The sequence below is a fragment of the Bradyrhizobium algeriense genome (assembly GCF_036924595.1).
Classification (GTDB): Bacteria; Pseudomonadota; Alphaproteobacteria; order Rhizobiales; family Xanthobacteraceae; genus Bradyrhizobium; species Bradyrhizobium algeriense.
Genome location: NZ_JAZHRV010000001.1, coordinates 567,435 through 623,293, shown reverse-complemented (window position 1 = coordinate 623,293; position 55,859 = coordinate 567,435). Strand labels below are relative to the sequence as shown.

Here is a 55,859-nt window from a genome sequence, read left to right as displayed (position 1 = left end):
AGGTCTGGATGCCCCAGTTCACCAGCGGCGGCCAGATCGCACCGCCGATGTAATTGCCGCTGGCGGCGATGGCGACCGCGAGCCCGCGGTAGCGGTCGAACCAGTGCGAGGCCTCCGCCATCAGCGGGCCGAAAGTAGCCGAGGAGGAAAGCCCGATCGCGAAATGCACCAGGATGAATTGCCAGATCGAGGATGACATTCCCGCGACGACATAGCCTAAGCCCAAAATGCCGATGCCGAGCCCGATGGCGGTGACGATGCCGTAGCGGTCGGTGATCTTGCCGGTCAGCACCCCGCCGGAACCGAATCCGAGCATGATCATCGTGAACGCCAGCGAGGCGGTGCCGCGGCTCGCGGCGAACTCGGTCTGCACCACGGGAAGTGCGACCACCACCGACCACATGCCGACGCTGCCGAGCGAGCCGATCAGGACGGCTACGGCAAGCCGGATCCATGCCCGGCGCGAGTCGGGAACGAACAGATCGGAATCTCCGGTGAGTTCAGAAGAAATTGCCACGGCCGACGCAATTTCCTAGGCTATTTGCCTAACGTCAAGCCACATTGCCGCGATATTGGGCATGCAGATGTGATGGGGCAGCGCCTGTCGGCACCTTGGCTGAATCGGCCGCGGGTATTAGTTTCCCCGCCATGTTCGTTCGCTTGACGAGGCCGATGCGCGCCAAGGCGGGGTGGTTTGTCGCCCTGCTTTATCTGTTTTGCGTGCTTGCGCCCGGCGTGGCGCTGGCGCTTGGCGATGCCGCATCGTGTTTCATGCATCAGCCCGGAACGGCTACCGCTGCACATGTCCATGAAGACGCGCAGCCGGAGCATGCCGCCTCGCACCGGCATCATGAGATGCAGGCGGATCAGCATGCTGTGCGTCAGGCCGATGCCGGTCACGCTATGCCCGAGCCGGCCAAGCATCAGCACGACGGCAAGGGCGCTATGGAACCGTGCTGCGCCATGCTCTGCGTTTCGGCGATCGCGGCCGATCTGCCCGCCATCGCAAAGCCCTCGCCGCCGATCTCGCTCTGCGTCTCCGAGAACTTTCAGCGTCTGCCGGGCAAGGCGCCCCCGCTGCTCTATCGTCCCCCCATCGCCTGATCTCTGACGTAACGACGTGGGCAGCCGCGCCACGAGCGCGCGCATGCCCATGGTCGTCGGAGAATTCAATCATGTCTGCGCAGTTTGCGGCGTCTCGCGCCATGCACAGCGCATTTCGAAAACACGAGAAGGAACATCGAATGAAAACCATTGTGACAATCCTGCTGGCGCTAACAGCGCTTTCAGCCCTGCCGCCTCCAGCACACAGCCATGAGCAGCACGCCCACCAAAGCTATGCGGCGGGCGAGCCCGGCGACCCCAAAAAGCCTTCCCGCATCATCGAGGTCGGGATGAGCGAGATGGCCTACGCGCCCGCCCGCATCGAGGTGAACCGCGGCGAACAGATCCGCTTTGTGATCCGCAACACCGGCACCGACGATCACGAATTCCTGCTCGCCACCACGGCAGAAAATCTGAAACACGCCAAGGCGATGATGGAGAACCCGCATATGGAGCATGACGAACCGAACGACGTTCGGCTTGCACCGAAGAAATCGGCCGAGATCCTCTGGAGGTTCACTCACGCCGGCACGTTCGAATATTCGTGCCTGATCCCCGGCCATCGCGAGGCCGGCATGGTCGGCCAAGTCCTGGTAAAATAAGTCTTGGTAAAATAAGTCTTGGTGAAATAAGCCCTGGTGAAATGAGCCATAGGTAAAGCGAAGGCGGCAAGCCGGCAAAAGTTTCCTGTTTTCGTCGGCCCCGATCCACTACAACCGGGCCCAATCCGAAAGCTGGGAAAGCGAGACCGCCGTGCAAAGGATCGAACACCAAGGCTTCCTGCTGCTGCTTGTCGCCGTCACGCTGGCCTTTGCCTGGGTGCTGTATCCGTTCTATGGCGCAGTTCTCTGGGCCGTCGTCGTGGCGGTGCTTTTCGCACCCGTCTATCGAAGGCTGCTGCAATCGATGCAGGGCAGGCCAAGCCTCGCGGCCGCCATCACCGTCCTGATCATCATCGCCATCGTCCTGCTGCCGCTGGCGATGATCGCGGCTTCGCTGGCGCAGGAAGCGTCAAGCCTGTTCGCGAAAATCCAGTCCGGAGAGTACAATTTCGGCAGCTACCTGCAGCGGATATTCGACGCCCTGCCGGCGTGGGCAACCGGATTGCTCGAGCGGCTCAACCTCACCGATTTTTCAGCCCTGCGCGAAAAGCTCGCTTCCGGCCTCATGACGGGCGGGCAGGTTCTCGCCCCGCAGGCGCTCAGCATCGGCATGAACACGTTCGATTTCGTGATCCGCCTCGGCATCATGCTTTATTTGTTGTTCTTCCTGTTGCGTGACGGCCGGGCGCTGGCCGAACGGATCAGGGAAGCCATTCCGCTGCGCGGCGAGCAGAAGGCGGCGCTGTTCGCCCGGTTCGCCGACGTCGTCCGCGCCACCGTGAAGGGCGGCATCCTCGTCGCGATGACGCAAGGCATGCTCGGCGGCATCGCGTTCTGGTTCTTGGGAATCCACGCAGCCCTGCTATGGGCGGTGCTGATGGCGTTCCTGTCGCTGATCCCGGCGGTCGGCGCCGCGCTGGTCTGGCTTCCGGTCGCGATCTACTTCCTGGCCACCGGCGCCATCTGGCAGGGCATCGGGCTGATCGTCTATGGCGTGCTCGTCATCGGATTGGTGGACAATCTGCTGCGTCCCTTCCTGGTCGGCAAGGGCTCCAAGCTGCCGGACTACATCGTGCTGATCTCGACGCTCGGCGGCATCGAAGCGTTCGGCCTCAACGGCTTTGTCATCGGCCCGTTGATTGCCGCGATGTTCATGGTGAGCTGGGAGATATTCGCCGTATCACGGCGGGACGACCCGGCTGGAGACGCAAATCCGTAGGACGGGTAGAGCGAAGCCGTCAACAAAGATGATGGGTTTCGCGGAGTTTATCATCGGGCCGGCCGAAGGCCGGACCCGTTGGCTCTACCCATCCTACTCACCTACCCCAGCTCAAAGCTGGTGACGCCGAACACCCGCTCCAGCCGCAGCGGCGGAATCGCGCCGGTATACATGCGGGCCGTCTCGAACACCGGCGCGAGTCCAAAATCCTGTGCGAGAGCGACGGCCTCGCGGTTGATGCCGGGCACATCCAGAAAAATCTCGCCGCCGCCCACCCTGGCGAGCAAGGCGGACAGCACCGCTTCGGCGGTGGCGCGGTCGTCGGCCACCAGCGGACCGATCTTGAAACCCTTCCGGCAGGGACGGATCACGCCCCAGCCGGCGGGCCTGCCATCCCGCACGACCGCGCAACCGACATGGCCGGGCGCGCCGATCCAGGCCCGCAGGAACGCGGGCCGCCGCGCCGGAAACACGGTGGCGTCGTCCGCTTCCACTGCCGCTATCGGGACATCGGACAACGCTATGATTTCAGCCCGCGGCGCGGCGGGCGTGGCAACTGTGCCGCCGTAACGGACATTGGCGTAAGCAAGCTGAAAGCCGGACTTCCTGTAGTTCTCCTGCTGCGCCGTCACGCCATCGAGCCCGATCACGCGCGGGCCGGCGTGCGCGATGGCCGCATTCCATATGCGCAGGCCGTAGCCATGGCCGCGCAGATCCGCCCGCACGATGTAAAAGCCGAGAAAGGAAAAGCTCGCGCCGTAATTGACGCAGGAGACCGTCGCGGCAGGCAGCCCATCGATCTCTGCGATGAAGAAGCCGTCCGGATCGACGGAAGCAAAGCACGCGTCGTCGGCAAGCCCCGGATTCCAGCCTTCAGCCGCGGCCCAATCCACGGCCAACCGGATTTCGTCCGCCCGCATGCTGCGGATGCTGAAGTCACTCATCGTGGGCGATCCTGCAGATGTTTGACCGTCATTCGACAGCAATGACGGAAATTACAATCACGACGATTGCTGGACTGCGCACTCGATCGCGCTGCGCAGTTCCTCAACTCACGAACTGCGCTGTGAGCAGTCCAGAAATGGCACACTTCTTCGCGCAGAATATCATTGCACCTCGCGATTTGTTTAGCGAAAATTAATCATATGCTGGGTGCGGGGCTGCATTGTTGGAGGCGACACACATGTACCGATCATCACTCACGCTGGCCTTTGTTGTGCTGTACTCGGCAGCCGGCGCGGCCAGCGATCTGTCATCCGTTTACGTGGCGCCGGGCGGAATCTACGCGCCTTCCGCAGACGTCTATGTGCGTCCGGGACCGACCTATCGGCAACCGCCTTACGCGGAACCCGGTTACGGATATCGGCAGCCCTCCTATTACGGAACGCCGGCCCCTGCATACCGTGCACCGGCAGCGGTCTATGGCGAGTACGGGCCGGCCTACGCCGCGCAACCGGCCTATGTCGAACGCGCGCCCGCCTATCCCGAACATTACTACGCTCGGGAGCGCTATTACGCGCAGGAATACGACTACGCGCCGGAATATGCGCCGAGGCCGCCTCTGCCGGTGCCCTATCGCGCGCGGGCGCGATGCGACGACGGCTATGGCAGGTCGGTCTACTGCGATTAAAGCCGCCGGCATGGCGCGGTTCTCGTTGCCGCTGATTGCGGTATTGAGGCGACCGCGCATTTGACGAAGCGCTGCGCGCTGTGCTCGATCAGCGCGCAGTACGGACAGGGCGCGGCGATTGCTGCCGTTGCGAGGATCCCGACGCGTCCAATCCCTGTCTCACGGCGTCATCACGATCTTGCCCAGCGCCGATCCCTGTTCGAGCAGGGAATGGGCCTTGCGGACTTCGGCAAGCTTCAACCGTGCCGAGATGGCCGGGCGGATCGCGCAGCGCTCGAGCGCGCCGATCACTTCGCGCATCAACGCCCGGCGGCCTTCGCGGTCGTGGTCGTAAATGTGGAACGAGAAGCAGCGCACCGCCGGGCAGGTGTCGAGATGGTCGCGCATCGCCGCCACCAGGTTCTCCTGCGGCAGGCCGGCGAAGGCGTTGTAGGACACCAGCGTGCCCCACTTGCCGAGCGCCCGGATATAGCCGACGAAATCGGGCCCGCCGACATGGTCGAGGACGAGACCGACGCCGCGCCCCTGCGTCAGCTCGCGGGTGCGGGCGATGACGTCCTCGTTGCGATAATGGATGACGTGGTCGGCGCCATTGCGGCGCGCGAACTCCGCTTTCTCTTCAGAGCTGACCGTGCCGATGACGGTCATCCCGGCCAGTTTTCCAAGTTGCACCAGCGCCGTGCCGACGCCGCCGGCCGCGCCGATCACCAGCGCGCTGTCGGGCCGTTGCGTCGACGCGCATTGATGCAGCAACGCCCAGGCGACCTGGTAGTTGGCGAGGCACACCGCTTCCTGCAGATCGACGCTGTCGGCGAGCAGATGCACCGCGTCGGCCGGCGCCGCGACGAACTCGGAGTAACAGCCGCCACGCTGGGCGAGGTCGCGGGCGCTCAGCAACACCTTCCGGCCGGTTGCGATCCCGCTCACCTCGGATCCGACCGCGTGCACGATGCCGGCGACATCATTGCCGGGGTTCACGGGCAGCGGCGGCATCCATTTGTAGACGCCGCGGCGGATCAGGACATCCGGCTGGCCGACGCCGAACGCCTCGGCGCGGATCACGACGTCGTGCGGGCCCGGATCCGGACGCGGCACGTCGACATATTCAAGGGCTTCGGGGCCGCCGACCTGGCGAACGAGAACGGTTTTCATCAACGCGGTCATGCGATTCCTCCATATTTTCGAAAATATTATTGTTTGCGAAATTTATTGCAATAGCGGAGTTGGTTCGCCCTGTCGCGCGACAAGGCCTGTGAACATCGCGCGATCATGCCGGCGGCGTCGCGCGCAACAGCGATCTCGCTGCGAAATCGATCGCGCGGCACATCCGCACCAACACCGAACGTGAATACACGGCCCACACGCGCGTCAACGATTGACGGCAGCAACGCCTCCCTCCGGCCGGCCTTTTCCGAATCCTGACCGTTTCCCTGAACAGGCGGCTTGCATTTTCATCAATTTTCGAAAATAGTAGTTTTATCGAAAAAGATCCAGCGTTCCGGAGGAGCCCGCGCATGAAGCTGTTGTCGTTCGCCATGGATGGTCGGGAAAGCTGGGGGGCGGTGGTCGGCGACCGCGTCGCCGATCTCGGCCGCGCCTTGCCGCAATATCCGTCGCTGGCGGACTTCGTCGGGAGTGCCGATTTCGCCTGCCGGGATGCGCTCGCAGCTAGCGAAAAGCCGGGCCCGAAGCTGGCCGACATAACATTTCTCCCCGTCATTCCGCGGCCGGAAAAGATCGTCTGCGCGGTGCGCAACTATCTCGACCACCACAACGAGGCGGTGGCATTCGGCATGAAGCGCGAGATCACCGAATTTCCGCCGATCTTCCTGCGCGTGTGGCGGTCCCAGGTCGCCCACAACGCGCCGGTGGTGCGGCCGAAGGTTTCCGATAATCTCGATTGGGAAGGCGAACTCGCGGTCGTGATCGGAAAAGGCGGCCGGCATATTCCGGAAGCGGCAGCGTTCGACCACGTCGCCGGCTATTCGATCTACAACGACGTCAGCGTTCGCGACTGGCAGCGCCACGCCCAGCAGATCGCTTCCGGCAAGAATTTCGTCGGCACTGGTCCGTTCGGTCCGTGGCTGGTGACGCCGGACGAGATCGGCGATCCGACGAAACTCAGGCTCGAGACCCGCGTCAACGGCAAGGTCGAGCAGAAGTCCGACACCTCGATGCTGATTTTCTCGATCCCGCGGCTGATCAATTACTGCTCGACCATTTTCGACCTGGTGCCGGGCGACGTGATCGCGACGGGAACGCCGGCCGGTGTTGGCTTCACGCGCAAGCCGCCGGAGTTTCTCAAGCCCGGCGACGTCGTCGAGGTCGAGATCGAGAACATCGGCGTGCTGCGCAATCCCGTCGTCGACGAGTGAGGCGCCGATGTCCGCTTACGACATTCGCAAGACCGCGCTGACCGTCGAGACGGTCTGGCATGAGCGCGGGCCGCGGCTGGCTACTCCCCTGCTCGTCGGCACGTCCATCGCCGTGATCCGCAACCCCTTTGCGGGACGCTACGAGGCAGACTTGATGCCGTTCCAGGCTTCGTTGCGCGAGCTTGGGCGCGAACTCGCGGCCGCGCTCATTGCGCGGCTGGGTGGCGCCGAGAGGATCGAAGCCTACGGCAAGGGCATCGTGGTCGGCGAGGATGGCGAGCTCGAGCATGGCGCGGTGTGGCACGAAGCCGGCGGCTGGGCGGCGCGCGAGGCGCTCGGCAATCCCAAGGCCATCGTGCCGGCGTCGAAAACCATCGGCGGACCCGGCACGCGGCTGATGGTTCCGCTCGGCCACGTCCACGCGGCCTATGTGCGCAGCCATTTTGGCACCGCCGAGATGACGGTGTGGGACGCGCCGCGGCGCGACGAGATCGCGTTCGGGCTTGTGATGGCGACCGGCGGGCGTCCGCATGCGCGCATCGGCGGATTGGCCGCCTCAGATATCTCCGTGCACGACGGCCAGCGCTGATAGCATTGCTGCTCCAGCCGACAAGCAGTCGTTTCAATTCGATAGGGGGACGCGATGATCAGGGTGAAGCGGGTCAGGCACACGGCGCTGGCAACCTCCGATCTGGAGCACCTGCTGGAATACTATCAATCCGTGATCGGGCTCGGCGTCATCAACCGCGACGGCAAGCGTGTCTATCTCGGCAGCGACTCCGACCAGCTCACCACGGTCATCGAACAGGCCACCGACAATCATCTCGGCGCGATCGCATTCGAAATTGCTCCCGATTCCGACCTCGCCGAATTGCAGCGCTCGCTGGCCGATCGCGGTATCGCATCGGAAATCAGAAGCGACAGCCTGCCCGGTGTTTCAGAGACGCTGACCTTCAACGATCCGGACGGACATCGCATCGACCTGTTTGCACGGTGGCAGTTCTGCAAATCGATCGATCCGCTCCGTGGCCTGGTCGTCAACAAGCTCGGCCACGTCGCGCTGCGCGCGCCCGACCCGCAAGCGACCGCGCGGTTCTATCAGGACGTCCTCGGCTTTCGGGTCTCCGACCGCATCGAGGAGAATTTCGTCTTCATGCGCTGCGGCTTCGAGCACCATTCGATGAATTTCGCCCGCGGCACCGACGGCCGGCTGCATCATCTGGCGTTCGAGCTGCGCGATGCCTCGCACATGCACCAGGCCTGCGACCTGCTCGGCCGCCGAAAGATTCCGATCCTGTGGGGACCGGTGCGGCATGGTCCGGGCCACAACGTCGCGATCTATCACCGCAGTCCGGACGGCTGCCTGATCGAATTGTTCTACGACATGGACATGATGGCCGACGAAGAGCTCGGCTATTTCGAACCAAGACCCTGGCACCGTGACCGTCCGCAGCGGCCGAAAACGTGGGTCGGCCTGCCGCGCGACGTCTGGGGCGTCGGGCCCGACAAGGCGGCGCTGGAATTTTCGCCGGAAATGCGCGGCGCGGTGAAGCCGCCCTGAGCGCGGCGCTCATAAAAAACACGCGCAAAAAACAAAACAGAGGGAGAGAAACACGATGCCTGGGATTTCCGGTCAATCGAGAGGTCGATGGGGGCGATCGGCGCTGTTTGCAATCGCAGCCCTGTTCGCTCTCGCGCCGTCGCTGGCGGATGCGCAAACCTATCCGAACCGCCCGATACGTTTGCTGCACGGATTTTCGCCCGGAGGCGCCGCCGACGCGCTCGCCCGCATTGTTTCCGACGGCCTTTCGAAGCGATTGGGACAACCGGTCATCGTGGAAGCCAAGCCGGGCGCCGGCGGAAACATCGCCGCTGCAGCGATCGCCAATGCGGCGTCCGACGGCTATACGCTGGGACTCGTGACCGGCGCACACGCGATCTCGGGCACGCTCTACAAGAAACTGGCTTACGAGCCGACCGACAGTTTCGAGATGGTTTCGACGCTGGTCTATTACGCCCTCGTCATTGCCGTGCGCGCGGATTCGCCTGCGAAGACGCTGCCTGACCTGATCGCGATGGCGAAGGCGAAGCCGAACGAGCTGTCTTTCGGCTCGGTCGGTTTCGGCAGCACCCATCATCTCGCCGGCGAGTTGTTGACCACCACCGCCGGGATCAAGATGGTCCACGTCCCCTACCGCGGCGACGCGCCGAGCGTCACCTCGCTGCTCGGCGGCGACGTACCTGTGATCGTCGGCACCACGGTGCTGCTCGCAGGCCAGATCGAAAGCGGCGCCATCCGCGGCCTCGCGGTGACCTCGCCCACCCGCACGCCCTTGCTGCCGAACGTGCCTTCGGCCGAGGAAGCCGGACTCAAGGGATACGACGTCCGCACCTGGGCCGGACTTGTCGCCCCGAAAGGCACGCCGGCCGACATCGTGCAAAAGCTGAACGCGGAAACCGCCTCGATGCTCGCCGATCCCGCGGTCAAGAAGGCGCTGGAAACCGCAACCGGCGGCGAAGTGCGCGGCAGCACGCCGGAGCAAATGCGTGTCCTGATCCGCTCCGAGATCGCGAAATGGTCGAAGGTGATCGACGATGCGAAGATCGCGCGGATCGAGTGAGGCTCTGATCGCGTCGCGGAAATTCCGCGACTGCCCGGCAGCCGAAAGCGATTTGAGTGCATTTCCAAAAAATGGAACTCAACCGAAGTTGCGCTGGTTAAGCGTTGGAGCCGTTGGGCGAGAACGCTTACCCAGGGAGAAGCGACATGGCGGTCCATTTCAACCACACGATCCTGTCGGCACGCGACAGCAAGGCCTCGGCGAAATTCCTGACCGAGATATTGAACCTTCCGGCCCCGAAGCACTGGGGGCCATTCGAGATGGTCGTCACCGAGAACGGGGCCTATCTCGATTACATGGACACCGACGAAATCGCGCCGCAGCATTACGCCTTCCTGGTCAGCGAAGCTGAATTCGACGAGATTTTTGGCCGCGTTCGGCAACGCAAGCTGGCCTGGTGGGCCGATCCGGCGCGGAAGCAACCGGGCGAGATCAATCACCACGACGGCGGACGCGGCGTCTACTTCGAGGATCTCAACGGTCACCTCCTCGAAATCATCACCCGCCCGTACGGCAGCGGCGGATGGAATCCGTGAAGGCGGCGAGACACGCCTCTTCGTAGCCCGGATGGAGCCAACGGCTCTTTGCGTCATTGCGAGCGACGCTTCACATGACTGTCATGCCTTCAAGACCCGTTGAACGCACTCGCACAACCGTCTCTGACGACATAGCTCGCGGCCAGGGGCTACGCCAAACCAACAGCATGAAGAGACGATGATGAAAGAATTCTTGAAAGTCGGCGCGCCTGTTGCAGCAATGTTCGCCATTGTTGCGCTTGGCGCGATGACCGGAGATCAGGCAAACGCAAAGGAGTTTTGCCGGCAGGATGTCACCGGCCATATGACCAGCTGCGGATTTGACACGATGGAGCAATGCAAGGCGATGTCGACGGGTATCGGCGGCGACTGCTTCCGCGATCCGTTCCTGAAGGACAACCACAACGCCTTCGCCTATCAACCAAACCCACCTCACCCAAAGAACCGCGCGCATCCACGCGGAAGCAAAGCAACCCCCAGACCATAAAGGACCGCCGCGGCAGCAGGTGTAGGATGGGTAGAGCGTAGCGAAACCCATCATTCTGATCATCGGCGGTAATGGGTATCGTGGAGTTTCGGGCCGGCCGAAGGCCGGACCCGTTGGCTCCACCCATCCTACGGGCTACTCCCAGCGGATCGCCATCTCGCTCGTCGGCTGCCACCCAAGCTTTTCATACAGCGGGCGGCCCTGCCAGGTCGCATGAAGGATTGCATAGGACATGCCGAGGCCCGCGATCACGACGCCGGCCTCCTCGAGCATCCATCCAAAATAGCTCCCGTCTGCCAGTCGCGGCGAAAGCCATTGCTCGAAAGCCGAAGTCATCGGCCGCAAGGCTTCGCGCGTGCGGCCGTACTCGGCAAACATCCGCTCGCGGTGCTCGCAAATCAGCGTGAGATCATGCGTTGCAATGGGTCTTGCCGTGATGGCCATGGGCGCAGTCCCAGGTAGCGTGTAGAATCGGTGGAGCGAAAGCGAAACCCCTCCTTGCATTCCGATCAACAGAGATGATGGGTTTCGCGGAGTTTATCATCGGGCCGGCCGAAGGCCGGACCCGTTGGCTCTACCCATGCTACGAACTGCTTGAGCGACTGCCGTTACGCAGTCTCAGGCCGCCTCGGATGCATGAACCACCGCCCCCAACGATGCCAAGGTAGCCTGAATGTTATCTCTCCGCGACCTGAGGCTCCGCGCCAACACCGGGTACGCTGGTTCAGACAAGTCGCGAACACCCGCGCGCGTCTCTTCGTGCTCGATGTCAACGGTGAGCAACTCGACCGATCGCGATAGGCTTTCGATCAGTGTCGCGATTTGAAACCTGTTCGCCGCTGCGGTTCCCCGGAGCGTTTCAATTAGAGATGAGTTTGCCATTGGTACCCTCTGCGCCGGTCAGTTTTAGGACGCGCTCACGCCCATTCCTGCGTAGAGCAAGGCGGGTGCCAGGTAGGCGACAAGAACCCCCCGTAGTTCTCCGGCCCGGACATCGTAAAACCATTGCGCTGGGGATGCCGGAGTGCTCCGGCTGTACCTGTATGCTCGTGTGCGCCTCTACCCCCATCTCTTGCACACGGGACCGCGGGTGCAGCAAGCACCCCGCATTCCCTGCGCCCTCTTCTCTTTGGGCGAAACGGTTGGCAAAGCCCGGGCGAAACGCGCCGCGGGAATGCGGAGGCATGCTCTCTCCCCGTCATTGCGAGCGCAGCGAAGCAATCCACCTCTCCGCGTGGGATAGATGGATTGCTTCGTCGCTTCGCTCCCTTGCGCAAACGCTTCGCGTTTGTCGCAGGCAATGACGGCTCTGGCGGTGAGGGCATGCGGGTGAGACTGACAGCGGCCCGAAATACGGCCCGCACCAGCCCCCGCACCCCCCCGTTAACCCTTTGCTAACCATACACCCGGCAAGAATTGCCGAGTGAAGTCGAGTGTCGTCGGCCGCGTAGAACGGGAGGAACCCCGTGGACGCCAGTGCGGTACCTCACTTTCGGACCGGCGGCCCTTCGGCCGCCGCGCAGACGTTTGGCGCCCGCGGGCGCCAATCGCGGGGGGATGCGGCTACCATGGTCGATGTCACGGCGGGTCAGGGCGGCGCAGGCGCCAGCGGCAAGTTTCCATCCCTAAGCGAAATCGGAGATATGCTGAGGCGCGGCGATCTGGCGCTCGCGTTCGGCGTCCTCACCATCCTGGTGGTGCTGATCCTGCCGCTGCCCGCGATCGTGCTCGATCTGTTCCTGGCGATCTCGATCACGGTGTCGATCCTGATCCTGATGACGGCGCTGTTCATCCAGGCGCCGCTGGAATTCTCGGCGTTTCCGACCGTGCTACTGATCTCGACCATGCTGCGGCTGTCGCTGAACATGGCCTCCACCCGGCTGATCCTGTCGCACGGCCATGAGGGCACGGCCGCGGCCGGCCACGTCATCGAGGCGTTCGGCAATTTCGTGATGAGCGGTAATTTCGTCATCGGAATTATCGTGTTCGCGATCCTGGTGATCGTGAACTTCGTCGTCATCACCAAGGGTTCGGGCCGCATCGCCGAAGTCGCCGCGCGCTTCCAGTTGGACTCGATGCCCGGCAAGCAGATGGCGATCGACGCTGATCTTTCCGCCGGCCTGATCGACGAAGCCACCGCCAAGGCACGCCGCAAGGCCCTGGAGGACGAAAGCGGCTTCTTCGGCGCGATGGACGGTGCGTCCAAATTCGTCCGCGGCGACGCCATCGCGGGGCTTTTGATCGTCTTCATCAACGTCATCGGCGGCATCATTATCGGCGTGGCGCAGCAGGGCATGAGCTTTGGCGACGCCGCCCGCACCTACACCATCCTGACGGTCGGCGACGGCCTGGTAACGCAGGTGCCGGCGCTGATCGTCTCGACCGCGGCGGGCCTGTTGGTCTCGAAAGCCGGCATCACCGGTTCGGCCGATAAGGCGATGATGAAGCAGCTCTCGGGTTATCCGCAGGCGCTCGGCATGTCGGCCGGCGTGATGCTGGTGCTGGCGCTGTTGCCGGGCATTCCAATGCTGCCCTTCCTCGCGCTCGGCGGCGGCGCCGCCGTGCTGGCCTGGAAGGCGAAGAACCGCAACGGCGTCGCCAAGGCGGCGGAAGCGGCCGCAGCCGCGGCGCCCGAACTGGCGGCCGCAGCCGCCCAGGCCTCAGCCGAAGAGCCGATCGCCACCGCGCTCAAGATCGACGACCTCAAGATCGAACTCGGCTACGCGCTGCTGCCGCTGGTCAACGGCCCTGACGGCACCGACCGCCTCACCGAGCAGATCAAGGCGCTGCGCCGCTCGCTTGCGATCGAAATGGGCTTTGTGATGCCGGCGGTGCGCATCCTCGACAACGTCCAGCTCGAGGCCAACACCTATGTCATCAAGATCAAGGAAGTGGACGCCGGCTCCGGCAAGATCTGGCCGAACCAATTCATGGTCATGGATCCCGCCGGCAACCAGGTCGGCGTGCCCGGCATCCACACCGTCGAGCCGACCTTTGGTCTCCCGGCAACCTGGGTCGACGCCGCGCTCAAGGAAGAAGCATCGCTGAAGGGCTACACGGTGGTCGATGCCGCCACCGTGCTGTCGACGCATCTGACCGAGCTGCTCAAGAACAACATGAGCGATCTTTTGTCCTACGGCGAGGTGCAGAAGCTGTTGAAGGACCTGCCGAAGGAACAGGGCGAGCTGGTCAAGGACATCGTGCCGAGTTCGGTCACGGTCTCGGGCATCCAGCGCGTGCTGCAATTGCTGCTGGCCGAGCGGATCTCGATCCGCGATCTCTCCACCATTCTCGAAGGCATCGCCGACGCGCTCGCCTTCTCGCGCCACCCCGCCACCATGGTCGAGCACGTCCGCGCCCGGCTGGCGCGGCAGATCTGCGCGCAGAACACCACCTACAACGGCTACCTGCCGCTGATCGCGCTGTCGGCGCGCTGGGAGATGGCGTTTGCGGAATCGATCGTGGGCACCGGCGAGGACCGCAGCCTTGCCATGCAGCCCTCAAAGCTATCGGAGTTCATGACCTCGGTCCGCAACGCGTTCGAGCAGGCCGCCCGCGAAGGCGAGGCGCCGGTGCTGGTCACCTCGGCTGCGATCCGCCCGTTCGTCCGCTCGCTGGTCGAGCGCTTCCGCTCGCAGACCACCGTATTATCTCAGGCCGAAATTCACCCGCGCGCGCGGCTGAAGACGGTGGGAAGCGTGTAGGCCGGAAGCCTGCGCGCGGCGCAAATCAGCGGCGAAAAAGGCGAAGCCTTTTCGTCACATGCAAACAATTTGTTAACATCGCACCAATCGGCAGGCATTTGCCGCTAGCGTCGCGGGTGGCATTTTAAACCATTGTAACATTTAGGAAATCTTCTATTTTTGCCCTCGCGGAGCGACCCTTTGATCGCGGCCGTTCAAGTCTTTTCACCGCCTTGTGATCGCCACTTGGGAACTAATCTGCGGATTCCTACGTTTCCTGACGCGAGACGTTGAACCGCCCTGTGAACGGCATCGACGAATTTGCAGGACGGAAGGCGGCAGGAGACTTCCATGAACCACTCGATCTACAGCGCAGATCGCACGACCCATCTCAAGATCGTGGTCGTGGCTCTGGTTGCGGGTGTCGTGGTCGCCGGTTTCAGCATCTCCGCGCGCACAACCTCGGATGAAGGTCTGACCCAGACCGCGAGCACGCGCGTCATGAAGGCCGGTAAGCCGGTTGTGATTACGAGTTCAGGCAACTCTGTCGTACGCTAAAGGAGAATTCACGGAATTCACGCGGCTCTTTACAGCCCCCAAAGGCCACGTGGATAATTAAGACCCCAACTACCCCCAAGTTGACTACGAAAACGCCCGCTCCCCACGGGCGTTTTCTTTTTGTCGGGGCTGTCGGGTGGTCGCAAACTCAGCTTACCCCCTGACCACCTGCCACCCCATAGGATCTACGGGCTTTCGCGCCTCCTCACATGAGGAGCGGCTAGCGAGTAGCCGGCACCGTCTCGATCAGTTTGCCGACATAGATCGGCGCCGAGGTCGGCTGGCCGGTCGGAGATCCGCCGGCCGGCTCCACGGTCACCGCGTAGGTCGCTGCATTGATCGTACCGGCGTCGTAGTCGGCGAGCACCGGACGCGCGGTGAAATCGCTGCCGCCGATCACGCCGAGCGAGCGCGGCTGCGGCAGCTTGTCGGAGATCAGCCAGAGCTCAAAACTCTTGCCGGGCTCGGCATCGGCGCCGACTTTGCGGACGGTGAAATTTTTGGTCGCGGCGTCGACCGTCAGGATGAAGGCGGGCGAGCCGCCGTCACGCTGCAATAGCGCAACATATTGCGCCGAGGGCACAGGCGATGGCGCCGGCGTCTTGACCTCGACCGTCTGGATGCGCGGCTTCGGCCGCAGCGCTTCCGGCAGCAATTCCGGCCGATAGACCTGCACCGCCAGCATCGCGACCAGGGCTGCGGCAAGCGCGGTGGCCATCGACGCGACGCTGCGCAAGCGCCGGACCCGGCCCGCCAGCTGGATGACGTTCGAATTGTCGCTCACATGGTCGACGGCGACGGGAGGCGCCGCGGCGACCACAGGCTCCTCGGCAGGTGGTGGTGCAGGCTCCGGAGGCGGCGACGCCTCGGGCAGCACCAGCGTCGCCTGCTGTTCGGTGGACTGTCCGATCGCAGCCTTGATGTTCTCCCACACGATCGGCCGCGGCTCGACCGAGCCGACCATCTGGTTCAAGACGCCGAGCCGGTATTCCCAGGCATGGACCAGCGCGGTGTATTCGGCGTCGACGGCCATCATGGTCTCGACCTGCGCGCGCTCATCGGCATCGAGGGTGCCGAGCGCATATTCCGCGGCGAGCGCGATATGGTCTTCGCTATGGGCCATCGTTCAAGATCCGGGCATCAAAGCCCGAGACACTCCCTTATGTCCATCATGCTGCGGCGCAGCCACGTCTTCACCGTATTCACCGGCGTCTCGAACTTGGCGGCGAGCTGCTCGCGGCTCCAGCCGTTGTAATAGGCCAAGAGCACCAGCTTCTGCCGATCCGGCTCGAGACGGCCGACGCATTCCAGCAACCGCTTCAACTCTTCCGTCATCTCGCGCCGCGCCAGCGGGTCGGGCGAATCGGCCGCGACTTCCATCGCGGTCGGCTCCTCCTCGATCGAGATTTCGCTCTTCTTGCGCACCACGTCGATCGCGCGGTTGCGCGCGATCGACGCCATCCAGGTAATCGGCGAAGCAAGCGCCGGGTTGAACTGTCCGGCGCTTTTCCAGATCTTGACGTAAGCCTCCTGAATGACCTCCTCCGCGAGGTCCTGACGGCGCAAGATACGGAGCACGACGCCGAAGAGTTTCGCGCGCGTGGCGGCGTAAAGGCGCTCAAAAGCAGCCTCATCCCCCTTCGCAACCGCGGCAATCAGCCAGACCAGCTCCGCTGGCGTCAGCATTCAGCGTCCCCCAAATCGCGATTTTCTCCATCGCGTCTTACGCCGGAGCAATCGAGAAGTTTCGTAGCATACCCTGCGATAAGGGGGCCACCAAGTCGCCGGTTTCGGGGATTCTGGAACAGAAAAACCCGGGCCTTGCCGCCCGGGGTTTTTGATCGTGCAACCGATGAGGGTGAGAGGCGTCAGGCGACGCCAAGCCGGGCGCGCATCAGGCCGATGGAGTCCATGTCGGCCTGCTCCCGGGCGCTCTCCTCGGCGCGCTCGCGCGCCTGGTCGCGCTCGTCGAGCAGTTCCACCTTCTTCAGCTCCTCGAACGCTTCGCTGAGCAGGCTCTTGGCGTCCTCGAGCTGGAGGCGCAGTTCGTCGGCGGAACGGGTCAGGTTCTCCCGGCGCTGGATCGCGGCCTTGGCGTAGGTTGGGTAGGCGAAATGGGAGGGATCGTTGATCCCGGCCCGCTCCTGCTCGGTCTGGATTTCGCGCTCGAGATCGACCGACATGCGCTGGAAGTCGGCGATCATGCCTTCGATCTGGGTAACCCTTCGGCGCTTCTCGTCGACCTGAAATTTCTTCAGGCGGATCAGCGTTTCGCGTGACTTCATCGACTCATACTCCCCAGAAGTCCCAATCTGAACGCGGGACGGAGCCGGCTCCCCCGGGGGGCCCCACCGGCCTCATTAATCATGTGCCGGAGATGATGGCCTGACAAAGTTAGCGTTCCGTTTCCAAATTGGCGAGGATTTGCGCCAACTGGCGATAGCCGTCATCGAGGCTCGATTTTTCGTCCTTGGCCTGGCGCAGGAAGGCTTCCAGCGGCTCGTGCAGGCGGATCGCCTCGTCGACTTCGGGGCTTGAACCCGCCCGATAGGCGCCGAGCCGGATCAGTTCCTCCATGTCGGCGTAGGTCGCCATCACCTGGCGGCCCCGCATGATCACGGACAGATAGTCCGGGTTGGCCGATCTCGGCATGGTGCGGGAGACCGATTTGAGGATATTGATCGCGGGAAACCGCCCACGTTCCGCAATCGAGCGTTGCATCACGACGTGGCCGTCCAGAATGCCGCGGACCGCGTCCGCAATCGGCTCGTTATGATCGTCGCCGTCGACCAGCACGGTAAAAATGCCGGTGATGGTGCCAACGCCGGTGCCCGGCCCTGCCCGCTCCAGAAGTTTCGGCAATTCGGTGAACACGGTCGGCGTATAGCCCTTGGCCGTCGGCGGCTCGCCGGCCGACAACCCGATCTCGCGTTGCGCCATCGCAAAGCGCGTGACCGAGTCCATCAGGCACAGCACGTCCTTGTCCTCATCGCGGAAATACTCCGCAATCGCCAGCGTCAGATAAGCCGCCTGCCGCCGCATCAAGGCGGGCTCATCCGATGTCGCCACCACCACGACCGAGCGCGCAAGACCCTCGTCGCCGAGATCCTCCTGCAGAAATTCCTGCACCTCGCGGCCGCGTTCGCCGATCAGGCCGATAACCGTAATGTCGGCATCGACATTGCGGGCCAGCATCGACAGCAGCACCGATTTGCCGACGCCGGAACCGGCGAAGATGCCGAGCCGCTGGCCGCGGCAGCAAGTCAGGAATGTATTGAGCGCACGGACGCCCAGATCTAGGGGCGCGCCCACGCGTTTGCGCGAATGCGCCGGCGGCGGCGAATTGCGGTAGGGCATCGGCGACGGCCCCTGCACCAGCGGCCCCTTGCCGTCGATCGGTTCACCCATGGCGTTGATGACGCGGCCGAGCCAGGCCGGTGACGGCCGCACCTGGCTGGCCGCGGTGGCAATGACCGCGCGGCAACCACGCCTGACACCGTCGAGCCCGCCGAATGGCATCACGACCGCATTGCTGCCGGAAAAGCCGATCACCTCGGCCGGGATGAAGCGGCCCCCGCCGGTATCGATGACGATCCTCGCACCGACCGACATCGCATGAATGGGCCCCGCGATCTCGACCATCAGTCCGCGCACGCCCACAACACGGCCATATATATTGACGCCGTCGATATCGCCGATCTGCTCCGCGAGCGCCTTCATTGCGAAAACCTTAAGTTTCCGCGTTTTAGCGGGGGCCGCTTAACCTCGTGTTTACCCGCATCATTAATCATTGCGTCACTGTCTTTTGGTGACTGAGCGCGCTCGCCCCTCAGAAGAAGGGCTAAACGCGGGAGTCGGTTAGGTCCGTCTCTTAATCTGGAGCTTGAGTGGACACGGTAGAGAAAAGCTGCTTCCCAGCAATATCTTAGGGCGATTCGCTAAAAATTGCACTTAAAGAGCTTGCGAACCGGAATCAGGATTTGTTAACCATGTGTCTGTCAGGATCCGAATCAGTTGTTAAAGGCGTTTTGAGTGCCGCAAGTGCGGCCGACCTGACGCCCGGAGCGGCGGACTAAAGGGGACTGGCATGCGCGTTTTGCTGATTGAAGATGACAGCGCTGTCGCGCAGTCGATCGAGTTGATGCTCAAATCCGAGAGTTTCAACGTCTATACGACGGACCTCGGGGAAGAAGGCGTCGACCTCGGTAAGCTCTATGACTACGACATTATCCTTCTCGACCTCAACCTGCCCGACATGTCCGGCTACGACGTGCTCAAGCAGCTCCGGGTTTCGAAGATCAAGACCCCCATTCTGATCCTCTCCGGCCTCGCCGGCATCGAGGATAAGGTCAAGGGCCTCGGCGTCGGCGCCGATGACTACATGACCAAGCCCTTCCACAAGGACGAACTGGTTGCCCGCATCCATGCGATCGTGCGCCGTTCCAAGGGCCACGCCCAGTCGGTCATCCAGACCGGCGATCTCGTCGTCAATCTCGACACCAAGACAGTCGAAGTCGGCGGCCAGCGCGTGCACCTGACGGGCAAGGAATACCAGATGCTGGAGCTGCTCTCGCTCCGCAAGGGAACCACCCTAACCAAGGAAATGTTCCTTAACCACCTCTATGGCGGCATGGACGAGCCCGAGCTGAAGATCATCGACGTCTTCATCTGCAAGCTGCGCAAAAAGCTGGCGAACGCCTCCGAAGGCCGCAACTTCATCGAAACCGTGTGGGGCCGCGGCTACGTGCTGCGCGAGCCACACGAGGCGGACGAGCGCATCCCCGCCTGACCAGGGGTTTAGGGCGAGCCGCACGGCTCACTCCTCCCGACAGAACCCCGCCGCAAACGGCGGGGTTTTTGTTTGGGCAGTTGGCTCTGCGGCGTGTCGGGATGATCGCGGCTTCGAAGTCCCGTAGCGTTTTCCAGCGAAGTGGAAACCGGTTCGCGTCAAGAAAACGCGTCAAAACAAGAATCTAGAGCCCCGTTCCGATTCAATCGGAACGGAAGAGGCTCTAGACGCGTGGCGGAAGTCGGTTGCGTTGTTGGACCAGCGGCACAACCGGGGACTCATACGCCGACCTCGCGCTCCGGGCTGGCCTCCCGCTCCGTGAGAAGCCGATCGATCAGACCCCATTCCAAAGCTTCTTCCGCCGTCATGAAACGGTCGCGGTCCATCGCACGCTCGAACTCCTCATAGGTCCGTCCGCAATGCTCGGCGTAGAGCCGCGTCATGCGCTGCTTGGTTCGCAGGATTTCTTCGGCATGGATGAGCATGTCCGACGCCTGCCCCTGGAAACCGCCCGACGGTTGGTGGACAAGAATGCTGGCGTTGGGCAAGGCGGCACGCTCGCCAGGTTCGCCTGCCATCAACAGAAACGACCCCATTGAGCGGGCCGTCCCCATGCAGAGCGTATGAACCGGCGCGCGGACATATTGCATAGTATCGTACATCGCGAGGCCACTGGTAACGACACCACCGGGCGAGTTGATATACAGTTGGATCGGCTTCTTGGGATTTTCGGCCTCCAGGAACAACAACTGCGCGCAGACGAGAGCAGACACAGTGTCGTTCACCTCGCCGTTCAGGAAGATGATCCTCTCGCGAAGCAGGCGGGAATAGATATCGAAAGAGCGTTCGCCACGGCTGGATTGTTCGATGACCATAGGGACGAGCTGCATCGCTTCGCGCATCGGCGAATTCCTTTTCTTCCAGAAATGTCTTTGGCGGGGCGGAGGCGTCAGGCGGCGAGCATGAGGCAGGTCCAATTGTTGTTCGCCGCCCTTGGCAGATGACGCTCCAGTCGTGCGTCTGCCAGCCCGTGAATGATTTTCAGTCTGGTGCCGCCCACGGCATTAGGCGTGACCTGAAACGTCACCACGCTTTCGAGAAAGGGCGGTTCGTCGTCCCGCATTATGTAGCAAATTTCCTCACCCGGCGCCGAAGAGACTGGTTCAGTATCAGCCAGTTCTCCTTTCGGTAGCCATTTCTCACGAAACGCGGGAATGCTAATCGCCCGCCAGACTTTTTCAGGTGGCGCGTCGAGTTCGTATTCGAGCACCAGGTCTTTCGTCTGCCCCTCGGCCTCCATGTCGTTCATTGGTCCATATCCTTCAGCAAGGCTTTCAAAGCGTCGATGCGCGCGGGCCAGTAGGAGCGATACTTCGCCAGCCATCCGGCTATGAGCGCCAAGCCGTCTGGATCGACCTCGTAGTTCACGAAACGGCCCTGCCGTTGTTCCCGCACCAGCCTTGCGTTGCGCAGAACCGAGAGGTGTTGGGACATGGCTGGTTGGCTGATCGTCATACCCTCCCGCAAGGCACTGGCGTTCATGCTGCCATTCGCCAGTTTCTCGAAGATTGCGCAGCGGGTCGGATCGGCCAGAGCCTTGAAGATGTCGTTCTGGATCATGCCAACACATAAGCACACACTTATCTAATTCGCAAGCACCAAGAAATGGTCGGTTAGATTGACTGATGAGCACGCTTTGACCGCCCGCGCCTTGACCGCCATTTGCGCGGCGCCCACGCCCGTTAATACGGATGCGATCGCCTCCCCGATCGGAGGCGATGCCTTTCATTTCAGCCGGTTTGCTGTTCGCGAATTTTGTTTTCAGGCCATCACGCGCGGCCCCACAGGCCGGACGGCACGACGTTCTGACATTCAGGAGCGTGCGAGCGCGTCGAGCTTGCCGCGAAGCTCTTCAATCGCCGGCTTCGCAACATCGCCGGCGCCGGGCGTCGCCAGCACCTTGTCACACATCTGGTTGATCGTGGGTGTCGCGACCACAATCAGCTTTACGAGGGTGCTCCTTCCTTCCGGAGAGAGCTGCGTTGCGCGGGAGCGCACCTCATTCAATTGAGCCGTTGCTTCCTTTAGTTTGGGCAGGGCAGCCTCGGCTGAAGCGGCATCGGTGATACCAGGAAGCACGGTCCTGATGGAACCAACCGACGAGTTGATCTGGTTCGCCAAATTCATCCCTCCGACCGTCAAATCCGTCGGCGCCAGGCCCACGGTTCCGGTCGCGTTCCGCGTCGTGGTGGAAGGCGACACCTGAGCGACCGTGTCCTCCCCTGAACGACCAAAGGCGAACCAGACGAGACCACCCAATACCGCCGCAGCGACCAGCCAGTACGGCCATTGTGAAACCGCGGTTGAACGGGCCGCCGTAGAGGCCGCCTGACCAGCCTGGTAAACGGTCCGCTCAGAAGCCTCTGCAATTCGGCCGCCAGCCGCGCTGGCCGCCTCCGCGCCGCTGCGCAAGCCTCCAGTCGCTCTGTCGATGAGACCCTCGGCACTCAACTGACCGGCGAGACCCGACGGTATTGCCGCGGCGATCTGATCCTTCTGTGAAGTGAGAAGAGACACCAGCCCGCTTGCGTCGAGACCCGTGCTGCGTTGCTGCTGAGCCAACGCACCAAGGACCACAGGGCCAAGCATGCTGAGCATCGACTTGCTGGTACCCTCGCCGATCCCCGCGAACTTGCCTATCGTCTGCGCCATTGTGTCCAGCGTTCCGCCACCGAACAGGCCCGAAAGCATGTTCGACCCCGTTTCCGCCAGCGAGTTCTGGCCGGAACCGCCGATGAGATTCTTGAGGCTCTCAAGCGACCCGGATTGCTGTGTCAGCGTGTTGGTGAGCTGGCGTGCCCCATTGGGCGTGGAGGCAACGTCAGCGAAGCTTGCAAGAAGCGCAGGAATCGCACCCGCGATGGCTTTTTGCGCAACATTGCGATCAAGGTCCAGAGCAGAAGCGAGCTTCGCTATCATGTCCGGCGTGAGGCATTGCATCACTAGAGAGATCAAATTCGTCGCCATGGCGATCCTCCCGAGCAAGGGTGCAGTTGCTTACTCAGGTAGGTCCGCAATCCGGATTACATCTCCAAAGTTTAATCACCTTATATTACTACCTCCCCGGACTAATCCGAGTTCCACAAAAGCTGCTACGATTTGGGAGCCGGCGAACGACTTGAAACGGCGTTCATGGCAGGCGATGTCGTATCGAGGAAGCATCGCCGCCGGTCGAGACTGCCGTTGACCCTTCACGCTGCCCTTCGAGCTTCCTCGGGGCTGATGGAGTTTACGGCACATGTCGAACCTGGATATTGCACTGTCGGTTGCGCTTGGCATTGGGCTCGCCGCAGCAACCGGCTTTCGGCTGTTCCTGCCGCTGCTAATTCTGAGCGGCGCAACCTACGCCGGACATGCAAGCCTGAACGAGGGCTTCGCATGGCTCGGCACACCAGCCGCCGTCATCATGCTCGGCACGGCAGCCGTAGTGGAGATCGCCGCTTTCTACATTCCCGGCGCGGACAACCTGCTCGATACGGTGGCGACGCCCGGTGCCGTCGTCGCAGGAACGATCGTGTCCGCCGCTGTTATGACCGACCTGCCGCCGATGGTGAAATGGACGGCGGCCATCATCGCAGGAGGTGGCGTTGCCGGCATCACGCAAGGCTTGACTGCGATGCTCAGGGCAAAATCCACCGTCTTCACCGGCGGCCTTGGGAATTCGGCGGTTGCGACCGCCGAACTCGGGAGCGCCCCCAAGGCGCAGCGCTCGTCGATCGCGCTGAAAGGCCAGACCACCCAGCTGACCCTCGCCGATGCAGGAATCTACGATTACATCTGCGGCCTGCACCCGGCGATGAAGGGTAAGATTGAGGTCAGGGAATAACCGACTGCGTCAAGGCCGCGATGGAAGATCTGCGACCCCCGCCGCAAATGGCGGGGTTTTGTTTACAGCGTTTTCCAGCGAAGTGGACACCGGTTCGCGTCAAGAAAACGCGTCAAAACAAGAATCTGAAGCCCGGTTCTGATCCAATCAGAACCGGGCTCCAGGCGGAGTTTTTATTGGAATTGAACCCGCCGCGCCTATGCGCCGACTGACAGATCGTGCGAACCTTATCGAGCGCACGAGTCGGGGCGAATTAAATGGTTCTGCAATCCCTTGCCGGGCTTCCGGCGTTCCTGGTGTATTTCTGTACGGCGATCGTAGCCGTAGTCGCCTACCTCTTCGTCTACACCCGCGTCACGGCGCACAATGAGTTCGACCTGATCCGCGCCAACGAGCCGGCAGCCGCGATCGCGCTGGGCCTGAGCCTGCTCGGCTTTGTGCTGCCGCTGGTCAGCGCCATCGCCCATTCCGCCAATGTCTGGGATTGCATGATCTGGGCCGCGATCGCCGTGGTCGTGCAGATAACAGTCTATTTCCTCGTCAGGGTTCCGGTGCCGAACCTGTCGAAGCGGATTGCGGCCGGCGAACTCGCCGCCGCGATCTGGCTCGGGCTGGCCTCGCTGGCCGCCGGCGCACTGAACGCCGCCTCGATGATCTACTGACCATGGCGAACAAATCAGACCAGGATTTCGGCAAGCGCAAACCGGTCTCGGTGCCGGCATCGCCGCGCCCCGCTCAGGCACCGGCGAAACGTTCGGGCCACGTTGCGCTGCTGCTAATGGGCACCGTTGCGGTCGGCAGCGCCGCCTACACGTTGATGCCGAGCCGCAACTGCGAGCCATCGCCGAATGCGGCTTCGCCGCCATACCAGCAAAGCAATACCGAGTGCTCGTCGCGCAGCTCTTCATCCAGTAGCGGCTCCAGCGGCAGCTCGTCGCGCAGCAGCTACTACTCAAGCGATTCGTCATCGAGCCATTCGTCCTCGGGCACTTCCGATTCCGGCTCGCACAGCGCGCAGCGCGGCGGCTTCGGCTCATTCGGCCACGCCGTCGGCTTCTCAGGCGGCTGAATTCATGCAGCGCATCCCCTGCCCAGAGCGCGACGACTGGCGTGCCACCGCCGAAGGCGTCGGGTTCACTTTTCACACCATCAACGGCGAGCGCTATTGGGACGAAAGCGCCTATTACGCCTTCACGCTGAACGAGATCGAACGGCGGATCGAGGCGCCTACCGGCGAGATCGATGCGATGTGCCTCGAACTGGTCGGCCGCGCGATCAAGGACGAAAAATATCTGCGCCGGTTGAAAATACCCGAAGCCTTCTGGCCGCTGCTGTCCGAGAGCTGGCGCCGCCGCGACGCCAGCCTCTACGGCCGGCTGGACCTGAGCTACGACGGCTGGAGCCCGGCGAAACTCCTGGAGTACAACGCGGATACACCGACCTCGATTTTCGAAGCGGCGGTTTTTCAGTGGACCTGGCTCGAACAGGCGATGGAGCGCAACATCATCCCGAAGCGCGCCGACCAGTTCAATTCAATCCATGAGCGCCTGATCGACGCCTGGAAGAAACACGGCGGCGCAAAGCATCTGCATCTCGCCGGGATGACCGACAACACCGAGGATGCCGGCACGCTGGCCTATCTGCAGGACACCGCGAGCCAGGCCGGATTGAAGACGACGCTGATGGATATCAAGGATGTCGGACTGGGCGGCGATGGCCGCTTCGTCGATGTCGACGATCGCGGAATTGAGCTCGCCTTCAAACTCTATCCCTGGGAATGGATGTTTCAAGACGCGTTCGGCGCAAAACTGTCGAGCGCGCCGACACGCTGGATCGAGCCGCCCTGGAAGGCGATCCTCTCCAACAAGGGCATACTTCCGCTGCTCTGGGAGATGTTTCCGAAGCACCCCAATTTGCTGCCGGCCTATTTCGAGGACGATCCGAAGGCGTCGATGCTCGGCTCCTCGTTCGTGCGCAAGCCGCTCTATTCGCGCGAAGGCGCCAATGTCGCGCTCGTCAGCGCCGGCACCACGCTGATGGAACAGCAAGGCCCGTACGGGGCGGAAGGATTCATCCGGCAGGCTCTAGCGCCGCTGCCGAGCTTCACCGACCAATACCCGGTGCTTGGAAGCTGGCTGGTCGATCACACGCCATGCGGCCTGTCGATCCGCGAGGACGCGAACCCGATCACCGGCAACACGTCACGCTTCCTGCCGCACGCGATCGTATAGCGCGGCATGGCAAGCGGACGAGGTGAAGACCAGGCTCAGCGCGCCGCGGCGACGGCCCGCAGGGTTTGCGGCACCAGTGTCGACGCCCCCACCCGTATCACCGGCGCGATGTTCGGACGATAAAGTCCGCGCCGCTCCGGATAGGGCTTGAAGGTGTTGGTGATGCCGACAACGGATTCGGCCGCGCCCAGCGCCAGCACGCCATCGGGCTCCAGCATCCGGGAGAGCCGTTCGAAGATGTTGGTCTTGGTATTCTGATCGAAATAGATCAGCACGTTGCGGCAGAAGACGATGTCGAACACGCCCAGATGGGAGAAGTCCTGCAGAAGGTTGAGCTGACGATGCTGCACCATGCTGCGGAGCTCGGCATTGATCTGCCAGAGTTCGCCGTTCTGGGTGAAATATTTCACCAGCAACCCGATCGGCAATCCGCGCTGCACCTCGAACTGGCTGAAGATTCCGGCCTTCGATTTTTCCAGCACCGCCTGCGACAGGTCGGTCGCGACGATCTCGGTGCGCCAGCCCGACAGCAGGGAACCTGCTTCCTTCAGGCACATCGCGATCGAATACGGCTCCTGCCCGGTGGAGGAAGCGGCGCACCAGATGCGCAAGGAGCGGCGGGCCGCGCGCGCCTGCGCCATCGCCGGGATGACCGTCTCCCGCAAATGATCGAACGGAATCTTGTCGCGGAAGAAGAACGTCTCGTTGGTGGTCATCGCTTCGACCACCTCCGCCGTCAGCACGTTGGCTCCGCCCTTCATCTTCTCGACGAGTTCGGAAATGCCCGGCAGGCTGGACTTGCGCGCCAGCGGCAACAACCGGCTTTCGACCAGATATTGCTTGTCGGCCGAAAGATCGAGCCCGGAGCGCTCTTTCAGAAGCTTACGCAGATACTCATAGTCTGAAGGCGTCACGAACGATCTCCCGAAAACAACCGAACCAGTTTTGGCGCGATCTGATTGAGCGGCAGAACTGCCGCACAAATACCTGCATTGGTGGCCGCGCCCGGCATACCCCACACCACGCTGGTCGCTTCGTCCTGAGCAATCACGCTGCCGCCGGCGGCGACGATGTCCTTGCCGCCGCGCATGCCGTCGGAGCCCATGCCGGTCAGAATCACCGACATGATGCCGCCCTGCCAGACGTCGATGGCGGAGTTGAACAGCGGGTCCACCGCGGGTTTGCAGAAATTCACCGGCGGCCCGTCGTCAAGCGCGATCGCAGTCTCGGCGCCATGGCGCACCACGCGCATGTGGCGGCCGCCCGGCGCAAGATAGATCCGGCCGGGCTTGACGATCTCGCCATCGACGGCTTCATGCGCCGGCCGGCGGCTCGCGCGCGCCAGATGCTCGGCGAGAATCGTGGTGAAGGTCGGCGGCATGTGCTGGGTGATCAGCACCGGAAAACGATCGATCACCGGGCCGATGTCGGCAACCAGCGTCATCAGGGCCTGCGGGCCACCGGTCGACGAGCCGATCAGGAGCACCCGCGGCGCCAGCATGCTGAAGGGCTGGCGCGCCAGCTGCAGCTGCGCAACCGGCGCGGCGACCGGTTGGGCCAATGCTCCGCGTGCCCGCTCAGGGGCCGGCGCCATCGACGGGCTCGCGGCAGGCTGCGCGCGCCGGCGGGCCCTGGCGCCCAGATGACGAATCTTCTGAATCAGATCGTGGTGGAAGGTCTCGGCCGCGGTGGCCTCGCGCGTGCTCTCCGGCTTTGGAATGTAGTCGGACGCGCCGAGCGAAAGCGCCCTGAAGCTGATCTCCGCATTGCGGCGGGTCAGCGTCGACGCCATGATGATGACGAGGTCGCGTTTTTTCGCCAGGAGTTGCGGCAGCGCCGAAATGCCGTCGAGCTCCGGCATTTCGATATCGAGCACGGCAACGTCGGGCTTGATGCGTTCGATCTGGTTGACGGCGTCGAGACCGGTGCGCAGGGAGGCCGAGACCTCCATGTCCGGCTCGGCGCCGATCCAGCGCGAGATCATCCCGCGGATCACGACGGAGTCGTCGACCACCATGACGCGCAGCTTGTCTTGCCGTGTCGAGATTGGCGGTGGAGACCTCGTTAACGCAACACTCATTAATTCACCCGACCCCAACTCAAGCGGCACACTTACAAAACAACGCCGAAGGCCGTCGAGCCGCCGGGATCACCTGCTCGAAATCAGAGCAGGCCGACTTCCTGGAACTTCGCGGTGACGATGTCCTTGTCGAACGGCTTCATGATGTACTCATTGGCGCCGGCATGCAGCGCCCGCGCAATGTGTGCAACGTCGTTTTCAGTGGTGCAGAACACCACCTTGGGCGCGTCGCCGCCGGGCATGCGGCGCAGATTGCCGAGGAATTCGTAGCCGTCCATGACCGGCATGTTCCAGTCGAGCAGAACCGCTTCGGGCATGGCGCGCTTGCAGACTTCAAGCGCCTTTTGGCCGTCCTCGGCTTCGACGATCTGAAAGTCGAGACCTTCGAGGATGCGGCGTGCGACCTTTCTGATGACGCTCGAGTCATCGACGACCAGACAAGTTTTCATTTTAGGCCTCCAATTACCAAATCCCAAAAGGGATGTTTCCGTTCCAGCTTCGGTCTTCATGCCGCCATCAGGTCCGGCACGATTTCGAGAACGCGATCGACGTCGAGGACGACCATGAGCTGGCCGTCGAGACGGTGAACACCGCCGGCGAGCTTGGCCATGCGGGGGTCGAGATTGACGGGGTTTTCCTCGCGGCCGTTATCGTGGAGTTTCAAGACCTCGCCGATCTGGTCGATCAAGAGGCCGTAGGATTCGCCGCGCAGATCGACGCCGACCGCCATCGGCGGCTTGCCGTCATCGTTCTTCGGCAGGCCGAGGCGGGCGCGCATGTCGACCACGGTGACGATGCGGCCGCGCAGGTTGAGCACGCCGGCGATCTCGGCCGACGACAGGGGAACGCGCGTCAGCCGTTCCGGCATGAACACGTCCTGTACCCGCGAAATCGGCAGGCCGAACAATTGCCCGCCGATCACGGCGGTGACGTATTCGGCCACGGTGCCCTCGATGGTCTCGGTCTTGGTTGTCATCACTGTTTACCCCTAGGCCGTCCGGCTGAACTTGTTCATGCCGCGCGACTGGTCTCGGCGGTCTGTTCCTTGAGCGCCGCGATCAGGCCGGGACGGTCGAACTTGGCGACGTAATCGTGGAAGCCGGCCTGCCGTCCGCGCTCGATCGCCGCCGGCGACACCAGCGAGGACAAAGCGATGATCGGCATCGTGCTCAGATTGTGGTCGGCGCGGATCACTTCGGCGAACTCGAAGCCGTTCATGTCCGGCATTTCGATATCGGTCAGCACCACGTCGTAGGTGTGGCCCGAGCGCAGCGCGGAAAGCCCCTCCTGCGCGTTGACGGCGACCCGCACCTTGTAGCCGGCGGCCTTCAGCACCGGGGCCAGCATGTTGCGGAAGAACGCGGAGTCGTCGACCAGCAGCACCGATCGCGCCGTCGATGACTCCCGCATCTCCTTGCGCGAGAACCAGTCGGCAAACGCCATCGGCAGGAAGTGGCCGACGTCGATCACTTCCGTCGCCTGGCCCTTGATCACGGCCGAACCCAGAATGCCGTCCTGCTGGCCAGCGACCTCGATGTGCAGCCGCTCCTCGACGATGTCGATGATCTCGTCGACCACGAGCCCCATCGAGCGGCCGTCGTCGGCGAACACCAGGATCGGCTGCGAGCCCTGGGTCTGGACGGTGACCCCCTTCATCTGCACCAGCGGCATCAGCTGGTCGCGGTATTGCACCATGTGGCGGCCGTTGGAGAGTTCGATCTTGTCGGTGGCGATCTCCTCCAGCCGGGTGACGAGGCCGAGCGGCACCGCCTTGGGCTGGCTCGAGCCGGCGCGGAACACCAGCAGCGAGGTCAGCTGTTCGCCGCCGATCGCATGCGCGGCCGAGGCCTCGTCGGCCAGCTCATGGGCCGAGGAGCCGGAGGCGCCGAGCGCTTTGGCAATGCCGTTGGGGTCGATGATCATGATCACGGCGCCATCGCCCAGGATGGTGTTGCCGGAGAACATGTCGATGTGCCGCAGCTTTGTGGACATCGGCTTGACCACGATTTCTTCGGTGTGGAACACGCCGTCGACCACGATGCCAAAGGTCTGGCTGCCAACCTGCGTCACCACGATGAAGCCGTTCTCGGGGTCGCTTGACGAGCCATCGTCGATCTTCAAGAGCTTCTTCAGGTGCATCAGCGGCAACAGCTTGTTGCGCAACCGCAGGACCGCGGTGTCCTTGATGCGCTCGATGCGGTGTTCGGAGTTGGCGCGCGCCCGCACCAGTTCGACCACGGACAATTGCGGGATCGCAAAGCGGTCGCCGGCGGCTTCCACGATCAGGGCCGAGACGATGGCCAGCGTCAGCGGGATCTTGATGGTGACGGAAGAACCCTCGCCGGCCACCGACTTGATGTCGATGGTGCCGCCGATCTGGTCGATATTGGTGCGCACCACGTCCATGCCGACGCCGCGGCCGGAGACCGAGGTGACGGCGGCAGCCGTTGAGAAGCCCGGCGCAAAGATGAACTTGTGGATCTGGGCTTCGGTCATCTTCTCCAGCTCGGCCTCGCTGACGAGACCGTTCTGCAGCGCCTTGGCCTTGATCCGCTCGGTGTTCAACCCGCGGCCATTATCGGCGATGCAGATGATGATGTGGCCGCCCTCGTGATAGGCGGACAGCCGGATGGTGCCCTGCTCGCCCTTGCCGTTGGCGACGCGCTCGGCCGGGGTCTCCAGGCCGTGGTCGGCGGAGTTGCGCACCATGTGCGTCAACGGATCCTTGATCAGGTCGAGCACCTGGCGATCGAGTTCGGTATCGGCGCCGTGCATCTCGAGTTCGATCTGCTTGCCGAGTTCGCCGGAGAGGTCGCGGACGATGCGCGGCAGCTTCTGCCAGGCATTGCCGATCGGCTGCATCCGCGTCTTCATGACGCCTTCCTGCAGCTCGGCGGTGACGTTCGACAAACGCTGCAGCGGCACCTTGAACTCGGTGTCCTCGTTGCGGCGGGAGATTTCCAAAAGCTGGTTGCGCGTCAACACCAGCTCGGAGACCATGGTCATCAGATGTTCGAGCGTGTCGACGTTGACGCGGATCGACTGGTTGGCGATCTTGTCGGCTTCCTGGACGTCGGTGTCGGCGACAGCGGCGCGCTTGGCCGGCTTTGCCTTCGCGGTTTCCTTGGCGGTTTCCTTGGCGACTTCCTTGACTTCCGGCTTGGCGGCGGCGGGCGCCGGTGCGGCCGGCTTGGCGACGGCGGCCGGCGCGGGTTTGGGCGCGGGCGCGGCTTCGATCTCGGTCTCGCGGAAGGCGCGTTCGAGGTCGTCGAGCGAGACCTCGCCGGGACGCAAGGGGCGCTCCAGCACCTGGTCCACCAGCGTGCCCGCCGTCATCGCGGGCTGCACCGGCGATGCGGCGACCACGGGGACAGGTGCGGGTTGAGCGGGCGCTTCGGCCGCCGCATGCTTGGCGCCTTCGGCCATCGCATGCAGCTTCTCGATCAGGTCTTCGTCGGTGCCTTCGGGTTCGGTCTCGGTGGCCTCGAGGCCGGCGAGGATTTCCTTGATGCGGTCGATCGAGGACAGGATCAGCGTCACGGCTTCGGCCTTGACCGGCATGCCGTCGCGGAATTTGCCCATCAGCGTTTCGCCGGCATGGGCCAGCGCTTCCAGCCGCGGCAGACCCAGGAAGCCGCAGGTGCCCTTGATGGTGTGGACCAGCCGGAAGATGTTATCGAGGATCTTCGCGTCGCTCGGGTCCTGCTCGAACCGCACCAACTGATTATCGACCGTATCCAGGCTCTCGCTGGTCTCGGTCAGGAACTCCCGCAACAAGTCATCCATGAAACTGGCCTTCGTACGCACCGGCACGCGACATCGACGTGCCTTACCGAACAAGGCCAGCTTCTATGCAAAGCGTTTAATATTGGTTGCTCAAATGGAAAAGAACGGGATCAACAAAGAGATAAGGCGGCAGAAATGAAATCTGCCGCCTGATTTCAACACTTGGTTAACCATGATCGCGCCTAAACGCGTTCAGGGTTTGCGCCTAGGCCACGCTTCAGGCCGCGGTGACGACCACTTTTTCCCCGTCGGGCGCAAGCGTCACGCTGAGCCCGCAGGCCTGCGCCAGCAGCCGCGTATAGTAAGGCTGCACCGCATGCGCATCGACGGATGCCGTCGAATTCACGCTCAAGAGATCGGCGATGTTCTGCGGCAGGCGGGCGTTCAGGCCGGCCGAGGTCACGCGAAAACTCATCGTCTCGCCGTCGCCGATCGGATCGATCGTCAGCGTACCGCCGCGCGGGATCGTCTGCTGCGCAATGATCAGCATGTTCAACAGCAGCTTGACGCGGTTCTTCGGCAGCAACAGCCGCGGCAGATTCCATGTGATGGTGATCTTGCCGTCCTCGATGTGGCCGCGCGCCATGGTCTGGGCATCGCCGAGATCGATCTGCGCGCCCGCCGATCCCGCCGCTCCAAACGCCAGGCGGCAGAACTGCAACCGTGCGGAGGCGGTCTTGGCGCTCTTGCGGATCAGATCGAGCGCGAAATCGCGGTCTTCGGGCTTCGGGTTGTCGTCCAGCACCTCAAGCCCATTGACGATGGCGCCAACCGGGCTGATGAGATCGTGACAGACTCGCGAACACAACAGCGCCGCAAGTTCGAGGGCATCGGGAGCAGGACCGGGAGACGAAGTGCCAGACATCATGGGTTCCTGGAAAGCCGCCTGGTCGCAAATTGCTGGCGGGCAGTTACGAATCACGCGTGCTTATCGATTTGATACACTGCGCAGGCCCGTGCTGCCAGCACGGGGCGGCAATGGTAAGGCAGGACGAACGGCAAATAGGCTTAAGCCATGAATGAGGCACGTCCACACGACCGCGATACCGCCGCGACGCTGATCGAACCGCTGACCGACATCGTGATCCGGGCGGGTGCGGCCATCCTCGCCGTCAACCGTTCCGCCATGAAGGTCGACGGCAAGACCGACGGCTCGCCGGTAACGGAGGCCGATCTGGCGGCCGACCGAATCATCGCCGAAGGCCTTGCCCAGGTGGCGCCCGACATACCGTCGCTGTCGGAAGAGCGCGCCGAGCAGGCCACCTTGCCCTATCAGGAAAGTTTCTTCCTGATCGACCCGCTGGACGGCACCAAGGAATTCGTCGCCGGCCGCAACGAATTCACCGTCAATCTGGCGCTCGTAACCCACGGGACGCCGCTGCTCGGCATCGTCAGCGCGCCCGCGCTCGGGCTGATCTGGCGCGGCATCGTCGGCCGTGGCGCGGAACGGCTGACGCTTGGCAAGGGCAAGCCGCTGATCGAGCCGGTTCGCACCCGCCTCTGCCCGCGGCGCGGCCAGCCGTGGACGGTTGCGGTCAGCCGCTCGCATGGCGATGCCAGGACCGAAGCCTTCATTGCGGCAAGGCCGGGTGCAGTACGGTGCGAGCTCGGCTCGGCGGTAAAATTCGGCCGGGTCGCCGAAGGCTGCGTCGATATCTATCCCCGGCTGTCGCCGACTTCGGAATGGGACGTGGCGGCGGGCCATGCGGTCGTTACGGCGGCCGGCGGCAGGATCACGGATTCAAACGGTGCGGCGCTGGTATTCGGCACGGCGCGAAAGGACTTTATCGTTCCGGAATTCATCGCCTGGGGCGATCCGAAGGCGGTTTGAGTTTCGTAGCCCGGGCGAGCGCAGCGACCCCGGGAGCGGTGGTAACAAAACCAACGGATATTCGATTTGGCCGGCACCGCCCCGGGGTCGCTGCGCTCGCCCGGGCTACAATCGCTCGCTACTGCGCGAGCCCGCGCTCCAACGCTGGCCAGCGCGCCGTGGCGTCTTTCAGGAAGCGCGCCGGCTCGGTGGCGAACGCATCGCGGTTCTCCTCGCGGCCGAATAGATAGAGCCGCTGGCCCGCGACCACCCAAAAGCGCGGGTTGCCCGCATAGGTGACCCCTCGTCCCAGATCGACCGGGTCATAGCCGCCGAACTGGGGCCCGTAGATTTCCGGATGCGCCACGAAAGAAGCGCGATTGCCCTCGTTGCGGAAACGCCAGACGGCGCCGGCTTCGCGGGCCTCGAAATCGGGCAACCCCTGGGCTGCCATGGATTCGGTGAAATAGGCGACGGGATCGAAGCCCTCAATGGCGAGTCCGGAATAGCGGTTTACGACCACCCGCTCGGTGGTCGCGGCCCACGCGGCGGAATCAAGGCTGAGCGCAGCAAAAAAGCCTGCCAATAAGGCAAAAAGGGCTATTCCGAGGCGTGAACCGTATCTTTCCTGCCGTTGTGCCGTCATAGTTGGTGCCGATAACATTGCGAGTCGAGGGGACACTGGGCGCAACCTAGAGCCATGCTGTTGGCGTCAGGTTAAGGCGGCGGCCAGAATTTCGATGCCAGGGGTTCTTTCATGACGTTTGCTTCACGCCTTGCCGCGGTGACGTTCGCCGCGCTGATGTGCTGGACCGTGCAGGCTTCCGCACAGCAGCCGCAGCAGGCACCATATCCGCAACAGCAGCCGCCGCCGGGACCCTATCCGCCGCCGCAACGCCAGGCGGGGCCCGAGACCTTTGGACCCGACGAACTGGTTTCGGCCGGGCACAAGTTCTTCGGCAACGTCTCGCGCGGGCTTGCCTCGGTCATCGAGCGCGCGGTCAGCCAATGGGGCCTTCCCAACGGCTATGTGCTCGGCGAGGAAGGCTCGGGCGCTTTTGTGGCAGGCCTGCGGTATGGCGAAGGCACGCTCTACACCAAGAACGCCGGCGATCTGCGGGTCTACTGGCAGGGGCCGTCGGTCGGCTTCGACTGGGGCGGCGACGGCGCGCGCACCATGACGCTGGTCTACAACCTGCCCGCCACCAACGCGATCTATCAGCGCTTCGTCGGCATCGACGGCTCCGCCTATATCGTCGGCGGCTTCGGCATGACCGCGCTCACCGCCAACAACATCGTGCTGGTGCCGATCCGTTCCGGCATCGGGCTTAGGCTCGGCGCCAACGTCGGCTATCTCAAATATACCCCGCGCGCGACCTGGAACCCATTCTGAGCCGGTTGCCGGATATCCACACGCAACTCGTCCGGTCGATTCAGGTTAACGCGGCAATGGGCTGGCGTTGCCCCGGCGCGGCGTGGCATTGTGATTAACGAATCCTTGTCTGTGTGGAGTGACCATCCATGATCGAGCCGATCATGTATCTGGCGATCGGTTTTCTGGTCTCCATGCTGTTCGGTCTGATGATCGTGCCGCTGGTGCATAACCGTGCGGTGCGCCTGACGACGCGGCGGCTCGAGGCGGCAACCCCGCTGTCGATGGCCGAGATCCAGGCCGACAAGGATCAGCTGCGCGCGGAATTCGCGATGTCGGCGCGACGGCTCGAAATGAACGTCGAGCAGCTCAAGAACAAGACCACGAGCCAGCTCGCCGAACTCGGCAAGAAGAGCGACGCGATCAACCGCATGAAGATCGAGCTCGGCGAAAAGAACGCCACGATCTTTTCGCTCGAAGCGCGCGAGAAGGCGGTGAAGGAGCAGTTGCGCGCCACCGAAGAGGAATTCGCGGCCAAGACCGAACTTTTGCGCAGCGCCGAACAGGCGCTGACCGACAAGCAGGCCGAGCTCGCCAGGATCAATCACGAATTGAATGATCGTGCGATGACGGCGGACAGCCGCCAGGTCGAGTTGGTCGCGGTGCGCACGCAGATCGAGCAACTGAAGGGCCGCGTCGGCGATGCCGAAAAGGAATTTTCGACGACGCAGACCCGCCTCGCCCAGGAGCGCGCCGACTCCGAGCGCGCGACGCACGAACTGAGCGAAGCGCGCAGCCGCGTCGAAAACCTGAGCCAGCGCGTCACCGATCTCGACCGGCAATTGATCGTGCAGGTCAAGGAAGCCGAGATGCTCGGCAACCGCGTCAACGACCTCGAAGCGCGGCTGGCGACGCAAGGCAAGATCCTTGCCGAACGGGAATACGAAAACAATCAGCTCAGGCAGACGAACGAAAACGCCGAACGCGCGGCACGCGAACTGCGCGCGGAGATCGCGGCGACGAATGGCGGCAAGTCGCCGGTCGTCGAGAAATTGCGCAGCGAGAAGGCCGCCGTCGAGGAGCAGCTTCGTATCGCCCGCGACGAGCGCGCCAAGCTGCAGCGTGACATCAACGCCATCCAGCAGCAGGCCGAAAGCTCGTGGCAGACCGAGCGGATGGAAAACGCGCTGCTGCGTGAGCGCATCAACGACATCGCCGCCGAGGTCGCAAAACTCGCCATGCAGCTCGAGGGCCCGAATTCGGCGATCGAGGCCATGCTGGCCGCGGAACCGGCCGTGCCAAAAACCCCGGCCCCCGCCAACGACGTCACCGGGGCCGCAGCCGTCTCGGAAGGCGGCGGGACGCTGGCAGAGCGCATCCGCGCGCTGCAGTCACACGCTTCGCGGGCCCGCCAGCAGGGGGCGTAATTCGCCCAATTTTTGTTCTGACGCGTTTTCTTGTCGCAAACCGGTGCCCACTTCGCTTGAAAACGCTACGGCGCGGCCTGACTATCGCTTGACACTGAGGGCCCGCACTTCGTAAATCGCGGGCTCTGACGGCCCTCGTTTTCGCCGTTCCCGGACGCATAGCTCAGCGGGAGAGCGTTCCCTTCACACGGGAGAGGTCCAAGGTTCGATCCCTTGTGCGTCCACCATTCTCCTTTGTAATCAACGATGTAATGGATCAACTCCCTAGGGTGTGCCCCGAACAACCCAGGGCACAATGGGGGGCACTTCAGCACGGTCGCCAAAAATCGCTCACCGCCGATGCGATCCCGACGCCACTTAAGAAACTTGGCTGATCCATTACGACGACATCCGTTTCGGCAACATCGTAATGCGACACGACTAATAGAACTGGAGAGTTCGCTCCACCTGACGGCGATCGGTTCGGCGACTTCGAAATTGCCCCGAGAATCTCGTTGTCGGAGACCATTCGAATGTTTCTGTCGCGTTATGGATTTCAACCGGCCGAAGGCATGAAGATAAAGGCACAGTGAGCTTCGGCTCCTCTTGATCCCTTGCCTCCTCTATGACAACGGCTCGCCCAACGAGGAGGCGCTGGGCTACCCGTGCCCCAATCCCTCGGCGTGTGCACCGCTTGCTTCGGCGCCGTGATGAGTCAGTGGCTTCATGCCCGTAAGGGTACGCAGCAGCACGTAGAACACCGGCGTCAAGAACAGGCCGAAGATAGTGACGCCGATCATGCCCGAGAACACAGCGACGCCCATGGCACGTCGCATCTCCGAGCCCGCACCGGTAGACAGCACCAGCGGCAGCACGCCCATGATGAACGCCATCGAAGTCATCAGGATCGGACGCAGCCGCAGGCGGCTGGCCTCGATTGCGGCGCGGATCGGCGAACGGCCGGCAAATTCGAGTTCGCGCGCGAATTCGACAATCAGAATCGCGTTCTTGGCCGACAGGCCTACCAGCACGATCAGGCCGATCTGGGTAAACACGTTATTGTCGCCCTTGGACAGCCAGACGCCGAACATCGCGGCCAGCAAACCCATCGGCACGATCATGAGGATCGACAGCGGCAGCGTGAGGCTTTCATAGAGCGCGGCCAGCACCAGGAACACCAGCAGGATCGCCAGCGGAAATACCCACAGGCCGGAATTGCCCGCGATGAACTCCTGGTAGGTCAGGTCGGTCCATTCGAAGGCGAATCCGGGCGGTAGCGTTTCGGCCGCAATGCGCGTGGCCGCTTCCTGGGCCTGTCCGGACGAAAAACCAGGCGCCGCGGCAGCGTTGACGTCCGACGACAGGAAGCCGTTGTAGCGGATGGCGCGTTCAGGACCTGCGCTTTGGCGAATCTTCAGGAGCGCCGATAATGGCACCATGTCGCCGGATGCGGAGCGAACCTTCAATTGGCGGATGTCGTCCGCCCGCGCGCGGAACGGCGCGTCGGCCTGGACATAGACCGAATAGGTCCGGCCGAACTTGTTGAAGTCGTTGACGTAGAACGAGCCCAGATAGATCTGCAGGGTGTTGAATACTTCCGTCACGGGAACGCCGAGCTGCAGCGCCTTGGTGCGGTCAACGTCGGCGAACAGTTGCGGCACGTTGACCTGGAAGCTTGAGAACGCTCCGGCAATCTCGGGCGCTTTGGAGAGCGCCGCCATGAAGGCCTTGGTCGTCTCATTGAGTGCCTCATAGCCGAGCCCCGCGCGATCCTCGATCTGGAGCTTGAAGCCACCGATGGTGCCGAGACCGTTGACCGGCGGCGGTGGGAATATGGCGATGAACGCCTCCTGAATTCCCGCGTATTTCTTATTAAGCTCGGCAGCAATGGCATTACCGCTGAGCGAGGGATCCTTGCGCTCCTCGAACGGCTTCAGCGTCGAGAATACGATGCCCGCATTGGAGGAGTTGGTGAAGCCGGAGATCGACAGTCCCGGAAACGCCACCGAGCTTTGCACGCCGGGCTGGGTCAGCGCGATGTCGCTCATCTTGCGGATCACTTCCTCGGTCCGGTCCAGCGTCGCGCCGTCCGGCAGCCGCGCAAAGCCGACCAGATATTGCTTGTCCTGCCCGGGTACGAAGCCGCTCGGCACCTGTTTGAACAGCACAGCGGTGGCGCCGACCAGCAGAATATAGACACCGATGACAACGGACTTGGCGAAGATCACCTTTGTCACGCTGCGACTGTAGCTGTCGGACGAACGCGTGAAGACCTTGTTGAAGCCGCGGAAGAACCAGCCGAGCGCCTTGTCGAGGACGAGGGTGAGCTTGTCTTTGGGATCGTTGTGCCCCTTCAAGAGCAGCGCCGCAAGCGCCGGAGACAAGGTCAGCGAATTGACCGCCGAGATCACGGTCGAGATCGCAATCGTCAGCGCGAATTGCTTGTAGAACTGTCCAGTCAGACCACTGATAAAGGCCAGCGGCACGAATACCGCGATCAAGACCATTGCGATTGCGATGATCGGCCCCGACACTTCTTTCATGGCCTGATACGTCGCGTCCCGCGGCGACAGGCCGCCTTCGATGTTGCGCTCAACGTTCTCGACCACGACGATGGCGTCGTCGACCACGATGCCGATCGCGAGCACCAGGCCGAACAGACTGAGCGCATTGATCGAGAAGCCGAACACGTGCATGACCGCAAACGTGCCGACGATCGACACCGGCACTGCCAATAGCGGGATGATCGACGCCCGCCAGGTTTGCAGGAACAGGATCACGACAAGCACGACCAGCGCGACCGCCTCGAGCAGCGTGTGAATCACCGCTTCGATCGACGAGCGCACGAACTGGGTCGGGTCGTAGACGATCTGGTATTCGACGCCTTCCGGCATGTTCTTCTTGATCTCGGCCATTGTCGCGCGGACGTTGTCCGATATCTGCAGCGCGTTGGATCCCGGCGCCTGGAAGATCGGGATCGCCACCGCCTGCTTGTTGTCAAGCAGCGAGCGCAGGCCATATTCCGATGCGCCGAGTTCGATGCGCGCGACTTCGCGCAACCGCGTCACCTCGCCGCGCCCCCCCGTCTTGACGACGATGTCGCCGAACTGCTCTTCGGTGTTGAGGCGGCCTTCGGCGTTGACAGAAAGCTGGAGATCAAGGCCCTTGACGCTGGGCGAGCCGCCGACCACGCCGGCCGCCGCCTCGACGTTCTGCGCCTGGATCGCCTTGACGATGTCGTTGGCAGTCAGGCCGTGCTCGGAAGCTTTTTGCGGGTCGACCCAGACCCGCATCGAATAATCGCCGGCGCCGTAAAGCTGGACGTCGCCGACGCCATCGATGCGCGCCAGCCGGTCCTTGACGTTGAGCACGGCGTAGTTCCGCAAATACGTCATGTCGTAACGGTTGTTCGGCGACAGCAGATGCACGACCATAGTCAGGTCGGGCGAGCTCTTCTTGGTGATGATGCCGAGCTGCCGGACCACGGCCGGTAGCCGCGGCTCAGCCTGCTGCACGCGGTTTTGCACCAGTTGCTGGGCCTTGTCCGGGTCGGTGCCGAGCCGGAAGGTCACCGTCAGCGTCATCGCGCCGTCGGTCGTCGCCTGGCTTGCCATGTAGAGCATGCCCTCGACACCGTTGATCTGCTCCTCGATCGGTGTCGCAACCGTCTCGGCGATAACTTTTGGATTGGCGCCGGGATAGGTCGCGCGCACCACCACCGAGGGCGGCACGACGTCGGGATATTCCGAGATCGGCATCGCCATCAGCGAAATCAGGCCGGCAAGAAAAATCAATACCGACAAGACGCCCGCGAAGATCGGCCGGTCGATGAAGAATTTGGAGAAATTCATGAATTGTGCCCCTGCGCAAGCGTTTAGCGCTGCGCGACGTGTTGGTTATCGTCCGTGGAGGCGCGCTGCGAACCACGCACGCCCATCTCGGCCACTTCCGTTTTCACGAGCGCGCCAGGACGCAGCCGTTGCAGGCCATTGACCACGACGCGATCTCCCGATTTCAGGCCTGAGGTGACGACGCGAAGCCCTTCGACGCTGCCGCCGAGCGTGATCGGGCGATAGAGCGCACGATTGTCCGAGCTTATGACCATCACGAATTTCTTGTCCTGATCGGTGCCGATCGCGCGCTCGTCGACCATGACAAGCGTCTGCTGCTTCGGCTGGCCCATCCGCACCCGCGCGAACTGGCCCGGGATCAGCCGGCCATCGTCATTGTCGAAGGTGGCGCGAACGCGGATGGTGCCGCTCTGGCCGTTGACCTGGTTGTCGATCAGCTGGATGCGCCCCTTGAGGGTGGCGCCCGAAGACGTCGACATCTCTACCGGAATTTGATCGAGTTTGCCGCGCTTGCCGCCGGCATCGGCGATTGAACCGATAGCGCGCAACACGACGTCTTCGTCGGCATCGAAACTGGCGTAGATCGGATTGACCGAAACCAGCGATGTCAACACCGGCGATGAAGTTCCGGCCGCAACGAGATTGCCGACCGTCACCTCGATCTTGCCGACCCGTCCGTCGACGGGCGCGCGCACTTCGGTGTAGCCAAAATTGAGCTTGGCGGTTTGCAGCGTCGCTTCGGCCGCCTTCACATTGGCGATGGCTTCGCGATTTGCGTTGTCGCGCTGATCATAGTCCCGCCGGGTCACGACGTTATTGCCGACAAGCTGCGCGGCGCGTTCGAGCTCGCCAGCGGTGAAGACCACACGCGCCTTGGCGGCTTCAAGCTGGGCCTGGGCCTTGTCGACCTCCGCCGCGTAAGGCGCGGGATCGATCTTGAACAGCAAATCGCCCGCCTTCACCAGTTCCCCCTCGGTGAAATTGGTCGATTGGATCGCACCTGCAACCCGTGGGCGGAGCTCGACCCGGTTGACAGCTTCCAGGCGCCCGGAGAAATCGTCCCACAGGCTGGTCTGGCGCGGCTCGACCACTGCCACCGTGACCGCAACCGCGGGTTCAGCCGCGGCAACGTTTTGGGTCGCCTGGGCGGGATTTTGAAAGTAGCGACCGGTCAGCGTCGAGCCGGCAGCAACAGCGGCGCCCAGGATCACAACGCCGAAGACGATGCTTCGGAATCGACCTGGACGGCGGGTGTCGGAAAAGGGGGGCATTTGCGCGCTCCATAATTGTAGTGTTCGCTACAGATGTGGAGCTGGACGCGGTTTCGCAAGATACTTATGTATCAGACACTACGAAAACTGTAGCCTGAATTCGAGAAACGCGGAAAGCTTAAATAAATCAAATAAAAACAAATAGATAGAGCCGCAGGACGCAGATTCAGACAGACGTCCGGTTCGAGGGAGTAACGAAATGGCCATGGGACGTCCCCGCGAGTTCGACGCCGGATCTGCGTTGGATCAAGCGATGGAAGTGTTTTGGCGGCACGGCTACGAAGGCGCGACCATCGCGCAACTCACCGATGCCATGGGCATCAATCCTCCAAGTCTCTATGCCGCATTCGGCAACAAGGAGGGGTTGCTGAAAGCTGCCCTCGACCGATACTCGGCCAAACGCGCTGCTTGGATGGACGAGGTCTTGGCGGCGCCGTCCGCTCGCGACGTCGCGGAAAGGATGCTGATGGGCATCGCGGACACCCAAACTGATCCTGCCAACCCACCCGGTTGTCTGCTGGTGCAAGGAGGTCTTGCTTGCGGGACGGGCTCGGAGAATGTCCCCTTCGAACTCGCCGCGCGCCGCGCATTGACCGAGGATCAGGTACGCGAGCGTTTCATCCGAGCGAAGCGCGAGGGTGACCTCAAGGAAACCGCCGATCCAGTAGCCTTGGCGCGCTATCTTTCCGCAGTATCCGTAGGCATGGGCGTGATGGCATCATCAGGCGCCGATCGCGAGGCGTTGCGACAAGTGGCGACCGTGTCCGTCAACGCGATTGAACAGCAGTCGACCAACTCCTGAAGGAAGGCCGATTGCGGGGCGCTATCGACGTAACAGCACCGATGGCGAGCGCTTATCGTTGGGGTTGGCGGAAGCCGCTTCGGCGATGGCAGACCGCAGGCTCGCCTGTGGGCTAACCTTGCGAACCGCCGCAATTAGTTCGACTGCGACGGGGCAACCCGCTGATTAAACGCCGTCTAGCAATTTCAATAGCTTGGCGGTTGTTTCCAAATGAGGAAGGCAGCCTTCTCGGAAGGCTCAGTTGCGAAAGGCACACGGGGGCAACGTTGCGCGCGTGCCGACCGCGAAGAGACACTCCCGCACGCAGAATTCCGATAGAGCCCAAGCACTCCATTTAGTCATGCGCACGTCATGCTTTGCTTATAGCCGGTCATATTGACAGCAGATTGCGCCGCTTGTGGAGTTTACGATGCCCGCCTTGTCCGATCTCCCGGTAGTTGGCGCCGCGTTGACCAGCACGACTCTCGCCTTGCACCGCAATTGGATTCTCGAACGACAACGCGACCTCGAGATCCAGGATTTCTTCGAGGCGGAGACGCTCGACGGCGACTGGCGCGCACGCGTTGAGTTGATCCGCAAGCTTCTCGATGGCTATGAAGGCCGGCTCGGCATTCACGGGCCTTTCTGGGGCTTCAAGATCGACAGCCAGGATCCGCTGATCCGCGCGGTCGTCACCAAGCGTTTGCTTCAGGGGCTCGAGGTTTGCGAGGCACTCGGCGCAACACAGATGGTCATCCATTCGCCCTACTCGACCTGGGATTACAACAATCTCGATATTAATCCGGGCGCCCGCACGCGCGTCATCGAGCGGGTCCACGCGACGCTCGGGGATGTTGTGAAACGCGCCGAAGGCTTCGGCTGCGAACTCGTCATTGAAAACATCGAGGATAAGGATCCAATGGACCGCGTTCAGCTCGCGAATAGTTTCGCAAGTCCGGCCGTGCGCGTCTCGCTGGATACCGGCCACGCAAACTACGCGCACGGCTCCACCGGCGCTCCGCCTGCCGATTTCTACGTCGATGCCGCCGGCGACGCACTTGCCCATGTCCATCTCCAGGACACCGATGGCTATGCGGATCGGCACTGGCTTCCCGGTGAAGGCAACATCGGCTGGCCGGCGGTCTTTCGCGCGCTGGGCCGTCTTTCATCCCGTCCGCGCCTGATCATTGAGGTGAAGGACCAGACCAACATCCGCGCAGGCGCAGCGCATCTCGAAGCGTTGGGACTGGTGGTCTGACGCGACGGCCACGCGGCCTGGGGGCGCGTTGCACCCGGGTCTCGTGCGCGGAATATCGGCTCGCTTTGTCTGAGAAGGAGAAGTCCATGATACGCCCCTCCCGCCGTTCGATCGTCGGCCTCGGCGCCGCCGCAGCCGGCACGCTGTTGCTGCCGCGCTTCGCGATTGGCCAGGCTGACAGCCGGCCGACGATCACGATCGCGGTGCAGAAGGTCACCAATTCGAACACCCTCGATGTGCTGCGCGAACAGTCCAACGTCGGGGAACGCGTGTTCTTCTCCTCGCTGTGGGAAGCGCTGATCGGAAAGAACTGGCGCGGCAGCCTGGAAACAGTTCCGGGCCTCGCCACCGAATGGCGCCGCATCGACGACCAGACCGTCGAGTTAAAGCTGCGTCCGGGCGTGAAGTTTCACAATGGCGACGAGATGACGGCCGAGGACGTCGTGTTCAGCTTCGGCCGTGAGCGCATGTTCGGCAGCACCGAGGCCAAGAATCGAACGACGATCAAGGCGTTCGAACAGATCCCGACGCCCCGGCCCGGTAAGGAACTGCCGCCTGAAGTCTCTGCCGCGGCCCGCCGCATCTGGCCGGATCTCCTGCGCGTCGACGCCGTGGATAAATACACGGTGCGCTTCGTCAATGCGACGCCGGATGTAACGCTGGAAGGCCGCCTGTCCCGTTACGGCTCCAACATCCTGAGCCGGCGCGGCTGGGAAGCGGCCGCGAGCTACCTCGACTGGGCGCGCAAGCCGGTCACGACAGGTCCTTACAAGGTTGTCGAGTTCAAACCCGACGTGTCGCTGACGCTGGAGGCCCACGACGAATACTGGGGCGGCCGGCCGCCGCTGAAGCGCATCCGGTTCGTCGAGGTTCCGGAAGTCTCGAGCCGCGTCAACGGACTCATTTCCGGCGACTATCAGTTCGCCTGCGACATTCCGCCGGACCAGATTGTCGACATCGAGAAGAATGCTGGCTTCGAGGTTCAGGGCGGCACGATCCTCAACCACCGCCTGACCGTGTTCGACAAGAATCATCCGCAGCTCGCCAATCCGCTGGTGCGCCGCGCCTTCACCCACGCGATCGACCGCCAGGCAATCGTCGACAGCCTTTGGTCCGGACGCACGCGTGTGCCGCGTGGCCTGCAATGGGAGTACTACGCCGACATGTTCCAGGCCGACTGGACGGTTCCGGAATACGATCCGGCCCTGGCACAGGGTCTCCTGAAGCAGGCGAACTACAAGGGCGACGCGATTCCATACCGGTTGCTCAACAACTACTACACCAACCAGGTGGCGACTGCGCAGATCCTCGTTGAGATGTGGAAGGCCGTCGGACTCAACGTCCAGATCGAGACCAAGGAGAACTGGACCCAGATCATGGAGCGCTCCAACACACGCGCGGTGCGTGACTGGTCCAACTCCGCGCCGTTCAACGATCCGGTTTCTTCCATCGTCGCGCAGCACGGACCGAACGGCCAGCAGCAGCAGATCGGCGAATACGCCAACGCCGAAGTCAATACGCTCTCGGAATTCCTGGAAACCTCGACCGATCGCCCCGCACGCAGGAAGGCCTTCCGCCGCATGCTGGAAATCTGCGAGCGCGAAGACCCCGCTTACACGGTGCTGCATCAGAACGCGGTCTTCACCGCCAAGCCGAAGTCAATCAAATGGAAGGCTGCGCCAGCCTTCGCGATGGATTTCCGCGCCGGCAATTTCGAGGTCTGAAGCCGATGGCGCCGCTGGTCTCGATCGAAAGCCTCACGGTCGCCTTCGATGGCGTAACGGTGTTGCACGGGATCGATCTGCAGGTCGAGCGCGGCGAAGCGCTTGGCCTGGTCGGCGAGTCCGGATCGGGCAAGTCCGTCACCTGGCTCGCCGCCCTTGGTCTTCTGCCAAAGGCCGCGTCGATTGGCGGCCGCGTCAGGCTGGAAGGCGCCGACATCCTCGGCGCCGCGCCGGCCGACCTCGACCGGGTTCGCGGCGGGCAGATCGCCATGATCTTTCAGGATCCGGCAAGCGCGCTCAATCCGGTGCTGTCCATTGGCAGACAGATCGGTGAAAGCCTCGCGCTGCATCGGGGCGTCTCCGGCGCGTCGATCCGGTCCGAAGCCCGGCATCTGCTCGATCTTGTCGGCATTCCCGACCCGGAGCGACGTCTCTCCGCCTACCCGCACGAATTCTCGGGCGGCCAGAATCAGCGCATCGTGATCGCCATGGCGCTCGCCGGAAATCCGGACCTGCTGGTCGCCGACGAACCGACGACGGCGCTCGACGCGACAATTCAGTCCCAGATTCTCGAACTGATCGGCCGTGTCCGGCGGGAAACCGGCATGGCGCTCGTGCTCATCAGTCACGACCTCGGCGTCGTTGCCGAAAATTGCGACCGGGTCGCTGTGATGTATGCGGGCCGCATCGTCGAGGAAGCCGCGGCGGACGAACTGTTCGCCGATCCGCGTCATCCGTATACGCGGGGCCTGACGGGCGCGCTGCCGCCGATCGATGGTCCGCGCCGCCGACTGACCGCCATATCCGGCATGGTACCGAATCCGAAGGCGATGCCGCCCGGCTGCGCATTCGCGCCGCGCTGCGCTTCGTCCGACCGGCTCTGCGAAAACAAGCCGCCGCTTTTGCGCGCAATCGGCGAACGGCGACGGCTCGCCTGCGTGCTGGAGAGCGGTGCGCCGCTGTATTCGCCTCCGTTGGAGGCTGCGGCGGAATGACGGCGCCTCTCGTCAAGGTCGACGCCATCGTCCGCAGCTATCGGATGCGAACCGGCATGTTCGGGCGTGTCACCGACCTGCGCGCGGTCGACGGCGTCTCGCTCGACATCCGGCGCGGCGAAACGCTGGGTCTCGTCGGCGAGTCCGGCTCCGGTAAATCGACCACCGGACGGATGGTTCTCGGGCTCGAAGCGCCCGACAGCGGCTCGGTCGCCTTCGACCAGGCGGCAATGCCGACGACCGGCTCTCCGGCATGGCGTTCACAGCGTGCCCGCATGCAAATGATATTTCAGGACCCGCTCGGGGCACTCGATCGCCGCTGGACGATCGCGAGACAAGTGCGCGAGCCGTTCGACATCCACGCCATCGGCGACGATGCCTCCCGCGCAGCGCGCACCGACGAACTGCTCCTTTCGGTCGGCCTCTCGCACGATCAAGGCCTGCGCTATCCGCACGAGCTCTCCGGCGGGCAGCGGCAACGGGCGGTGATTGCCCGAGCGCTGGCAACGCGGCCGGACTTCCTGGTCTGCGATGAACCAGTCAGCGCGCTCGATGTATCGATCCAGGCTCAGGTCATCAACCTGCTGATCGACCTGCAGGCGGAACTCGGGCTCACCATGCTGTTCATCAGCCACGATTTGCGCGTCGTGCGACAGATCAGCCGGCGGGTCGCGGTGATGTATCTTGGCCGTATCGTTGAGCTCGGCGATGCGGACCACCTCTTCGCCGCCCCGCAGCACCCCTATACGCGCGCGCTGGTCTCCGCATCGCCGGCACCAGGACGGCGCAGCACCGAGCGGATCGTTCTGACCGGCGATCCGCCAAATCCCGCCGCCCGGCCGGCCGGCTGTGCCTTTCACCCGCGCTGTTCTCACGCCTTCGCGCGCTGCCGCGTAGAATCGCCGACGCTCGTCGAGATCACGCCCGATCGCAGCGTCGCCTGTCATCTGATCGATGCCGGGACCGTCCCGGCCGCCGCTTCGGAGGCCGCCGCCTGATGCTACGATTTTTCGCCGTCCGCGTTGCCCGCGCAATGCTCACCATCGCGCTGGTCGTCACCTTTGCCTTTGTCGTGCTGCGCCTTTCCGGTGATCCGGCGCTGATCATCATGGGACCGGAAGCGCCGCCGGAGGTGATCGCCGCCTTCCGCAAGGCCTGGGGATTGGATGACCCGATCTGGATACAATATCTCGACTATTTCGGCGCGATCGCGCGGGGCGAACTCGGCCGCTCGATGCGGGACGGACGACCGGCGATCCAGCTGGTCGCGGAGCGGATTCCGGCGACGCTGGTTCTCACAATTCCAGCGCTGCTCCTCAAGCTTGGCATCGGCATTCCCGCCGGCATCCTGGCCGCGCTTCACCGCGGCAGCGTCATCGACCGCGCGGTGATGGCGGCGGCTGTCGCCGGCTTCACCGTCCCGAGCTTCGTTCTCGGCCTCGTGCTCGTTCTCATCTTCGCCGTACAGCTTGGCTGGTTACCCTCTGGCGGTCAGGACAGCTGGCGACATGCCATCCTGCCCATCATCACGCTCGGTATCGGCGGCGCTGCGGTACTGGCGCGATTTACCCGCAGCGCGATGCTGGAGGTGCTTGGTCAGCCCTACGTGCGGACCGCGTCGGCCAAGGGCGTCGCATGGCGCGCGGTCGTCACCCGGCATGCGCTGCCAAATGCGGCGATCCCAACCGTGACGATCGTCGGCTTCATGGTGGGGACGTTGATCGCCGGAGCCGTCGTCGTCGAAAGCGTATTTTCCTGGCCCGGCGTTGGCAGGCTGCTGGTGGTCGCAGTGGCCAACCGCGATCTCGCGGTGGTCCAATGTGTTCTGCTGCTGGTAGCTGCGACGATGGTCGCCTCGAACCTCGCCGTCGATTTCCTCTACGGATTCCTCGATCCGAGGCTGCGGACCGGAACACCGGCGGGAGCGCATTGAGATGGCCGACCTGTCGCTTCCGCAGCAGCGCGCCGCCCGTCGACGTCTCTCGCTGCCGAAAATTCCGACTTCGGTGGTGGTGGCGGTTGTCTGGATTCTCGCAATCCTTGTCGTCGCACTGCTTGCGGACCAGATCGCGCCCTACAGCCTGACCCGCATGGACCTGAAGAACCGGCTGTCGATGCCCGGCAATGCGGCGCATTGGCTTGGAACCGACGAACTCGGCCGCGACGTGCTCTCGCGCCTGCTATTCTCGATCCGGATTTCGTTGCTGATCGCCTTCGGCGCGACGACGATTTCCGCCGTGCTGGGCACATTGCTCGGCTTCCTGGCGGCGCATTTCCGCGGCCTGATCGAACAGATCGTGCTCATGCTGGCTGACTTTCAGGCCAGCATGCCGTTCCTGATCCTGGCGCTGGCCGTGCTGGCCTTCTTCGGCAGTTCGTTGCAGCTCCTCGTGTGTCTCATGGGGCTCTATGGTTGGGAGCGGTACGCGCGGATTGCGCGCGGCCTTGCCATCTCGGCTGCGGCGCAGGGCTATGCGGGAGCGATCCGGCAACTCGGCGCGACGCCTTCCAGGATCTATTTCCGGCACATTCTCCCCAACATCGCCTCGACCCTGATCGTCTCGATGACGCTCGTATTCCCCGAAGTGATTCTGCTCGAGTCCGGCCTGTCGTTTCTGGGCCTCGGCGTGCAGCCGCCGATGACCAGCCTCGGCAACATGGTCGGCTATGCCCGCGAATATCTTGGCCGCGCGCCGTGCATCATGCTTGCCCCGGCCACGACCATCGTCCTGACCACCCTCGCCGTCTCGATCATCGGCGACTGGCTGCGCGACAAGCTTGATCCAACCATGAAATAGCCCCGCTCCCATTTCGGATATCGTCATGCCCCATCCCATCGTCGTCACCGTCATTTGCGACGGCCACAGGCCAGATTTTGTCTCTGACGAGACGACGCCGCACATGGCGCGCCTCAAGCGTGCGGGAACGTGGTTTGGGAATCACCGGGGAATTTTTCCATCGGCCACCCGCGCCTCGTCTGCCTCGATCGCCACCGGCTCATGGCCTCGGTCGCATGGCCTGCGCGGAAACACCGTCGCCCTGCCCATGGCCGGCGGTCATGAGGTCCATGACGCCGGCAAACCAGAGTTCTACGATGCCTATCACGATCACTTCGGCCGCCTGTTGGCGCGCCGATCATTGGCCGAACGCGTGGCACCTCTCAACGGCGCCGTCCTGTGCTCCAACGTCTCGCCCGGAGCGGCGTACTTTCATGATTCATACGGTCATGGAACCTTGCTGCATCGTGAGCTGTCTTATGCTCCGGGACGCCAGCCTCTCAAGGAGACGATCGATGCGCCGCCCGGAAGCATCGGCGATGCCTTGCTGGCAGATCACTTTCTTGCCGTTCTCGCTTCGAATCCGCCTTCGACCGCAACTTTGTGGTTATCCGAACCCGACAAGACGATGCACGCGTTCCCACTTGGTTCGCCGGAGCATTTCCTCGCCCTGCGTGCGGTCGATGATCATGTCGGCGCGGTTGCCCGGGCCGTCGAACGGCTACAGGACAAGGGCCACGACGTTCTCTTTTTGATAGGTTCCGATCACGGACATGAATCCGTGACAGAAACAATTCCGGTAGAGCGCCGACTGTTCGAGGCCGGATTCAAGACCTCGCTCGAAAGTTCCGAAATTGTCGTCGCGCCGCAGGGCTCATCCGCCTTCATTCATTTTGGCGGCAGCTCACTGTCGTGCCGCGCCGAGGTCGCCTCCTGGCTCAGCGGACAGCCTTGGGCAGGCCGCATCATCTCCGGCGAAGACCTTGCCGAACTGGGCCAGATCCCCGGCGACGATCTGCTTGCCGTTGATATGGCGAAGAGCTCGGGCTCAAACCGCAACGGCGTTCCCGGCCTGACCGCCATGGCGGTGCGGTTTTCCGAGCAGGAGGACGCGATCCGTCGAGATTGCGGTATGCATGGCGGCTTGGGCGCTTACGAAACGCAGCCAACGCTGATCGCGGTAGGACGTGGCTTTGAGGCCGGTGCGTCGATCACGAAAACGAGCCGCATCATCGACATTGCTCCGACAGCACTGGCCCATCTCGATCTTCCTTTGGACGAGCTCGACGGAACTGCGCTGCAGAAGTGGCCGTAGCCGGTGCACCCATCGTGCACACGCTCGCGCCACCGTTAAGCGCGCGCTCCCCCCAAATTGCGCCAACGCAAACGCACGTTAGCCCGACCTAGATCAACCAGCTTTCGCTAGCGGCATAGTGTCAGATATGTAGCCGCGACCAAGTCTCGGTGCTCGTTGTTTCGAAGCACAACACATCATTTCGATTGGTTGTCCGATTTACTCGCAGTAATACCCTGTTCTACGATGAGGACTGGTTGCGGCCGGAGGGGCCACTTTTCCGGATCATGCTCTAATAAAATCAATGGCCCTCCTGAATTTTCCTCTTCCGTTCACCCATTGAAGCGCTGAGGAATTTCCTGCGTTCAGAATGCCACCGCTCCCGCATTGCGTCCTGCCGCAGAAGCTGCACAAGCAAACCTGGGGCGGGCTGATCGTCTCGCATCATGATCGCGAGACCGCACCTCGCGAGGAACCGCGCGGCCCTATCGCAACTGTTACCGGCGCAATGCGGTGAGATTCGGCACGATCTATTGTCCGCGAGCTGCTATGCTTGGCGGCGTCGTTGCGACACGTCCTGCTGTCTTTAGGACCGGAAATGAGTTTGGGATGTGGATCGATTCCAGGTGAAGGCGTCCTCGGTCGCCAAGGCTTCTGCGTGAGAGAGTGCTCCACGCCGCCGAGGAGCGAGCTAGCCGCTGTGGTAACGCGCAGCCATCCCGCCACCCTAAGCAGGCGTACAGACACCGAATAGATTTCAGGACGGTCGCTGGGACATCATTGAGGCCGCTTTGGCAATGAGCCACTTTCGCTCTTCTTCCGAATATTGATCCCATGGTCGTAACGAGTGCTCAAACAGCTGGGCTAACTCGTCAAACTGCTCGCGGGCATTGAGCAGCTCAAGTAGCTCTGAAATTTCTGGATCAATATTGTTCACGGGAAAATCTCGAAGGCGCGCAATCGCCATCGCGCCTGATCGCAGATCGATATGAGCGTAAAAAGACGATTTCAGCGCAAACTTGTGAAACGAGCGCGGCTTCTTTGTGAGTAGACCGCCAAATAGCTGGTGAACCTTGTTCGCAAAGTAATCAGTCGTGACCGGCGGCAAGCGGGTCGCGCAGAAAAAAATTCACGTCAGATCCCAAACACCCAGATCGCTACGATGGTGCCCAGCGTCGCTAGCCCGCTGATGGTCCATCCGGTTGCGTAGGAAATTTGGTCGTCGCCGGTGCCGCGCATCGCGTCGGGGCCGGTGCTTGCTGACCGCCACTGCATGGCATTGCTCCACGAAGCCTGCCTGCAGGGATAACGTCGGTCCGGGTTCCCGGTTCCGTTCTATTTTGGCGGCCGTCGGAGAGACGGCACGCTCTTGTGCGATCAGGCGAAGGAAAGCCGGCGTGCGTCGGAAGGCGCAATTTCGTTTTCGTCGCCGACAATGATGGTGACTTTCCACCCCTCGCTGGCCCAGACCCGCGCTTTGGCAACCGCCACCAGCATGCTGCTTCGTTCCATCCTGACGGTCTCGTCCTTGCGTTCCGCCACGATTCTGTACGCCATGCCACACCCCCTACGCACGTAGAACTACTGGGGAACGATGTTCGGTTACCGCTTTGTCCGCAATTGGCCGACAATTTGTCCAATCGGGGGCATGGTTAACGTCGGGTTAAGGGTGCAAAAGCGGCTTTGGGGGTCCTCTTTGGCCCCTATTTGGCGGCTTTTCGCACGTCAAGCGCCGGTTTTGTCACGCCATCCAGCCCGGTCAGGATCAGGACGGTCAAAAGCGCGTTCTGCGGGCCGTACCAGGCGTTAACCGGCTTGTACCATTCGTTGCGCGAGTGCCAGTTGCCGCCCTCCCCGCCGCCGCCGATGGTGACGGCCGGGATGCCGAGCGACATCGCGATGTTGGAGTCGGTCGAGGAGCCGGCAAAGGTCGGCCGCGGCCCGCGGGTGACGGCCGAGACCGCGCGCTGGGTCGCCAGCACGATCGGGGAATCCATTGCGACGATGCCCGCCGGCCGGTCGCCGATCAGCTTGGCCTCCATCGTCATCTTGTCCGATTTCCAGCGCGCGTTTTCATCCGCCACCGCCTCCTTGACGAGGTCGAGCAGCCGCGCCTCGAGCTTGAGCAGTTCGTCGGTCGAGTTCGAGCGCATGTCGACGGCCATCCGCGCTTCGGCGGCGATGGCGTTGACCGAGGTGCCGCCGGTCACGGTGCCGACGGTAAAGGTGGTCTTGGGATTGGATGGCGGCTGCAGTTCCGAGATTTTCGCAATCGCCCGGCCCATCGCGTGCGTCGCGCTCGGCAATCCGAACTCCTGGAACGAGTGCCCGCCGGGTCCTCTGAAGGTGAACTCGTAGCGATGGCTGCCGGTCGCCTGGTTGACGACGCGGGTGATGCCGAGCCCGTCGATCGAGATGAAGCCGTCGATATCGGTGTGATCGCGGAACAGCGCCTTGACGCCGCGCAGATTGCCGAGTTCTTCCTCGCCGACCGTGCCGACGAACATGATGTCGCCGACGGTCGCGATCTGGTTTTCGTTCATCACCTTGATCAGCGACAGCATCGTGGCAAGCCCGCGCGAATCGTCGCCGATGCCTGGCGCTACAATCGCGCCGTCCTTTTCCTTCACGGTGACGTCGGTGCCTTCGGGAAACACCGTGTCGAGATGCGCCGACACCACGAGCTTCGGCCGGCCGCCGCCGCTGCCCTTGCGCAGCGCGATCACATTGCCTTCGCTGTCGATCGACGCATCCTTGAAGCCGAGTTCCTGCATCCGCTTCTGATAATATTCGGCGCGGATTTTTTCCTTGAACGGCGGCGCCGGAATTTCGGTGATGCGCTTCTGCTCGGCAAAGGCCCGCTCGTCGTCGGCCTTGATGTCGTCGAGCGTCTTGACGATTTTGGGATGGGCGAGAATGGCTTCCAGGTCGGGCGCGGAAGCCGGCTGAGCGAGAGCCTGCTGCACCAGCGCATGCTGCGCGACGGCGGCAAAGGCGATGGCCAGGATCGATCGAGTGAGTGTCATCAAAAAATCTCCGTTTGCAGGATTCATCCTGCGCTTAAGCCCGCATCCTTCAGCCGGCCTGCGAACCAGTTGGACAAGGCCTGGTCGAAGACGCCGCTGGTATAGACTTCCGACGTTGTGACCTGCGTCTTGCCGAGCGTCAGCAGCACGCCGATCCAGTAGGCGAACCACAGATGCGGATCGGTCAGCGCCCGCAGCTTGTGCTGGTCATGCTCGAGCGGCTGATGATTGGCCGATTTCCGCACCTCGACCGCGAGCAGATTGTTGGGAATGGCGCGCTGGTGCACCACGATGTCGGGATAGATGGATTTGGCGAGGTGATCGTCGGTCGAGACGATCGTTCCGTGCGGCAGCCGCAGCGTGCGATCTCCCAGCCGGTCGTATTCGCAATCGATCTCCCAGCCCGGGAACTGCTTTTCGAACTGAACGGCCAGCCGGTGCGTCAGCGCGCGCTCGCCGGCCTCCTTTTCGAGCAGAAAGGCTTCGCACGCGTAAAACTCGTGAAGTGCGGTGATGACCTTGTTCAGTTCGGTCTGCATGACGCCTCCCACAAGTCCCGCCGTCATTGCGAGCCAACGGGGCGGCGCTTCGCGCCGACCCGTTGGCTCGCAATAACGATCTCATTGTTAGCGGAATTTCCGGCTAGCTCAAACGTCGAACAATGATTCCCTTACATCTGCACTTCGATCAGCCGCGGTCCCGGTTCGGCAACGGCATCCGCCAGCGCGTTGACGAAATCGTCGACATTGTCGACCGCGCGGCCCGGCACGCCCATGCCCTTGGCGAGCGAAACAAAGTCGATGGTCGGGCGGTCGATCCTGAGCATGTCGAGCGCCCGCTGGCCTGGTTCGCCCGCGCCGACGCCGTCGAACTCACCACGCAAGATCTGGTAGATCCGATTGGCAAATACAATCGTGACGACGTTGAGGCCTTCGCGCGCCTGCGTCCACAGCGATTGCAGCGTGTACATCGCGCTGCCGTCGCCGACCATGCAGATGACTTTACGATCGGGACACGCTACCGCAGCACCGGTCGCGACCGGGGTCGAGAAGCCGATCGAACCGCCCATGTTCTGCAGCCAGTCGTGCGGGGCGGCGGCAGCCGTCGGCGGAAAGAAGCCGCGGCCGGTGGTGACGGATTCGTCGACCACGATAGCGTTTTCCGGGATCGCCATCGCGATTGCCTGCGCGATCGAGGCATGCGTCAGCGCGCCGGTCGGCTTGGCGAGTTCAACCAGCTTCTGCGGCTGCCGGTCGGCTGGCTGCGCGTGAAGCGCGCCCGCCAGCGCTTCCAGCGCAGCTACGGAGTTTTCGGCGCCCGAGGTCATGCGATGCACTTCGCAGCCCTGCGGTTTGAGCATGCTCGGCTTGTTCGGATAGGCGAAGAACGCGACGGGATCGTTGGCCTCGACCAGCACGATGTTCTTGAAGTCCTTCAGGATCGGCAGCGCCTGCTCGATCACGTAAGGGATGCGGTCGATCGCGAACCGGCCCTTGCCGCGCGCCATGCGCGGATTGTAGGTCTGGCCCATCACCTTGCAGCCGGTCTTGCCCGCGATCTGGGCGGCCAGCGCCAGCCCGTGCTCGGTGAGCGCGCTGCCGGTCATCAGCAGCAGCGTCGACGCGCCGCCGTTGCGCAGCACCTTCGCGGCATGGTCCACGGCCTGCGCGGAATAATTGGCGCGCTGGCTTTCCGCGGGCATCGGCGCAATACCGTCGGCCTCGTTCCAGGCGGTATCGGCGGGCAGGATCAGGGTAGCGATCTGCGCCGGTGCGCTTTTGGCCGCGGCGATCGCGGCGGCGCCGTCGGCGGAAACGGATTTCGCATCCGGCGAGGTCCGCACCCAGGACGACATCGGCCGCGCCAGCCCTTCGATGTCTGATGTCAGCGGGGCGTTATAGCCGATGTGATAGGTCGCGTGCTGGCCGACGATGTTGACGATGCCGGAGTTGGCCTTCTTGGCGTTGTGCAGATTGGCCAGGCCGTTGGCGAGGCCGGGCCCGAGATGCAGCAGGGTCGAAGCCGGCGTGCCCTTCATGCGGTAATAGCCGTCGGCGGCGCCCGTCACCACGCCCTCGAACAGGCCGAGTACGCAGCGCATCCCCTCGACCCGGTCCAGTGCGGCGACGAAATGCATCTCCGAGGTGCCGGGATTGGTAAAGCAGACATCCACGCCGCCCGCGACCAATGTCCGCACCAGACTTTCCGCACCGTTCATGGTCTCGTTCCCCTTTGCGACGCTTTTCGTGAGCCGCTCACGATCAATCATTCTTCACACGTTTCGTCAAAGGTTTAGCCGCACAATGCAGCCATCGCCTGGGGCATGTTGCCTTTTTTAACCGCAGTGTTTGAAAATGGCTGTGGTCACGGGCTCGTTGCTTGCACGATCGCCGCAATTATGGCCTGTCTCCTGCATATTGAGATTTTTTCGCGAGGAAGAAAAAGATGATCAGGGCTTTTGCTTTGCTGTCTGCGGCGCTCACCCTGCTGGCGGGGGCCAGTCAGGCGCAGGCCCAAGGCTTCTTCCAAGACTTCGACTCACGCGACATTATGGGCGGTGGCCCCGGTTTCTTCCGGCCCGGCATGCCCAGCGGATCGAGCCCGATCCCGCGCACCACCGTGATGTTTAACGGCGGTTACGCGCCCGGCACGATCTACATCAACACCGCCGAGCGCCGGCTCTATCTCGTGCTTTCCAATGGCCAGG

The 55,859-nt window shown here is 62.9% G+C and carries 57 protein-coding genes and 1 tRNA gene (2 of these 58 cut by a window edge); 30 read left to right on the top strand and 28 right to left on the bottom strand.

The annotated features are described in order from the left end of the window. On the bottom strand, positions 1-517 hold the beginning of the coding sequence (locus tag V1286_RS03030; RefSeq protein WP_334477477.1) for an MFS transporter. The gene continues 719 nt to the left of window position 1, outside the view; 517 of the gene's 1,236 nt are visible here — the first part of the coding sequence; it begins with the start codon at positions 515-517; its stop codon lies beyond the left edge, outside the window. A gap of 155 nt (positions 518-672) precedes the next feature. On the opposite strand from V1286_RS03030, the gene V1286_RS03025 reads away from it, so the two are divergent. The 3 genes from V1286_RS03025 to V1286_RS03015 all read left to right on the top strand — a co-directional run bounded on the left by V1286_RS03025 (position 673) and on the right by V1286_RS03015 (position 2,925). Continuing rightward, a complete protein-coding gene (locus V1286_RS03025; protein ID WP_334477476.1) occupies positions 673-1,104 on the top strand; it encodes a hypothetical protein in 432 nt (143 codons plus the stop codon). A 140-nt stretch (positions 1,105-1,244) separates the two neighbouring features. Then, entirely contained in the window at positions 1,245-1,706 is a 462-nt protein-coding gene (locus V1286_RS03020; RefSeq protein ID WP_334477475.1) for a cupredoxin domain-containing protein, read from the top strand. 151 nt (positions 1,707-1,857) lie between these two features. Next, complete coding sequence (locus V1286_RS03015) at positions 1,858-2,925, top strand: AI-2E family transporter (RefSeq protein ID WP_334477473.1); 1,068 nt, start codon at positions 1,858-1,860, stop codon at positions 2,923-2,925. A 101-nt stretch (positions 2,926-3,026) separates the two neighbouring features. Here the strand turns inward: V1286_RS03015 and V1286_RS03010 are convergent, their stop codons facing one another. Beyond that, positions 3,027-3,869, bottom strand: coding sequence for a GNAT family N-acetyltransferase (locus tag V1286_RS03010; RefSeq protein WP_334477472.1), 843 nt, complete (start codon positions 3,867-3,869; stop codon positions 3,027-3,029). Between the two features lie 239 nt (positions 3,870-4,108). Between V1286_RS03010 and V1286_RS03005 the strand changes: the two genes are divergently transcribed. Then, the gene (locus V1286_RS03005) at positions 4,109-4,555 is read left to right on the top strand and encodes a hypothetical protein (RefSeq protein WP_334477471.1); all 447 of its coding nucleotides are present in this window, start codon (positions 4,109-4,111) and stop codon (positions 4,553-4,555) included. Positions 4,556-4,714: 159 nt separating this feature from the next. Here the strand turns inward: V1286_RS03005 and V1286_RS03000 are convergent, their stop codons facing one another. Further along, the gene (locus tag V1286_RS03000; protein WP_334477470.1) at positions 4,715-5,719 is read right to left on the bottom strand and encodes a zinc-dependent alcohol dehydrogenase family protein; all 1,005 of its coding nucleotides are present in this window, start codon (positions 5,717-5,719) and stop codon (positions 4,715-4,717) included. A 26-nt stretch (positions 5,720-5,745) separates the two neighbouring features. Continuing rightward, positions 5,746-5,943: a hypothetical protein gene (locus V1286_RS02995; RefSeq protein ID WP_334477469.1), complete on the bottom strand. Its 198-nt coding sequence runs from the start codon at positions 5,941-5,943 to the stop codon at positions 5,746-5,748. Between the two features lie 126 nt (positions 5,944-6,069). Between V1286_RS02995 and V1286_RS02990 the strand changes: the two genes are divergently transcribed. The 6 genes from V1286_RS02990 to V1286_RS02965 all read left to right on the top strand — a co-directional run bounded on the left by V1286_RS02990 (position 6,070) and on the right by V1286_RS02965 (position 10,574). Beyond that, positions 6,070-6,930, top strand: a complete 861-nt coding sequence (locus V1286_RS02990; protein ID WP_334477468.1) for a fumarylacetoacetate hydrolase family protein — start codon at positions 6,070-6,072, stop codon at positions 6,928-6,930. A 7-nt stretch (positions 6,931-6,937) separates the two neighbouring features. Beyond that, positions 6,938-7,519 (top strand): amino acid synthesis family protein, encoded by a 582-nt coding sequence (locus V1286_RS02985; protein ID WP_334477467.1) that lies wholly within the window; start codon positions 6,938-6,940, stop codon positions 7,517-7,519. Positions 7,520-7,573: 54 nt separating this feature from the next. Next, complete coding sequence (locus tag V1286_RS02980) at positions 7,574-8,491, top strand: VOC family protein (protein WP_334477466.1); 918 nt, start codon at positions 7,574-7,576, stop codon at positions 8,489-8,491. Between the two features lie 55 nt (positions 8,492-8,546). Further along, positions 8,547-9,551: a tripartite tricarboxylate transporter substrate binding protein gene (locus V1286_RS02975; protein WP_334477465.1), complete on the top strand. Its 1,005-nt coding sequence runs from the start codon at positions 8,547-8,549 to the stop codon at positions 9,549-9,551. 146 nt (positions 9,552-9,697) lie between these two features. Then, positions 9,698-10,087, top strand: coding sequence for a VOC family protein (locus tag V1286_RS02970; protein ID WP_334477464.1), 390 nt, complete (start codon positions 9,698-9,700; stop codon positions 10,085-10,087). Between the two features lie 181 nt (positions 10,088-10,268). Beyond that, a complete protein-coding gene (locus V1286_RS02965) occupies positions 10,269-10,574 on the top strand; it encodes a DUF3551 domain-containing protein (protein ID WP_334477462.1) in 306 nt (101 codons plus the stop codon). Between the two features lie 135 nt (positions 10,575-10,709). Here V1286_RS02965 and V1286_RS02960 read toward each other — a convergent pair whose 3' ends face one another. Continuing rightward, complete coding sequence (locus V1286_RS02960) at positions 10,710-11,018, bottom strand: hypothetical protein (protein WP_334477461.1); 309 nt, start codon at positions 11,016-11,018, stop codon at positions 10,710-10,712. A gap of 1,022 nt (positions 11,019-12,040) precedes the next feature. Between V1286_RS02960 and flhA the strand changes: the two genes are divergently transcribed. Further along, positions 12,041-14,278 (top strand): flagellar biosynthesis protein FlhA, encoded by a 2,238-nt coding sequence (gene flhA, locus V1286_RS02955; protein ID WP_334477460.1) that lies wholly within the window; start codon positions 12,041-12,043, stop codon positions 14,276-14,278. Between the two features lie 330 nt (positions 14,279-14,608). Then, on the top strand, positions 14,609-14,815 hold the full coding sequence (locus V1286_RS02950) for a hypothetical protein (RefSeq protein WP_108517371.1): 207 nt from the start codon (positions 14,609-14,611) through the stop codon (positions 14,813-14,815). 220 nt (positions 14,816-15,035) lie between these two features. On the opposite strand, the gene V1286_RS02945 is transcribed toward V1286_RS02950, so the two are convergent. The 4 genes from V1286_RS02945 to fliI form a co-directional block, all read right to left on the bottom strand. Further along, positions 15,036-15,938 (bottom strand): anti-sigma factor, encoded by a 903-nt coding sequence (locus V1286_RS02945; protein WP_334477459.1) that lies wholly within the window; start codon positions 15,936-15,938, stop codon positions 15,036-15,038. 17 nt (positions 15,939-15,955) lie between these two features. Further along, positions 15,956-16,501 carry a sigma-70 family RNA polymerase sigma factor gene (locus tag V1286_RS02940; RefSeq protein ID WP_108517376.1) on the bottom strand — a complete coding sequence of 182 codons (546 nt, stop codon included), beginning with the start codon at positions 16,499-16,501 and terminating at the stop codon, positions 15,956-15,958. 182 nt (positions 16,502-16,683) lie between these two features. Then, positions 16,684-17,100 (bottom strand): flagellar export protein FliJ, encoded by a 417-nt coding sequence (fliJ, locus tag V1286_RS02935; protein ID WP_334477457.1) that lies wholly within the window; start codon positions 17,098-17,100, stop codon positions 16,684-16,686. Between the two features lie 109 nt (positions 17,101-17,209). Beyond that, positions 17,210-18,535 carry a flagellar protein export ATPase FliI gene (gene fliI, locus V1286_RS02930; RefSeq protein WP_334477456.1) on the bottom strand — a complete coding sequence of 442 codons (1,326 nt, stop codon included), beginning with the start codon at positions 18,533-18,535 and terminating at the stop codon, positions 17,210-17,212. 367 nt (positions 18,536-18,902) lie between these two features. Here fliI and ctrA point away from each other — a divergent pair, with 367 nt between their 5' ends. Next, entirely contained in the window at positions 18,903-19,604 is a 702-nt protein-coding gene (ctrA, locus tag V1286_RS02925; RefSeq protein ID WP_016848562.1) for a response regulator transcription factor CtrA, read from the top strand. A 278-nt stretch (positions 19,605-19,882) separates the two neighbouring features. On the opposite strand, the gene V1286_RS02920 is transcribed toward ctrA, so the two are convergent. The 4 genes from V1286_RS02920 to V1286_RS02905 form a co-directional block, all read right to left on the bottom strand. Next, the gene (locus V1286_RS02920) at positions 19,883-20,506 is read right to left on the bottom strand and encodes an ATP-dependent Clp protease proteolytic subunit (RefSeq protein ID WP_334477454.1); all 624 of its coding nucleotides are present in this window, start codon (positions 20,504-20,506) and stop codon (positions 19,883-19,885) included. Positions 20,507-20,553: 47 nt separating this feature from the next. Then, positions 20,554-20,913, bottom strand: coding sequence for an SRPBCC family protein (locus tag V1286_RS02915; RefSeq protein WP_334477453.1), 360 nt, complete (start codon positions 20,911-20,913; stop codon positions 20,554-20,556). Beyond that, entirely contained in the window at positions 20,910-21,224 is a 315-nt protein-coding gene (locus V1286_RS02910; protein WP_108517384.1) for an ArsR/SmtB family transcription factor, read from the bottom strand. The genes V1286_RS02915 and V1286_RS02910 overlap by 4 nt, the downstream gene beginning before the upstream one ends. Positions 21,225-21,476: 252 nt before the next feature. Beyond that, positions 21,477-22,631 (bottom strand): DUF937 domain-containing protein, encoded by a 1,155-nt coding sequence (locus V1286_RS02905; protein ID WP_334477451.1) that lies wholly within the window; start codon positions 22,629-22,631, stop codon positions 21,477-21,479. Between the two features lie 271 nt (positions 22,632-22,902). Between V1286_RS02905 and V1286_RS02900 the strand changes: the two genes are divergently transcribed. From V1286_RS02900 to V1286_RS02885, 4 genes are all read left to right on the top strand, one after another. Beyond that, the gene (locus tag V1286_RS02900; RefSeq protein WP_334477450.1) at positions 22,903-23,490 is read left to right on the top strand and encodes a DUF4126 family protein; all 588 of its coding nucleotides are present in this window, start codon (positions 22,903-22,905) and stop codon (positions 23,488-23,490) included. Between the two features lie 257 nt (positions 23,491-23,747). Then, positions 23,748-24,152 carry a DUF350 domain-containing protein gene (locus tag V1286_RS02895; protein WP_334477449.1) on the top strand — a complete coding sequence of 135 codons (405 nt, stop codon included), beginning with the start codon at positions 23,748-23,750 and terminating at the stop codon, positions 24,150-24,152. Between the two features lie 2 nt (positions 24,153-24,154). Next, positions 24,155-24,559 carry a hypothetical protein gene (locus V1286_RS02890; RefSeq protein ID WP_334477447.1) on the top strand — a complete coding sequence of 135 codons (405 nt, stop codon included), beginning with the start codon at positions 24,155-24,157 and terminating at the stop codon, positions 24,557-24,559. A 4-nt stretch (positions 24,560-24,563) separates the two neighbouring features. Beyond that, entirely contained in the window at positions 24,564-25,721 is a 1,158-nt protein-coding gene (locus V1286_RS02885) for a glutathionylspermidine synthase family protein (RefSeq protein ID WP_334477445.1), read from the top strand. Positions 25,722-25,756: 35 nt separating this feature from the next. Here V1286_RS02885 and V1286_RS02880 read toward each other — a convergent pair whose 3' ends face one another. From V1286_RS02880 to chpT, 6 genes are all read right to left on the bottom strand, one after another. Further along, positions 25,757-26,635, bottom strand: a complete 879-nt coding sequence (locus V1286_RS02880) for a CheR family methyltransferase (protein ID WP_334477443.1) — start codon at positions 26,633-26,635, stop codon at positions 25,757-25,759. After that, positions 26,632-27,801 (bottom strand): protein-glutamate methylesterase/protein-glutamine glutaminase, encoded by a 1,170-nt coding sequence (locus V1286_RS02875; RefSeq protein ID WP_334477442.1) that lies wholly within the window; start codon positions 27,799-27,801, stop codon positions 26,632-26,634. The genes V1286_RS02880 and V1286_RS02875 overlap by 4 nt, the downstream gene beginning before the upstream one ends. Positions 27,802-27,884: 83 nt before the next feature. After that, positions 27,885-28,250 carry a response regulator gene (locus tag V1286_RS02870; RefSeq protein WP_108517399.1) on the bottom strand — a complete coding sequence of 122 codons (366 nt, stop codon included), beginning with the start codon at positions 28,248-28,250 and terminating at the stop codon, positions 27,885-27,887. Between the two features lie 56 nt (positions 28,251-28,306). Next, positions 28,307-28,777 carry a chemotaxis protein CheW gene (locus V1286_RS02865; protein ID WP_334390203.1) on the bottom strand — a complete coding sequence of 157 codons (471 nt, stop codon included), beginning with the start codon at positions 28,775-28,777 and terminating at the stop codon, positions 28,307-28,309. Positions 28,778-28,812: 35 nt separating this feature from the next. Continuing rightward, the gene (locus tag V1286_RS02860; protein ID WP_334477441.1) at positions 28,813-31,587 is read right to left on the bottom strand and encodes a hybrid sensor histidine kinase/response regulator; all 2,775 of its coding nucleotides are present in this window, start codon (positions 31,585-31,587) and stop codon (positions 28,813-28,815) included. A 217-nt stretch (positions 31,588-31,804) separates the two neighbouring features. Beyond that, positions 31,805-32,452 carry a histidine phosphotransferase ChpT gene (gene chpT / locus V1286_RS02855; protein ID WP_108522925.1) on the bottom strand — a complete coding sequence of 216 codons (648 nt, stop codon included), beginning with the start codon at positions 32,450-32,452 and terminating at the stop codon, positions 31,805-31,807. 150 nt (positions 32,453-32,602) lie between these two features. Between chpT and cysQ the strand changes: the two genes are divergently transcribed. Next, on the top strand, positions 32,603-33,418 hold the full coding sequence (gene cysQ, locus V1286_RS02850) for a 3'(2'),5'-bisphosphate nucleotidase CysQ (RefSeq protein WP_334477440.1): 816 nt from the start codon (positions 32,603-32,605) through the stop codon (positions 33,416-33,418). A 118-nt stretch (positions 33,419-33,536) separates the two neighbouring features. Here cysQ and V1286_RS02845 read toward each other — a convergent pair whose 3' ends face one another. Further along, the gene (locus V1286_RS02845) at positions 33,537-34,043 is read right to left on the bottom strand and encodes a YHS domain-containing (seleno)protein (RefSeq protein WP_334477438.1); all 507 of its coding nucleotides are present in this window, start codon (positions 34,041-34,043) and stop codon (positions 33,537-33,539) included. A 111-nt stretch (positions 34,044-34,154) separates the two neighbouring features. Between V1286_RS02845 and V1286_RS02840 the strand changes: the two genes are divergently transcribed. The 3 genes from V1286_RS02840 (at position 34,155) to V1286_RS02830 (ending at position 36,423) form a co-directional block, all read left to right on the top strand. After that, positions 34,155-34,790 (top strand): DUF1134 domain-containing protein, encoded by a 636-nt coding sequence (locus V1286_RS02840; protein WP_334477436.1) that lies wholly within the window; start codon positions 34,155-34,157, stop codon positions 34,788-34,790. Positions 34,791-34,918: 128 nt separating this feature from the next. Beyond that, positions 34,919-36,196, top strand: a complete 1,278-nt coding sequence (locus V1286_RS02835) for a coiled-coil domain-containing protein (protein WP_334477435.1) — start codon at positions 34,919-34,921, stop codon at positions 36,194-36,196. A gap of 152 nt (positions 36,197-36,348) precedes the next feature. Continuing rightward, positions 36,349-36,423 (top strand) — tRNA-Val (locus V1286_RS02830). Positions 36,424-36,834: 411 nt separating this feature from the next. Here the strand turns inward: V1286_RS02830 and V1286_RS02825 are convergent. Next, entirely contained in the window at positions 36,835-40,026 is a 3,192-nt protein-coding gene (locus V1286_RS02825; RefSeq protein WP_334477434.1) for an efflux RND transporter permease subunit, read from the bottom strand. Positions 40,027-40,049: 23 nt separating this feature from the next. Beyond that, positions 40,050-41,297 (bottom strand): efflux RND transporter periplasmic adaptor subunit, encoded by a 1,248-nt coding sequence (locus V1286_RS02820; protein WP_334477432.1) that lies wholly within the window; start codon positions 41,295-41,297, stop codon positions 40,050-40,052. Positions 41,298-41,496: 199 nt separating this feature from the next. Here V1286_RS02820 and V1286_RS02815 point away from each other — a divergent pair, with 199 nt between their 5' ends. The 8 genes from V1286_RS02815 (at position 41,497) to V1286_RS02780 (ending at position 50,147) form a co-directional block, all read left to right on the top strand. After that, positions 41,497-42,099 carry a TetR/AcrR family transcriptional regulator gene (locus tag V1286_RS02815; protein WP_108522931.1) on the top strand — a complete coding sequence of 201 codons (603 nt, stop codon included), beginning with the start codon at positions 41,497-41,499 and terminating at the stop codon, positions 42,097-42,099. Between the two features lie 418 nt (positions 42,100-42,517). Next, complete coding sequence (locus tag V1286_RS02810; protein WP_334489511.1) at positions 42,518-43,336, top strand: sugar phosphate isomerase/epimerase family protein; 819 nt, start codon at positions 42,518-42,520, stop codon at positions 43,334-43,336. A gap of 86 nt (positions 43,337-43,422) precedes the next feature. Continuing rightward, entirely contained in the window at positions 43,423-45,060 is a 1,638-nt protein-coding gene (locus V1286_RS02805) for an ABC transporter substrate-binding protein (protein ID WP_334477431.1), read from the top strand. A 5-nt stretch (positions 45,061-45,065) separates the two neighbouring features. Continuing rightward, positions 45,066-46,055 (top strand): ABC transporter ATP-binding protein, encoded by a 990-nt coding sequence (locus V1286_RS02800; protein ID WP_334477430.1) that lies wholly within the window; start codon positions 45,066-45,068, stop codon positions 46,053-46,055. Beyond that, positions 46,052-47,053: an ABC transporter ATP-binding protein gene (locus V1286_RS02795; RefSeq protein ID WP_334477429.1), complete on the top strand. Its 1,002-nt coding sequence runs from the start codon at positions 46,052-46,054 to the stop codon at positions 47,051-47,053. Before V1286_RS02800 ends, V1286_RS02795 begins: the two co-directional genes overlap by 4 nt. After that, positions 47,053-47,988, top strand: a complete 936-nt coding sequence (locus V1286_RS02790) for an ABC transporter permease (protein ID WP_334477428.1) — start codon at positions 47,053-47,055, stop codon at positions 47,986-47,988. Before V1286_RS02795 ends, V1286_RS02790 begins: the two co-directional genes overlap by 1 nt. Position 47,989: 1 nt before the next feature. Then, positions 47,990-48,853: an ABC transporter permease gene (locus V1286_RS02785; RefSeq protein ID WP_334477427.1), complete on the top strand. Its 864-nt coding sequence runs from the start codon at positions 47,990-47,992 to the stop codon at positions 48,851-48,853. Positions 48,854-48,878: 25 nt separating this feature from the next. After that, positions 48,879-50,147, top strand: coding sequence for an alkaline phosphatase family protein (locus V1286_RS02780; protein ID WP_334477426.1), 1,269 nt, complete (start codon positions 48,879-48,881; stop codon positions 50,145-50,147). 736 nt (positions 50,148-50,883) lie between these two features. Here the strand turns inward: V1286_RS02780 and V1286_RS02775 are convergent. From V1286_RS02775 to V1286_RS02750, 6 genes are all read right to left on the bottom strand, one after another. Next, positions 50,884-51,234 (bottom strand): hypothetical protein, encoded by a 351-nt coding sequence (locus V1286_RS02775; RefSeq protein WP_334477425.1) that lies wholly within the window; start codon positions 51,232-51,234, stop codon positions 50,884-50,886. 26 nt (positions 51,235-51,260) lie between these two features. Beyond that, positions 51,261-51,401: a hypothetical protein gene (locus V1286_RS02770; protein WP_334477424.1), complete on the bottom strand. Its 141-nt coding sequence runs from the start codon at positions 51,399-51,401 to the stop codon at positions 51,261-51,263. Positions 51,402-51,503: 102 nt separating this feature from the next. Beyond that, positions 51,504-51,683, bottom strand: a complete 180-nt coding sequence (locus V1286_RS02765; RefSeq protein ID WP_108522933.1) for a hypothetical protein — start codon at positions 51,681-51,683, stop codon at positions 51,504-51,506. 146 nt (positions 51,684-51,829) lie between these two features. After that, entirely contained in the window at positions 51,830-53,152 is a 1,323-nt protein-coding gene (locus tag V1286_RS02760; RefSeq protein ID WP_334477423.1) for a M20/M25/M40 family metallo-hydrolase, read from the bottom strand. A gap of 23 nt (positions 53,153-53,175) precedes the next feature. Continuing rightward, on the bottom strand, positions 53,176-53,691 hold the full coding sequence (locus tag V1286_RS02755) for a hypothetical protein (protein WP_334477421.1): 516 nt from the start codon (positions 53,689-53,691) through the stop codon (positions 53,176-53,178). A gap of 131 nt (positions 53,692-53,822) precedes the next feature. After that, positions 53,823-55,370, bottom strand: coding sequence for an acetolactate synthase large subunit (locus tag V1286_RS02750; protein WP_334477419.1), 1,548 nt, complete (start codon positions 55,368-55,370; stop codon positions 53,823-53,825). Between the two features lie 227 nt (positions 55,371-55,597). Here V1286_RS02750 and V1286_RS02745 point away from each other — a divergent pair, with 227 nt between their 5' ends. Beyond that, on the top strand, positions 55,598-55,859 hold the 5' end (the start) of the coding sequence (locus V1286_RS02745; RefSeq protein ID WP_334477418.1) for a L,D-transpeptidase. Its footprint extends 335 nt past the window's final position; only the first 262 of its 597 coding nucleotides appear in the window; its start codon is at positions 55,598-55,600; the stop codon falls past the right edge of the window.

Coding starts and splice junctions, on each gene's coding strand:
- V1286_RS02770 (WP_334477424.1), bottom strand. CDS start 51,401: ATGCAGTGGCGGTCAGCAAGCACCGGCCCCGACGCGATGCGCGGCACC.
- V1286_RS02820 (WP_334477432.1), bottom strand. CDS start 41,297: ATGCCCCCCTTTTCCGACACCCGCCGTCCAGGTCGATTCCGAAGCATC.
- V1286_RS02885 (WP_334477445.1), top strand. CDS start 24,564: ATGCAGCGCATCCCCTGCCCAGAGCGCGACGACTGGCGTGCCACCGCC.
- V1286_RS02860 (WP_334477441.1), bottom strand. CDS start 31,587: ATGGATGACTTGTTGCGGGAGTTCCTGACCGAGACCAGCGAGAGCCTG.
- V1286_RS02815 (WP_108522931.1), top strand. CDS start 41,497: ATGGCCATGGGACGTCCCCGCGAGTTCGACGCCGGATCTGCGTTGGAT.
- V1286_RS02960 (WP_334477461.1), bottom strand. CDS start 11,018: ATGGCCATCACGGCAAGACCCATTGCAACGCATGATCTCACGCTGATT.
- V1286_RS02890 (WP_334477447.1), top strand. CDS start 24,155: ATGGCGAACAAATCAGACCAGGATTTCGGCAAGCGCAAACCGGTCTCG.
- V1286_RS02900 (WP_334477450.1), top strand. CDS start 22,903: ATGTCGAACCTGGATATTGCACTGTCGGTTGCGCTTGGCATTGGGCTC.
- V1286_RS02895 (WP_334477449.1), top strand. CDS start 23,748: ATGGTTCTGCAATCCCTTGCCGGGCTTCCGGCGTTCCTGGTGTATTTC.
- V1286_RS02780 (WP_334477426.1), top strand. CDS start 48,879: ATGCCCCATCCCATCGTCGTCACCGTCATTTGCGACGGCCACAGGCCA.
- fliI (WP_334477456.1), bottom strand. CDS start 18,535: ATGAAGGCGCTCGCGGAGCAGATCGGCGATATCGACGGCGTCAATATA.
- V1286_RS02945 (WP_334477459.1), bottom strand. CDS start 15,938: ATGGCCCATAGCGAAGACCATATCGCGCTCGCCGCGGAATATGCGCTC.
- V1286_RS02835 (WP_334477435.1), top strand. CDS start 34,919: ATGATCGAGCCGATCATGTATCTGGCGATCGGTTTTCTGGTCTCCATG.
- V1286_RS02905 (WP_334477451.1), bottom strand. CDS start 22,631: ATGGCGACGAATTTGATCTCTCTAGTGATGCAATGCCTCACGCCGGAC.
- V1286_RS02785 (WP_334477427.1), top strand. CDS start 47,990: ATGGCCGACCTGTCGCTTCCGCAGCAGCGCGCCGCCCGTCGACGTCTC.
- V1286_RS02760 (WP_334477423.1), bottom strand. CDS start 53,152: ATGACACTCACTCGATCGATCCTGGCCATCGCCTTTGCCGCCGTCGCG.
- V1286_RS02790 (WP_334477428.1), top strand. CDS start 47,053: ATGCTACGATTTTTCGCCGTCCGCGTTGCCCGCGCAATGCTCACCATC.
- chpT (WP_108522925.1), bottom strand. CDS start 32,452: ATGTCTGGCACTTCGTCTCCCGGTCCTGCTCCCGATGCCCTCGAACTT.
- V1286_RS02765 (WP_108522933.1), bottom strand. CDS start 51,683: ATGGCGTACAGAATCGTGGCGGAACGCAAGGACGAGACCGTCAGGATG.
- cysQ (WP_334477440.1), top strand. CDS start 32,603: ATGAATGAGGCACGTCCACACGACCGCGATACCGCCGCGACGCTGATC.
- V1286_RS03000 (WP_334477470.1), bottom strand. CDS start 5,719: ATGACCGCGTTGATGAAAACCGTTCTCGTTCGCCAGGTCGGCGGCCCC.
- V1286_RS02915 (WP_334477453.1), bottom strand. CDS start 20,913: ATGAACGACATGGAGGCCGAGGGGCAGACGAAAGACCTGGTGCTCGAA.
- V1286_RS02825 (WP_334477434.1), bottom strand. CDS start 40,026: ATGAATTTCTCCAAATTCTTCATCGACCGGCCGATCTTCGCGGGCGTC.
- V1286_RS03020 (WP_334477475.1), top strand. CDS start 1,245: ATGAAAACCATTGTGACAATCCTGCTGGCGCTAACAGCGCTTTCAGCC.
- V1286_RS02985 (WP_334477467.1), top strand. CDS start 6,938: ATGTCCGCTTACGACATTCGCAAGACCGCGCTGACCGTCGAGACGGTC.
- V1286_RS02865 (WP_334390203.1), bottom strand. CDS start 28,777: ATGACAACCAAGACCGAGACCATCGAGGGCACCGTGGCCGAATACGTC.
- V1286_RS02805 (WP_334477431.1), top strand. CDS start 43,423: ATGATACGCCCCTCCCGCCGTTCGATCGTCGGCCTCGGCGCCGCCGCA.
- V1286_RS02965 (WP_334477462.1), top strand. CDS start 10,269: ATGAAAGAATTCTTGAAAGTCGGCGCGCCTGTTGCAGCAATGTTCGCC.
- V1286_RS02870 (WP_108517399.1), bottom strand. CDS start 28,250: ATGAAAACTTGTCTGGTCGTCGATGACTCGAGCGTCATCAGAAAGGTC.
- V1286_RS03005 (WP_334477471.1), top strand. CDS start 4,109: ATGTACCGATCATCACTCACGCTGGCCTTTGTTGTGCTGTACTCGGCA.
- V1286_RS02795 (WP_334477429.1), top strand. CDS start 46,052: ATGACGGCGCCTCTCGTCAAGGTCGACGCCATCGTCCGCAGCTATCGG.
- V1286_RS02980 (WP_334477466.1), top strand. CDS start 7,574: ATGATCAGGGTGAAGCGGGTCAGGCACACGGCGCTGGCAACCTCCGAT.
- V1286_RS02975 (WP_334477465.1), top strand. CDS start 8,547: ATGCCTGGGATTTCCGGTCAATCGAGAGGTCGATGGGGGCGATCGGCG.
- V1286_RS02940 (WP_108517376.1), bottom strand. CDS start 16,501: ATGCTGACGCCAGCGGAGCTGGTCTGGCTGATTGCCGCGGTTGCGAAG.
- V1286_RS02845 (WP_334477438.1), bottom strand. CDS start 34,043: ATGACGGCACAACGGCAGGAAAGATACGGTTCACGCCTCGGAATAGCC.
- fliJ (WP_334477457.1), bottom strand. CDS start 17,100: ATGAAGTCACGCGAAACGCTGATCCGCCTGAAGAAATTTCAGGTCGAC.
- V1286_RS02750 (WP_334477419.1), bottom strand. CDS start 55,370: ATGAACGGTGCGGAAAGTCTGGTGCGGACATTGGTCGCGGGCGGCGTG.
- V1286_RS02970 (WP_334477464.1), top strand. CDS start 9,698: ATGGCGGTCCATTTCAACCACACGATCCTGTCGGCACGCGACAGCAAG.
- V1286_RS02950 (WP_108517371.1), top strand. CDS start 14,609: ATGAACCACTCGATCTACAGCGCAGATCGCACGACCCATCTCAAGATC.
- V1286_RS02920 (WP_334477454.1), bottom strand. CDS start 20,506: ATGCGCGAAGCGATGCAGCTCGTCCCTATGGTCATCGAACAATCCAGC.
- ctrA (WP_016848562.1), top strand. CDS start 18,903: ATGCGCGTTTTGCTGATTGAAGATGACAGCGCTGTCGCGCAGTCGATC.
- V1286_RS02755 (WP_334477421.1), bottom strand. CDS start 53,691: ATGCAGACCGAACTGAACAAGGTCATCACCGCACTTCACGAGTTTTAC.
- V1286_RS03010 (WP_334477472.1), bottom strand. CDS start 3,869: ATGAGTGACTTCAGCATCCGCAGCATGCGGGCGGACGAAATCCGGTTG.
- V1286_RS02875 (WP_334477442.1), bottom strand. CDS start 27,801: ATGAGTGTTGCGTTAACGAGGTCTCCACCGCCAATCTCGACACGGCAA.
- V1286_RS02990 (WP_334477468.1), top strand. CDS start 6,070: ATGAAGCTGTTGTCGTTCGCCATGGATGGTCGGGAAAGCTGGGGGGCG.
- V1286_RS02910 (WP_108517384.1), bottom strand. CDS start 21,224: ATGATCCAGAACGACATCTTCAAGGCTCTGGCCGATCCGACCCGCTGC.
- V1286_RS02840 (WP_334477436.1), top strand. CDS start 34,155: ATGACGTTTGCTTCACGCCTTGCCGCGGTGACGTTCGCCGCGCTGATG.
- V1286_RS03025 (WP_334477476.1), top strand. CDS start 673: ATGCGCGCCAAGGCGGGGTGGTTTGTCGCCCTGCTTTATCTGTTTTGC.
- V1286_RS02800 (WP_334477430.1), top strand. CDS start 45,066: ATGGCGCCGCTGGTCTCGATCGAAAGCCTCACGGTCGCCTTCGATGGC.